Below are 57671 nucleotides of genomic sequence, written 5' to 3'. Positions count from 1 at the left end.
GGTGCGACCGTATTCGGAAACTGTTTGTGAATACTTTTGATACCGCCACGATTGTCACCGACTAACCAAATCGTTGCGCCTTCTGGTAACACGTGACGGAGCGCCTCAAGCACGTACAGCGTCAGTTGCTTCTCTTTCGGTATCCAGACAAGTACAGCCTTAGCACTCCCTGCTTGCGGCGCGCTTGCACCAAAATGGTGCAAAATATCAGGAGCTTGGCGTTGCCATTGCTCGGAATAACCGGCATGCCACTGCCAGCAACTGACGACGGGAAGTAATTGCGCCAACTCAGCGTCAGGCGCATTCACAACCAACAATGGCTCATCTTCGAGTCGCAATTGTTGGCGAAGAACCAGTTGTGAAGGAGGACTTAAATGCTTCAATGTATGCTTCTCTAAGTTACCTAATTGCTATTGTTATATCGGTTTTTGGTCGTAAGCTTCCGCGAATACGTCAACATTTTCGCTGGCATGTTCAATTCGTTCACCATCAAATTGTGCCACATTAAATAAAGCTTCGCCCTCGTTGGCAACAGGAATGTTACTGATACCAATCACAATACCATGATACGGACTCTTGATTGCATGGAGTTCATCACCGTGCGGATTCACCGTTTGTGCAATCACTTGCCCTTTATTAATGGTCTGGCCAAGCTCTACTTTAGGAACCACCAACCCATCGTATTCATTTCGAATCCATGCGCTGCGGTGTGCAACCACGGGTTTTACTTTCTTGCGGCTACGGCGGCCTTTGAGCATCTTCAAGCTCTTCATCACGTTCTGTACGCCAATCACACCGGCCTTAATTGCCGCATAATCAAATCGTAAAGCTTCCCCCGCCTCATAAAGAATCAAGGGAATGCCGAGCTCTGATGCTAATGAGCGCAATGAACCGTCGCGCTCTTTGCTATGGAGAATCACCGGCGTACCGAACGCTTCCGCCATTTTAAGCGCATCGCCGTTATCCGTGTCGACACGTATTTGAGGCAGGTTACTGCGATGAATCGCGCCCGTATGCAAATCAATAATATGCGTCGCGTTCTGCACCAAGGTTTCGTTAAATAAGTGTGCCAGTCGGCTCCCCAATGCACCACGCTCCGAGCCAGGGAAACAACGATTCAGGTCACGACGGTCGGGTAAATAACGCGACTGTTGAATAAAACCAAATACATTAACTATCGGTACAATGATCACAGTACCGGCCAGTTGTAACGGATCTAACTCACCCATTAAACGCCGACATACTTCAATACCATTCAATTCATCGCCGTGAATTGCCGCACACACGAGCAACGTAGGGCCAGGCTTCACGCCATGAAACACTTCAGCATGTAAATCCATCGGGGTATCGTTGTACAGCCGTGCCGCCGGTATTTTCACGCTGTGGCGCGAACCGGGAGCAATGCGCTGGTTAGCTAACTGAAAAGATTTATGCTTCATAAAAACCTTAGTGCGATATTAGCTATTAGATATTAGATATTAGAAAGGCAACGTCGATATTAGCTATTGGATACTAGATATCAGAACTGATGTATCGGGTATTTTTTGTTTGGCTAATATCCAATATCTAATAGCTAATATCGTTTTTGTCCTTAATTAGCCCTTGCCCTTGGTTCTGGTTTTGTTGGCCTTGGCGTTCTTCTCAATGAAACTGATAATTTGATCCGCCACATCCTTGCCCGTTGCACCCTCAATGCCTTCGAGGCCTGGCGATGAGTTGACCTCCATCACCAAAGGCCCGTGGTTAGAGCGAAGGATATCGACACCGGCAACGTTCAAGCCCATGGTCTTGGCTGCTTTGACGGCGGTTGCGCGTTCTGCTGGCGTCAGTTTCACCAGGCTAGCTGAGCCACCTCGGTGCAAGTTAGAACGGAATTCGCCCGGCTTGGCTTGGCGCTTCATGGCTGCAATAACTTTATCGCCAATCACGAAACAGCGGATATCGGCACCGCCAGCTTCTTTAATGTACTCCTGCACCATGATGTGCGACTCGAGTCCCATGAAAGCTTCGATAACGCTCTCTGCAGCTTGACGCGTTTCGGCCAAAACCACACCAATACCTTGCGTACCTTCAAGTAACTTAATAACTAATGGCGCACCGCCAACCATTTCAATTAAATCAGGAATGTCTTGTGGCTGACTCGCGAAACCAGTGGTCGGAAGCCCAATTCCTTTTCGGCTTAGCAATTGCAATGAGCGCAGTTTGTCACGGCTGCGTGAAATCGCGACCGACTCATTGAGCGGGTAGGTACCAATCATTTCAAATTGCCGTAATACCGCAGTACCGAAGAAGGTAATCGAGGCGCCAATACGTGGAATAATCGCATCGTATTGCGGTAAGTCTTTCCCTTTCATGTGAATTGAGCTTTCGCGGGCGTTAATATTCATATAGCAGCGCAACGGGTCGAGCACATCAACAATGTGGCCTCGAGCTTCGCCGGCTTCAACTAAGCGGCGTGTTGAATAAAGACGCGGATTACGCGATAAAATGGCAATTCTCATGCGGTAGCTCCAGGCTGGCCGAGTAAATAAGATTTATCAGGGTCGACAAGGAAATGTCCACGCATTGCTTGGCGGCCCAATAACATACGAAATTTCATGGTGTCGCGGTTCGTTAACGTCAACTCAATTGGTTGCGAGAACTCACCTAAATTTAATGTGGATAGAATAACATATCGCAGCTCAGTATGACCTCCAGAATCTGTCACCTCGCGCTGATCATGTATTTTCGCCTCACAGATTAGCTCTCGGTCGCTGTGTTGTTCGGGATGCAACCAAATACGCAGCCAATCTTCGCCGTTGCGTTCAAACGGCTCGAGTTTAAATGCGTGCAAACAGGATGTACGCGCGCCTGTGTCGACTTTCATTTTGAGGGCATCGATGCCAAGTTCAGGAAGTGAACCCCATTCGCGCCAACCAAGTGTTTGCATAAAAACTCCCTTCGAAAATCAAAAACGATATTAGCTATTGGATATTAGATATTCGACAAACCATAAATACCCGATACATCAGCTCTAATATCCAATATCTAATAGCTAATATCGAACTTGCACTTATATCGCTCTTGTGTTTTTTAACTGTTGTAGCCAAGTGATGAAATCTTCGGGGGCCCGATCAAGCGCAGCCGCCGGCACAAACAAATCATAACCCAATAATTCGCGAAAGTGCTCACATCTTACAGCGAACATCGCTTGTACGCCGCGATATTCGGTTCCGGAGGCACTTTGATAGCGGTCCGGCACTTCGAAATAAGGTGAATATTCACGTAATTCGGGGCGTTCATGGCGTAGCGCAGCAACCAATAAATGACGCTGCTCACTAAGTAAGTAGACAGCTAGGCGCGGCGTGATGGTTTGGATGATGGGCTCAATGTCATGTAGGCGAAAACCGATATACGGCATTTGCTCGAGCTCTAGGCCTCGGTGCAACCGCGGGATGTCGAACCGTAAAATGTTGTTCCATTGAATTTGCCAACGGCCTCGACGGTGCAAATACGTGATTTCTTTTGGTGTGATGGTCATGCTGACAGGCGGTTCAAAAACCTTCGCGCTACCGAGAAAAATCAGCAGCGCACTGGCAATAAACAGGAGACCATACGCCGCTGTGATAATAGGAGCGTCAATAAGCCATAGAAACATGGTCACCGCAAAGATAACCAAGCCTAACGCGTTAAAACCAAGACCATGTGCTCGGGTCAATGGTTTGACATAAACAATGCGCTCTTCTGTTGAAGTATCAGTCATAGGTTGTGGCCGGATCGGGCAGACCAAATGTCTCGCGAATGATCTGACTGGTGAACTGGGTTTTTAAATAGAAGCCACGGGGTAAGGTTTGAATGATCTCGCCATTTGCCCCGACTGCTTCGGTCAGTACACGGCTGTTAGCTGCTTTAGGCCGTAATTGCAGCACTTCACCTTGATGAGCGGTGATAGATTCCACTTCGCCGAGCGCAATTTTATCCATATGTTCTTGCCAGTCGGCACGCAATTGGGCTTCTTGTTGAACACTAGGCTGCCATAAGAATGCGGTACCGATACAGCGTTCAGCCAGCGGTACGTCGCGACGCCCGTCAATAGGTATCCACAGGACGCATTGGAGCTTATTGCGCACATTACTGGTTTCCCACGTCAACTGGTGCACATCGATTAATGGCGTGGTACAAACGAAGGTGGTTTCTAACGGCTTGCCGTTGGCGTCCAGCGGAATGGTTTTCAATTCAACGCCTAGCTCAGGGAAGTCTTGTAACGCCTGTGAACCCGCGCTTGCCCCTAAAGCGCTTTCCAGTAGTTGTCCAACCCAGCCTTTGTTCCGGCGCAAATCGATTGGCACGGTCATACCAACGTGATTAGCCAGCTCTGCAAAGCTTAAGCCTGCCAGCGCGCTGGCTTTATCAAAGAGCTGTTTGAGTTGCACAATTACCTCGTCTAAACCGATTAATCCTTTCATTCATGACGCGATTATGGAAAAATCCAAGCCATATGTCGAATTTATGAGGGCGCTCGCGTGATAGACGCAGAAGGATTTCGCGCCAATGTGGGAATCATTATCTGCAACGAGCAGGGACAAGTCTTTTGGGCGCGTCGATTCGGGCAACATAGTTGGCAGTTTCCGCAAGGCGGAATTGATGATGGCGAAACGCCAGAACAAGCTATGTACCGTGAACTCTGGGAAGAGGTTGGGCTGAAGCCTGAACAAGTCGAAATTGTTTACACCAGTCGCAATTGGTTTCGCTACCGATTACCAAAGCGTTTGGTACGACGCGAACAACGACCAACCTGTATTGGTCAGAAGCAGAAATGGTTTTTGCTGCGGTTAAAATGTAATGAAAAGGACGTGAACGTCATGCAGTCGTCACATCCTGAGTTTGATGACTGGCGTTGGGTCAGTTTCTGGTATCCTGTGCGACAAGTAGTGTCGTTCAAACGGGAAGTGTATCGACGGGTTTTGAAAGAGTTTTCGGCAGTCGTGATGAATGCCGCACCGCGTCGTCCAAGACCTCCGCGCCGCCGCCGTTCTTAACAAAGGGTTTGTGATTAACAAGGCAGGCTATGCTTCGAATACTACAGCGCATTGTTGAAGCAGTGAATCAGGCGCCAGATTTTGATCTGGCGCTGCAAACCATGGTGCGCCAAGTTAAAGAAGCGCTTCACACCGATTCCTGCACGGTCTACCTCGCTGATCATGAGCAACAGCAATTTGCACTCGCCGCCACTGATGGCTTAGAAATTCGTTCAGATAAACCGATTCATGTGCCATTTGGCGAAGGCGTGATTAGCCTTGCTGCGTCACGTGAAGAGCCCTTAAATATCGCTAATGCTTCCGATCACCCGGCGTTTTTGAAACTCGAGCATGTTATTGAAGATCGCTACAAAGCGATGCTGGCTGCGCCGGTCATTCATCGCCGGCGGGTGCTTGGGGTGTTGGCCGTTCAACAAGAGCAAGCGCGGGCCTTTACCCGCGACGAAGAAGCCTTCGTCGTAACCTTGGCGGCTCAGTTAGCGGTGGTTATTGCCCATGCGGAAGCGAAAGGGCTGTTACGTACTGCAAAACAATCACCGTGGTTGCAGACCATCAAAGGCTTGCCAGCCGCGCCGGGTGTTGCCATTGGTGAGGCTTTCGTGGTGAAGCCGCCAGCGCGTTTAAGCGAGGTCACACCAAAGCGTAGCGATATGCCCGAGCACGAAATTCGTGCGTTTCGAGCTGCCGTCGCACGTACTCGCCAAGAATTATTGAACATCAGCGACAGCATGAAAGGGCAGGTAGCTGACGAAACGCTTGCGATATTTGATGTCTATCACGCCATGATGGACTCAGCCAGCCTCGGGAAAGAGGTGGAACAAACCATTAATGACGGTTGGCGGGCACAAACGGCCTTGAAGTTGGTGGTGGAGCAACTGGTCAATCAATTCGAAAACCTCGACGATGAATATATTCGCGAGCGAGCGAGTGATGTACGCGACCTTGGTAACCGCATCTTAGCGCACTTACAAAATCGTGAGGCACGACGATTCAATCCTCCGGCGCAATGTATTTTGGTGGCTGATGAAGTGACCGCGACTATGTTGGCAGAACTGCCTCAAGCCGACATTATCGGAATGGTATCGCTGCGCGGTTCAGGTAATTCCCACGCGGCTATAATGGCACGCAGCATGGGTATTCCGGCCGTGTTGGGTGTTGATGATATGCAGCTCAGCGACGTCAACGGCGAAACGCTGATTGTCGATGGCTACAACGGCGATGTGTTTGTCAGCCCTCCGCTGCAAGTTGAAAACGAGTATCGCCAACTAGCTGACGAAGAGCTCGCACTACGTCAAAAAGTAATGCAGGCGCGTGACCTGCCCGCTGAAACCACCGATGGCGTGCGTGTTCAGCTAAATTTGAATGTTGGTCTAAATACCGAACGCGACTGGCTGAATGATTTAAATGTGCACGGTGTGGGGTTATATCGCACCGAGATACCGTTCATGATGCGTGAACGTTTGCCAACCGAAGACGAACAAGAAGAGCTCTACAGCCAAGTGTTGGAACAATTTCGTGGCGCCCCTGTTGTCATGAGAACCCTAGATGTTGGCGGCGATAAACCGTTGCCGTATTTGCCGATGGACGAAGAAAACCCGTTTTTGGGCTGGCGCGGCATTCGTATGACGCTGGATCATCCTGAGATTTTCTTGGTACAAATTCGAGCCATGTTGCGCGCCTCGATGGGGCGTAACAATTTACGCATTTTATTACCGATGATCTCCAGTGCTGAAGAAGTCGATGAAGCGGTTCGAATGATTCATCAGGCCTATCATGAAGTGGCTGAAGAGCTGCAATGCAGCGTTGATGAACAATTATTTGAGCCGCAAATTGGTGTCATGATTGAAGTGCCCGCGCTGATTTATCAGCTTCATTGTGTTGCCGATAAGGTCGATTTTTTCTCGGTGGGTACCAATGATTTGACCCAATACATGCTGGCTGTTGATCGCAACAACTCGCGCGTCGCTAGTTTGTACGATGCGTTTCATCCGGCTGTGCTACATGCGCTGAAGCAGATTATTGAGCGTTGCGACCAATTGAATAAGCCAGTGTCGGTGTGCGGCGAATTAGCCGGAGAGCCGGGTGGGGCGCTGTTATTGCTCGCCATGGGTTACCGTAATTTCAGCATGAACAGCTATAATATTGATCGTATTCGCTGGATTATTCGGCATATTTCTGCCGCCGATTTAGACGAAGTATTACAACGCGCATTAGCGTCGCGTTCCCCGCAAGAAGTGAAACAACACGTTATCATGGCACTGGAAAACGCCGGTCTCGGCGGTTTTGTTCGTGCCGGTGGTTAAGGAGATTCGGTGCTCTTAACGGGCTGGTTATGGTGTTTAGCCGGAGGCATGGTGGCAGGCTTGTTAGCCGGCATGCTGGGCATTGGCGGCGGCCTTGTGATTGTTCCATTACTGATTTATCTGTTGCCAATGCTTGGTGTCGCACCCGATCTCGTGGTGCAAATGGCTGTCGCAACGTCTCTTGCCACTATTGTCATGACCACTTCAAGCTCGGCGCGCTCGCACTTGAAGCACGGCCAAGTGAGTTTCTTCTGGGTTCGACGTTTAATTCCTGGGCTCATGGTTGGTGCCGTATTAGGGGCGTGGCTGGCGACGTTACTAGATCCAGATTGGTTGCAACGTATATTCGCAGGCGTGCTGGCATTGCTCTCCATTCGTATGTTGATACCGCAGCGCAGTGGTGAGCCACTTACCAACGTATCAAAACGCTTGATGGCCTTAATTAGTGCAGCGATGGGCACTTTATCAGCACTTGTCGGTATTGGCGGGGGCTCACTAACCGTACCATTATTGCAGCGTCTGCGTGTTCCCATCCGTCAAGCAATTGCGGTATCCTCGGTGGGAAGCCTAAGCATTGGCTTGAGCGCGGTGATCGCCTTTATTGTGCTTGGACAACAATTAGAGGGCGGCGATGGTTTACTTGGGTATGTGCACGTGAAAGCATGGCTCGCAATTTCACTGACCTCCATGCTGTTTGCACCGCTCGGTGCCAGCTTGACTCAACGTATACCAGTTAAACATTTGCAGCGCGGCTTTGCGGTGTTTTTAGTTATTATTTCAATAAAGCTAGCAATAGGATAATTGATGCAAACAGGAATGACACAAACAGAATACATGGTGCATCCAAGTATCGATCCGATTATCGTCAGCATCGGGCCGTTAGACCTGCGCTGGTATGGCTTGATGTACCTCGTTGGCTTTCTGTTTGCTTGGTGGTGGGGAAACCGCCAATGCCGTATGCCGCATTATGCAGACCAAGGCTGGACCGAGAAGCGCTTTAGTGACTTGCTGTTTTGGGCATTTATGGGCGTCATTTTAGGGGGCCGTATTGGCTATGTGGTGTTTTACCAATTCGAGTACTTCATCGAAAACCCGCTCTATCTGTTTGATATCACCAGCGGCGGCATGTCTTTCCACGGCGGTATGCTGGGTGTGATTGCCGTATTATGGATATTCGCTGCGAAAACCAAGCAATCATTATTGGCTATCGGTGATTTTGTCGCGCCATTGGTTCCAGTGGGATTGGGTGCTGGCCGCATCGGTAACTTTATTAATGGTGAGCTTTGGGGTCGCGTTACGGATGTACCATGGGCGATGATCTTCCCGGCAGCTGGGCCACTACCACGTCACCCGTCACAGCTTTATCAAGCCGCACTTGAAGGCCTGTTGCTATTTATAGTGCTGGCACTATATAGCCGTAAACCACGTCCGGTTGGCGCCATTGGCGGTTTATTCTTGATTGGCTACGGCTTAGCACGGTTCGTCGTTGAATATGCCCGCGAGCCTGATAGTCACTTAGGCTTGCTATCCTTTGGCTGGTCGATGGGGCAGTGGTTATCAGCCCCCATGGTTGTTGCGGGTGTGGTGTTGATGTTGCTAGCGTATAAAAACAAAAACAATAACGGAGCTAATGCGTGAAACAGTATCTAGAACTTTGCCAACGTATCGTTGAAGATGGCGTTTGGGTAGAAAACGAACGTACCGGCAAACGCTGTTTAACCGTGATCAATGCGGATCTTGAATATCGCGTTGATCGCAATGAATTTCCGTTAATCACCACCCGTAAAAGCTATTGGAAAGCCGCTATTGCTGAGTTGCTCGGATATATCCGAGGCTACTCCAATGCCGCAGATTTTCGTGCGCTTGGCACCCCAACATGGGATGCCAACGCCAATCTAAATGAAGCATGGCTAGCCAACCCACACCGTAAAGGTGAGGACGATATGGGGCGCGTTTATGGCGTACAAGGTCGAGCTTGGGCTAAGCCTGACGGCGGCGTCGTCGATCAATTGCGCAAAGTGGTCGACAACTTATCTCGCGGCATCGACGACCGCGGCGAAATCATAAGTTTCTATAACCCAGGCGAATTTCATATGGGCTGCTTACGCCCATGCATGCATACCCATAATTTTTCGCTACTGGGTGATACCTTGTATTTAACAAGTTATCAGCGCTCATGCGATGTGCCGCTGGGGCTAAACTTCAACCAAGTACAAGTATTTACCTTCTTAGCATTAATGGCCCAAATTACCGGTCATAAAGCCGGTGTGGCCTATCACAAAATCGTCAACGCCCATATTTACGAAGACCAACTCGAACTGATGCGTGACGTGCAGCTCAAGCGCGAGCCTTACCCCGCGCCGCAGCTCGAAATCAACCCCGACATCAAAACCTTAGAAGACTTGGAAACCTGGGTCACTATGGACGACTTCGCCGTCCACAACTACAAGCATCACCCACCAATAGCCTACCCCTTCAGCGTGTAGCCCAGCGTTCTCTCACAGAAGGAACGCTGGGTGGCGCGAGGCGCCGTGAAAGCGTTGCTCGTTGCTCGTTATTCGTTATTGGTTATTCGAGGAGCTCATTGCGTAAAGATGAAACATTGCAACAAACCCCAGAGCTCCTAAACACGAATAACCAAAGCGAGAGAGAGGTATATACACCCCCCTTTTCTAAAAAACTCGATTTTCAGCGCTTATTATAAAATCCTTTATACGTTACTTAATATCCATTTATTGATATTAAAGTGCTATTTATGGGTCTTTATCGTAGCTTGATTCAGGCTTGAGATTTTCGTTACCTTCCGCTTTTTATGTCCGCTTATCGGTGCTTTTAAAGCTAAAACCTATAATAAAGTTCGAATAGCGTTATATAAGCTATAGTTTGTATTTTGATGGTTCCGAGGAAATACCCCCACACATACACCCATCAACCTAACTTCCCTAGTCACATCATTCAACGTCGTTTAATGTCCGATATATAGTATTTAATTTGCTTAACAATTAACTAAAGTTCAAATAATAGAACTTTACTTTATCTAATATCAGGTCTACGCTTTAACGAACAGCAAAGCGCACGAACAGCAAAGCGCACGAACAGCAAAGCGCACGAACAGCAAAGCGCACGAACAGCAAAGCGCACGAACAGCAAAGCGCACGAACAGCAAAGCGCACGAATAACGAATAACGAATAACGAACAACGGAAACCGACATGCTTTCACCTGCAGCCCAAGCCGAACAACTCGGCGAACGCCTCAAACAAGCGCGACTTAACGCGAATATTACCCAAGTAGAGCTTGCAGAGCAGGCGGGGGTGTCGCGTAAGATTGTATTGAATGCTGAAAGAGGCCAAGCCACGCTTGAGAACTTTGTGGCATTAATGCAAGCGCTTGATCTTACGGCGCAGTTAGACAATTTCTTGCCGCCACAGCCGATATCGCCAGTGCAGTTGAAAAAGCTGCAAGGTAAAAAACGTAAGCGTGCAACAGGCTCTCGCGGTAAAGGTTACGACGACGAATTGGATGTTGAAGCATGGTAATGGAAGTTATTGGCGTATGGTATCAAGACCACGAAGTTGGCGCGTTGAGCTTTGATACTGAGCGTGGTGTTGGCGCCTTTGAATATACGCCGGAATTTCTTACCAGTGGCATTGAGCTAGCACCGCTGAAAATGCCACTCCGTAAACAAATCTACAGCTTTCCTGAATTAAATTATGAAACCTTTCACGGCTTGCCAGGCCTTACCGCTGATTCACTGCCTGATGATTTTGGTAACGCCGTACTCAATGCTTGGGTAGCCAGCCAAGGTAAACAACCGAGCGACATTACCCCGCTACAACGCCTGCAATACACCGGGAAACGCGGTATGGGAGCGTTGGAATATCGACCAGCTACGCGGGTAAGAGGATTCGAAAAGTCTCAAGATGTTGAAATTAAAGAACTCATAAAAGTAGCGCAAGATGTACTCAATAAGCGCTCGCAATTTCACGTTGAGCTTGATCCTAGCGGTAAAACCGATCAAGAGGCGATGTTGTCGTTGCTCTCTGTCGGGATGAGCGCGGGCGGCGCCAGACCTAAAGCTGTATTGGCATTCAGTGGTGACTTCACTGAAGTGTGTTCAGGTCAAACCGATGCGCCTGAAGGATTCGTGCATTACATCATGAAATTTGATGGGGTGACCGAACGCAATATTCAACGGGAAACGTTTGATGATCCGCAAGGGTTCGGTGCCATGGAGTACGTTTATTATTTGATGGCGCGTGAATGTGGTATCGAGATGATGCCTTGTCACTTGTTGGACGAGGGCGATCGTCGGCATTTTTTGACGCAACGCTTTGATCGTCGTGATAACGAAAAGCTTCATGTACAGACATTGACAGGCATCGCGCATGTCGATTTCAAAAAGCCCGGCAGCTTTTCGTATGCCGAGCTTTTTGCGGTCGCCCGTCAACTTAAGCTCAATGCGCATGAGGCTGAGCAGTTGCTACGACGCATGATCTTCAACATCGTCGCTCGCAATCATGACGACCACGCAAAGAACTTCGCCTTCCTTTATCAAAACAACCGCTGGCAACTCGCACCGGCTTACGATGTCGCATATAGCTATAAGCCCGGTAGTAAATGGGTCAACCAACATTGGATGCAACTCAACGGTAAACGTGAAGATTTTAACCGCGCTGATCTGTATAGCCTCGAAAAAGTGAGCCCGTTGTTTACCCGCAAACGTATCGACGCCATCCTCGAACAAACCATCGAAGCTGTCTCAAACTGGCCAAAACTAGCCAATGAAGAACAGATCCCCGCTGACCTCGTCAACGAGATCGCCACCAACCACCGCCTCGACCTTTAATATCTAATATCTAATATCTAATATCTAATATCTAATATCTAATATCTAATATCTAATATCGTTTTTGCACTTATCTCTTCAAAAACAATTTGCTAACATCCAACTCAGTTCATAATAACAAAATAATAATTGAGAGCTCTGGATGTCAGCAATAGCTTGGATAGCTGTAGCGGTTTTATTGCTAGCAGTATTCTTTTTTTTCAAATCCCGTAAATTTCGAGGCTTTATCTTGCTGACGGCATTTGCCACATTGCTCGGTATGCTCTTTGGTCCGCCGTCGTATGTTGTGCATACCGATTACACGACAACGTTACGTAATGATGCCAGCGGTACCGAATATCACTACGCTTGGTCAATTAATAAATTGGCTCCGACCAACGCCAAGTTTGCACGTGTAGGGCTGTATAATCCCTCGACCAAAGAATTTAGACGGTTTGATGACGAATTAGCTAAACGTGCAAACTTAACTTTCGTATCGCCAACGGGTGCCAGTTGGCTATTGCATATTTGGTGGTGGATTTTCCCCGCAACTTACCTCGCATTTTTCCTACAACGAAAGTACGGCGGATTATCAAATATTGGTGGGATCTTGTATTTTCCGCGTCGCAATCGTTTATGCCAAGAGCAACTGGCTAACGCTCGTGAGTACGGCACAGTTTGGGCCTATGAAAAAGCTCTTAAGTTTTGTGAAAGCTATCGCTGGCCACCGCGAAAACTAGTCGAAATCCTTCATAAGGAGCGTCAGGCGATTTTCCAAACTTATCGGCAACGCATTCAAACGCTCGAACGGTTATACCGTAATGCCGGCAGTACTCTGCAACAACGTGATGCTAGTGCCTATCAGCGCTATGGAAAGCTGTATCTTATTGCTAACTTTATGCACCTGATTAGTCGCCAACTCGAGCAACGCGAAACACAACAAGCGGCAGGGTTAGCGCTCGATATTCAGGTGCTAGAGGGCTGGTATAGCTATGCAGGCCCAGATAATGAGCTGACTAAATACGACAGTTTGAGTTCACTCGAGCGCGCAAAACTCGCTGAATGCGAGCAGCGCTGGGGCGCGCTTGGTATTACTGCTGTCACGCTGCATGAGGCCACGGAAAAATATGCAAGTGAACGCACGAGTTTTGCTGCGATACGTCAACAGCTCACGAAAGTTGAAAGTGCACAAGGGTTTGTTAGCGAGCAAATTAGCCAATTTCTGGCTTTCGTTGAGCAGTTATTGCAGGGCACATTGACTGAGCAACAACAGTCAGGAGTGCGACAACTGGCGCACTCGTATTTTATCCAGCGGCTATTTCAAGAGGTTTCTGATCGTTCGCAGGATCATGTGTTTCACCGCTCGTTTTCAAAACAGTTACGTCACACCCTAGCGACCATTATGTCGGCTTACTTTCCAGAGGAAAGCAAAGGTACGCAAGGCTTAGCATTATTTAGCGATGCGCCTCTCGCTAACCTTGAGCAACAACAATTGCAGTTTCATTTGTTGCCAGTTGGGCGATTAACAACGGGAGCGCCAACTATTGAAGCTACCGTATTTTATCAGGTCAACAAGCAACAAATATGGCGAGCAGGCTTGCGACAACCGCAATTGCCGAATAACTTCAAAGCGAGCACAGACGCGTTTGGGCATATCGCTGCGACGGCGATGCTACGCGACACCTTCAGTACACGTCAAAATCAGCCAGCGCCATCGCGCCAAAGCGTGTCTGAGCAAACCAAGCAAGACATTATTGATGAACTGAATGAGACCATGAAAGAGCTGGCACAAGGAGCTGGGGAAGATCTTGCTCTTGAACTCATTAATCAGATTATCGCGGGCAATGGCAGTAACGCAGTGTTGCAATTCGAAGCGGCTGTCGATAGCGAAATGAGTACGCTCGTATTTGAATCATTAGAACATGCCGCAGGCTTGCTGGAGGCCGGATTGAGCTTATTTGGAGGCGATGACTAATGCGCGGAACAATGAGAATGGCAAGTGCAATGTTATTGGCAGTAAACCTCATATTAAGTGCGCCGGCAGCTGCCCAAGATGGCTGGGGACGAAAACTCGGCGAGGTGCTCGGCGAATTGCCGCTTGGCGAATATTATCGCTCGCTTACTGGTTTCAATGATGTGCAGTGGGTCACCAATGATACGCTCGTCGTCCAAGGTGTTATGTATCGCGTACAGGCAAATAGTAACGTGAATGTCAGAGCTGGAACGTCCACGCAAACGGCTGTGGTTGCTTCGGTGTCACCGAACGAACGTGTAATGATTTTAAAAAAACAACCGTTTGAACCTTGGTTTTTGGTGCAGTTAGCAAACGGTACACAGGGTTATATTCACGAGAGTTTGTTGACTCAAATAGATGATTGACGGTTGTTGTCACGGCGTGTGAAAACGCAGACAAAACTGCTAGAATGCCGCAGTTTTTCGTCCATTGAGTTAGAGAGTTCATGAGCAAAGAGCGTTTTGCGGGTATTCAACGCGTATACGGCACGGCCGCGGCCCAATCCTTTCAACAGCATCACGTTGCAGTGATCGGTTTGGGCGGTGTTGGCTCATGGGCGGTTGAGGCGCTCGCGCGCTCTGGTATTGGTGCGCTCACGTTAATTGATCTTGACGACGTTTGCGTGACCAACATCAATCGGCAGTTACCGGCACTAACAAGCACGGTTGGTCAACTTAAAACAGAAGTATTAGCCGCACGGGTAAAAGATATTAATCCAGATTGCGAAGTGCGCATAATTGACGATTTTCTCTCAGCCGATAACCTCAACGACTATCTCGGCGAACCCGTCACCGCAGTATTAGATGCAATTGATAGTGTGACCGTAAAAGCAGCACTGATTGCTTGGTGTAAGCGCCGCAAAGTGCCGTTGGTTACGTGTGGTGGGGCTGGTGGTCAGGTTGATCCAAGCCAAGTGACATCGGGAGACTTAGCCAAAGCGACACAAGACCCGTTATTAGCAAAAGTTCGTTCCATGTTGCGTCGCGATTATAACTTCTCGAAGAACCCGAAACGCTCGTTTGGCGTTACCGCCGTGTATTCTACCGAACAACTACGTTACCCAACGGGTGATGGCGAGTGGTCGCACGCGAAACCAGGCACTGGCAGCATGCGTATGGATTGTGCCACTGGCTTCGGCGCCGCGATGCCGGTCACCGCCACCTTCGCCATGCACGCCACCGCACTGCTCCTGAAAAAACTGTAGCCCGGCGTTTTACGCCGGGTGGCGCGCAGCGCCGTTAATATCTGGGGCTTACCGGATGCCAACCCCGCCGGGTGGCGCGCAGCGCCGTTAATATCTGGGGCTTACCGGATGCCAACCCCGCCGGGTGGCGCGCAGCGCCGTTATCGCTCTTGCAGTTTGGCGATGACATTGCGCAAACCATTTCGCCGCGAAGACGTCACAAAGTCAGCTAATCCAAGCGCATCGAAGTGGTCATCTAACGAGTAACCTGAAACTTGCTCTGCGCTCGCACCATGCAACGCCTGCCGAATCACCATCAATAAGCCCAACACCACGCGTGACTCACTATCAACCGTAAGCGCCAGTCGGTCATCACGCCAATCAGCTTGCACCCAAACCCGTGCCTCACAACCAAACACCTCGCGCCCAGATGTTCGAAAGTCATCAGGAATCTCAGCTTGCTTCGCCAATTGCACCAAATAACGCATACGATTCTCACGCGAGCCAAGTTGCTCCCGCAGTGCCAACAGATCAGATTCGCTCAAAATGCCGTACATGTAATTCCTAGTGAAAAGTGACAATTCGTCAGGTTAGTCAATAAAAACGCCCGTAAGAGTACCATTTTTGTGCCGAAAAATGTTAATCTTGCTCGGTCTCAAATTCATTTGAACAGAACTCTAAACAACAGGAACGACAACATGAAAGTATTAGTGGCGGTCAAACGCGTCATTGATTACAACGTGAAAGTTCGCGTGAAAGCGGACCAATCAGACGTTGATTTGGCCAACGTAAAAATGGCCCTGAACCCGTTCTGTGAAATCGCTGTCGAGGAAGCAGTACGACTCAAAGAAAAAGGCATTGCCGAAGAAGTCGTGGTTGTGAGCATCGGCCCAAAAGCGGTGCAAGAACAATTGCGTACAGCGTTGGCACTCGGTGCTGACCGTGCTATTCAAGTTGAAACCGATGAGCTTCCAGATTCATTGGCAGTGGCCAAACTGTTGAAAGGTGTTGTGGAAAAAGAACAACCGCAGTTGGTTATTCTTGGTAAACAAGCGATTGATTCTGACAACAACCAAACTGGCCAAATGTTGGGTGCGTTAACTGGTATGCCGCAGGGCACCTTTGCGTCGAAAGTAGACGTTGCTGATGGCAGCGTAAATGTGACGCGTGAAGTTGACGGCGGATTGCAGACCGTGAAGTTGCAGTTGCCAGCCATTGTCACCACCGACTTACGTTTGAACGAGCCGCGCTATGCATCATTACCAAACATCATGAAGGCAAAGAAGAAGCCACTCGATGTGACCACGCCAGACGAATTAGGCGTAAGCGTGACGCGCACTGTGAAATTGCTAAAGGTTGAGCCGCCTGCAGAACGCAGCGCTGGTATCAAAGTGGCGAACGTCGCAGAGCTAGTTGAAAAACTTCAAAATGAGGCAAAAGTGATATGAGCATTCTCGTTATTGCCGAACATGACAACGCACAACTGAATGGCGCCACGCTAAAAACCTTAGCGGCAGCAAAGCAAATTGGCGGCGACATTCACGTATTAGTAGCCGGCCAAGGTTGCCAAGCAGTCGCTGACGAAGTTGCGAAGGCCGACGGCGTGAGCAAAGTTCTGCTCGCAGACAACGCAGCCTATGGTCATTTTCTAGCTGAGAATTTAGGTCAGCTGGTTGCCGATCTAGGCAAAGACTACGGTCACATCTTGGCTCCAGCGACTACCACCGGTAAAAACTTCATGCCGCGTGTCGCTGCACTGCTAGATGTTGCCCAAATCTCTGACATTATCGCCGTAGAAAGCGCGGATACTTTCAAGCGCCCAATCTACGCGGGTAATGCAATCGCAACCGTACAGTCGGAAGACGCCATCAAAGTCATCACCGTACGCGCAACCGCATTTGATGCTGTCGCTGCAGAAGGTGGTAACGGTAGCGTTGAAACGATTGATAACGTTGTGAATAACGACAAAGCAGAATTTGTTGGCGAAGAACTTGCCCAGTCAGAGCGGCCAGACCTCACCGCAGCACGCGTTGTGATTTCAGGCGGTCGCGGCATGCAAAACGGTGAAAACTTCCACCTGCTTGAAAAAGTTGCCGATAAACTTGGCGCCGCCGTTGGTGCTTCGCGTGCCGCTGTTGACGCAGGCTTCGTACCAAACGACATGCAAGTTGGCCAAACCGGCAAAATTGTCGCGCCAGAACTCTACATTGCAGTCGGTATCAGCGGTGCGATTCAGCACTTAGCCGGTATGAAAGACTCAAAAGTCATCGTCGCTATCAACAAAGACGAAGAAGCACCAATCTTCCAAGTGGCAGATTATGGCTTAGTCGCTGATTTGTTCGACGTACTGCCAGAGCTAGAGCAAAAACTCTAAAAGTACAAACGCGATATTAGCTATTGGATATTAGATATTAGCCCGAAATTTCGGGCTTTATCTAATGCTCTTATCTAATAGCCAATATCCACCCGCCTTTCTAATATCCAATATCCAATATCTAATAGCTAATATCGTCTTTGCGGTTTTTTAACTATGCAAAGTACATGGACAGATTTTGAGACCGTTGCTATAACATCCATATACGTCAATGATCATATATCAACGTTTATCGTGAAGGATGCTCAAGGCATGAAAACAACACTAACAAAGTCTCTGACAGCATTAACCCTGACCACCGCCCTTACTGTTATTAATGTATCAACCGCACAAGCTGAAACAGTTGAAGTACGCGGCCAAATTAATTATGGCTACAGTTTCACTCCCGCAGGCGTCACACAATATGACTCCGGCGAGTATGTGCTTGAAATAACGCAACGCCCGCAAATGCCACTAGTGTACGCAGCAAGCACTTGGCGTCAGTACAGTGATGCGATTGAGCGCGTCACCGTATCTATTTATGACAGCGAAGGCAATGCGCTAAGCGTTCGCCAGCCGCTCGCGGCGAGCGAACTTGTTGAGCCAACTAACACATTATATTTTGACTATGGTTACCGCTCGAACTACACCAGTTGGACGATGAATGGCATGAGCCAAGATGGTCTCAATAGCCAGCTTAATCTAAATCTGCGTGGGCCGCGCGATAGCTTGTTTGCATCAACGGCTGAGTTTCCACGTTTCGTAAACACTCCCCGGTACGTGAACGCTACCTTGTTTTCAAACGTGGAAACCGCCGAGGGTGACGACGTCGTCTATCTATACGGCCCAGTCACTGAAGTAAACTACCTCACCGCCGATAGTGATGGCGATGGTATTAATGATGATGTTGATGCATGCCCAACTTCTGACATCAGTCACAGTGTTGTAGTCGACGCCACCGATACTGGGGTGACGAACAGTGTCGATAGCGTCGGCTGCTCTGTGACTGACAAAGTTTTGGCGTGTGAAGCAGATGCCAATAATCGAGGCGACTATGTATCGTGCGTGAGTCATTTAGCGAAGCAATTGCGCAAAGAGGGTGTCATCAGCAATAGCGATCACGGCGCACTCCTGCGTCACCTCTAAAATCAAAAACGATATTAGCTATTGGATATTAGATATTAGCCCTGAATCATCGGGCTTTATCTAATATCCATTATCCAGCAGCTAATATCGAACTTATCTTTCTAATATCCAATATCTAATAGCTAATATCGTCTTTGTTTTTTTCATAACGAATCACTTGCATATTTGTAACTCATCGGACATGATTGAACCTATAACATCCTAATCGGATTAGGTGGCTAACATGAAAAGAAGAACAACTATGCTCAAAAAATTACCTATCGCGTCAGCTATCGCGCTGGCATTAGCAGGAACAGCAAGCGTCCAGGCAGCGGAATTTGAAGTAGGTGACTTCCGCGTTAAGTTCGATTCCATCATTTCATATGGTGCCGCATGGCGTATGGAAGAGCGCGATATGCGCTTCATCCACCCAGGCAATATGGAAGGTGGCCTTGGTCAATCAGGTGTTGCCGACGATGGTAACCTGAATTACGACAAAGGCGATATGGTCTCTTCTGTAATCAAAGGTGTGCATGATTTAAGTATTGATGGCGGCGATTACGGCGCTTTCGTACGTTTCAAATATTGGTATGACGATGTCATCAAAAATGAGGAAGTGGCACACGGTCACACCTCGACCAATTACTATCCGAATGTAACGCTTGATAACGACGGACTTGACGATTGGTCAACCGGTTCAGGTATTAAGCTGCTTGACGCATTTGTTTATGGCTACTTCGACATGGGCGATATGCCAGTGAACGTCCGTTTAGGCCGTCAAGTATTAAGCTGGGGTGAAAGTACGTTTATTTTTAACGGCGTAAATGCTGTGAACCCTGTTGACGTGAACGCGATTCGTCGTCCGGGCGTTGAAATTAAAGAAGCTTTGCTTCCGGTTGGCATGTTAAACGTCAACTTAGGCTTAAGCGACGAAACCAGCTTAGATGTGTTCTATCAGTATGAGTGGGACGATTACAAACTCGATGGTTGCGGTACCTTCTTCTCTACCGTTGATATTTTGGGTGGTCAAGGCTGTAACAAGGTAACTTTGAACCCAACATTAGTACCGGGTGACCCTGATTCAAGCTTGAGTGATTTGGAATCGATTCAATTCGGTACCTACCTTGAGCGTCGTCCTGACATCGAGCCAGACGATGGCGGTCAGTATGGTTTTGCATTGCGTCACTATGCAACCAGTATCGATACTGAATTCGGTGTGTACTACATGAATATTCATACGCAGACCCCAATTATTTCTGCGTACAACTGGGTTGAGCAGCCATCTCCAGCTCTCAGCCATCCAGACGGTATTCCAATTGCAGGTCCTGACTATGTGTTGCAGTTCCCTGAAGATCAAGAAATCATTGGCTTCAGTGCTTCAACCTTAGTTGGCGAATGGTCTGTAGGTGGTGAAGTTAGCCACCGTTTCGACATGCCAGTGCAAATTAATACCACTGAAATCTTAACCGCTGGTTTACGCGCCGGCGTACCAAGCACCTTCTCTGACCGCATTGAGCGTGATGGAACGGGCGCGATCACCAACTTAGGTGAGCTACAAGAAGGTTATGATAAGTACGACGTTAGCCAGTGGCAGTTAACCGGTGTGCGTTTCTATGACCGCGCATTGGGTGCCGACCGTATCACTTTGATTGGTGAAGTAGCGGTCAGCAAGGTTCACGGCTTAGCTGGTTTAGACGAGCAACGTTATGGTCGTAACCCTGTATTCGGTAAGTGTTTGACTGTTGCTGACCAAGCGGCCTTGGGCAATCCATCGGCAACGGCAGACATCAACTGTGAAGGCTTCGTAACCTCAACCTCTTGGGGCTACCGTGCACGTATCGTTGGTGAGTACAACAACGTATTCTCCGGCTGGAACATGAGCCCAACCATTGCGTTTGGTCACGACGTGAAAGGTTACTCAGCCAACTCAAACTTCATCGAAGGTCGTAAGACAATCGGTTTGAGCGTTGACTTTAGCTATTTAAGCAACTATCGCATTGGCGTAGGTTATAACATTACCGATGGTGGTGAGTTTGACCCAGCTGATGACCGCGATTTCGCATCAGTTAGCTTCAGTTACAGCTTCTAATAAAAAAACCCGCTTCGGCGGGTTTTTTTTCGTCCGTTACACTGTTCGTAGTTAGTGCGCTACGCTGTTCGAACGCTTCGCTTCTCGGATGTGTAATTTGACGCATTATCTACCCGCTTCGGCGGGTTTATCATTTTACTTTATGATTGTTTGGTTATCTTTGAAGTACGAACAGTGCGAAGCACGGACGAACAGCGTAGCGCACGAATAACGAACAACGAGGCACTTTATGAAAAAACTCTTAACGCTTAGCTTGGCTTTGGCAGCTACCAGCGCCTTCGCCAACACCGATAACACACTGCAGCTCGAAGACGTGTTTCAGTTGGAGTATGCCAGCCAACCAACCATTCACCCAGACGGCGGCTATACCGTATTCGTGCGCAACTACATGGATATTATGAGCGACCGTCGCTTAGGTAACCTCTGGCGTGTCGACAATAAAGGCGAATTACGTCCACTAACGGGCGGCACGGCAAATGATCATTCGCCAACGTGGTCACCTGATGGAAAGACGCTAGCATTCGTATCCAACCGTACTGGTGCGAATCAGATCCATCTGTATTGGACCGACACCCGTGATCATGCACCGGTGACGCGTCTGACCGGTAACCCAAGTAGTTTAACTTGGTCACCAGATGGCAAGTGGCTTGCGTTCACCATGTTCACCCCAAGTTCGAAAGCGCCCCCTGTTAATTTGCCAGGCAAACCGAAAGGTGCCGAGTGGGCAGAGCCTGCGCGCTACATAGATAAAGATAACTATCGCTTCGATGGCTCCGGTTATGCACCAGACGGTTATACGCAAATCTACGTGATTCCAGCGAGTGGTGGCACGCCGCGTCAGCTAACACACGACGAGTTTAATCATGGCGGCCAGCTTACTTGGACCGGTGATAGCGAAAACATTATTTTTTCCGCAAACCGTCGCGATGATGCATTTGAACAACCCAATAATTCGGAGTTGTACCAAGTTGCATTGGCAGATAGTAGCGTGAAGCAATTGACTGATCGCAATGGGCCAGATCGCTCACCGCAGGTTAGTCCTGATGGAAAAAAATTGGCTTGGTTGGGATATGACGACAACTATAAGAGTTATCAGCTCACTCACTTGTATGTCATGGATCTTGACGGTAAAGGTTCACCGAAGCTGATGACGACGAAGCTCGATTACTCAGTGAGTGACGTCAAATGGTCTGACGATAGTCGTGGCTTGTACTTCAGTTACGACAAAGAAGGCAAGGGCAACATTGCTTACCAAAGTTTAAGTGGTAGCCGTCGTGTGTTAACGGATGCTATGGGTGGATTGAGTTACACGCGTCCATATAGCGGCGGTAGCTTTGATGTGAGTAAAAATGGTGATTTAGTGTTCACCATGGCCAATGCTTACCGACCTGCTGATTTAATGCTTCAAACCAGCAAAATCAAACGTAAGCTGACCAACCTCAATGAGGATGCGTTGGCGCACAAAGAATTAGGCCGTGTTGAAGAAATCTGGTACGACTCAAGCCACGATGATTATAAAATCCAGGGTTGGATCGCTTACCCACCGAATTTTGATCCAACGAAAAAGTATCCGTTGATCTTAGAAATTCATGGTGGCCCGCATACTGCCTATGCCGGTTCATTTGCAGCGGAAATTCAGTTAATGGCGGCTAAAGGGTATGTGGTGCTATACACCAATCCTCGCGGAAGCACGAGCTACGGTGAAAAGTTCGCCCAAGAAATTCATCATAACTATCCAAGCCAAGACTATACCGACCTTATGGACGGCGTTGATGCAGTAATCGAGAAAGGCTTTATTGATGAAGAACGTCTATACGTTACTGGCGGTAGCGGTGGCGGCGTATTGACTGCATGGATTGTTGGGCATACCGATCGTTTCGCTGGCGCCGTCGTCGCCAAGCCGGTTATTAACTGGTACAGCTTTGTATTAACCGCTGACATGTACAACTACTTCACCAAGTATTGGTTCCCAGGTTTACCTTGGGAGAACCAAGAACATTACATGAAGTATTCACCAATTAGCTATGTCGGCAACGTGAAAACGCCAACGATGTTGTTAACCGGTGAATCGGATTATCGGACGCCAATTTCAGAATCTGAGCAATATTATCAAGCGCTGAAATTAGCTGGTGTGGAAACCGCAATGGTACGTATTCCAGACGCGCCGCATGGTATCGCAGGACGTCCGTCAAACTTAATGGCGAAAGTAGCTTATATCCTGCATTGGTTTGAAGAGCACAAGTAACCAAGAAGCGACATTGACGTATTACAAGCGCGGCGTTCGACGTCGCGCTTTTTTATTATCAAAATACAAACCCACCTGATGCTTCAAACGGCGCCAACCACTTTTGTGAACGTGGTGTCTATTTTCGACCGCCAAAATCTCACTGCCATGCTGATGTGTATTATCAACCGTATATGGAACTAGCCCAAAGGTTCGAATTCCGAGCTCGTGAGACCACTGAAGGTCAACGTCGACAGGGCGGAAAATTGGAGGGCGCAAACGCAATAGTTGGCGTGCACCGTTAAAACTAATTGCTGTTCATGGGGTAGCTGAAGACTTTCTAGTTGCTGTGAAACGTGTTGCCATCGTTCGGTTGAATGCACTAAGTTGATAACAAATATCTTGAAATTCGGCTGAACGAACGGTTCCACAGCGCCCCCTCATGACAGTTAACTACTCATTTTTTTGTTGCTCTTGCTGGCGTTTTTGACGGTACTGCATCTCATAAAGTTTCGCTTCGGTTAAGAAGAAGTGAAACGCATCAATGTTCGCCTTAATAAACCCTCGCCAACCCGACCAGATCATCTGCCTGCCGAGGTAGAACTTCAAGAACATTAACGGAAATATTACTAACAACCGTGGCAAGCTACATGGGCGACCTTGCTCCATACGCTGCTCAGCTTTGAGCTTAGAATATTTATTGAGTTTGTCCATGTAGCCATGAGCGGAGTCATAGCCGTAATGCTTCAAGTAAATCGGTAAATACGCTGTTGGCTCATCCACATGAATATGCTCGTGAACCAATACGGAGGTATCCATGCGGCTGCGATCTTTTCGATACACGCGACGATACTTGTGATGGCGCGCTTTGGTGAGGCTGTGACCCATAAAAATATCATCATGATGAATCCATATTCCGTTGATATCACCCTCGGCAATACGTTCACGTATCATCTGTAAGCCACCTTCCGGTAACACTTCATCGCCATCAAGGTTAAGTACCCAGTTATGCGTGCACTGCTCAATACCGAAAGCCTTTTGCTTCGCATAACCCGGCCAATCGTTATGTACAATGCGCGCACCGTGCTTCTTCGCAATTTCTAAGGTAGCGTCTGTAGAACCTGAATCGATGATGACGATCTCTTCGACACCGCGCACACTCTCAAGAACTTCGTCTAAATGCTCGGCTTCATTGAGGGTAATGACAAATACACTTATTGGCGGGTAGGGCTTACTCATCAAATGCTCTCTTTTGTTGGTATCACGATTCGTCTCGATGTTAGGATATCGAACAGATATTGGCACAATAATACAAAGGTTAGTCTATAAATGACAGCACAGGCGTTAAGCTGGAGCGACTTGCTCGGCGAAGAAAAACAACAACCATACTTTCTTGAGCTGATGCAGCGCGTGCAGGCTGAGCGCGATGCCGGTAAACAGATTTATCCACCGAGCGACCAAGTATTTCAAGCGTTTAAGCTTACTACATTGGCCAATTTAAAGGTTGTGATACTCGGGCAAGACCCATATCACGGGCCTGGACAAGCACATGGCTTATGTTTTTCTGTACCCGATGGGGTGAAACACCCGCCGTCATTGCGCAATATCTTCAAAGCCATTCAACACGATTACCCTGATTATCAAATACCGGAATCAGGCAATCTAGAGCGTTGGGCGCGACAGGGCGTACTGTTATTGAACACGGTGTTGACGGTAGAGCAGGGTAAAGCGCATTCGCATGCTAGCTGGGGATGGGAGACCTTTACTGACAAAGTGGTGGAGCAAATTAATCGACATTGCGAAGGTATCGTGTTTTTGCTGTGGGGCGCGCACGCACAGAAGAAGGGCGCTTTAATTGACCGCCAGCGCCATTATGTATTAGAAACGGTGCACCCGTCGCCGCTATCGGCGCATCGTGGTTTCATCACCGCTGGCCACTTTCGCCGCACTAACGAGCTGCTGGACACACGGATACGCTGGTAGCCCGGCGTTCTACGCCGGGTGGCGCGAAGCGCCGTGATACTTCGAAAATCACTAGGTTCGCTTGATAACAGGCAATTCAAGGTACATTACCTGATAACAGGCACTTCTGGGTACATCACCTGATAACAGGCAATTCTAGGTACATCACCTGATAACAGGCACTAACAGTGCTGCGCACTACCCGGCGTGAAACGCCGGGCTACAGCGCACTACCCGGCGTGAAACGCCGGGCTACAGGTCTAATTCGTCGAGTTCGGCATCGAATTCAAAATCGATATCTTGGAGTTCGTCGCGTAACCGATACTTTTCCTTAAGCATCTCAATTTCACGCCACTTACGAGGGGCTGCTTTCTTGCTAGACTTAGATTCAACTTGCTTTAGCTCTTGTGAATGATCCATCGGACCCTCCGGCTTTTTTGTGTTGTTGTTCTAATTTAATGCCTGATTTTTTGCATAGCGCAACAATCTTATAGCACGAGCTGTTTGAAAAGTGAACACTTGCTTAACTGCTTCATTCTCCGTATAATCCGCGCCCACAAAATTGTTCTTTCACAGCACAGGTAATTGGTATGCATCCGATGTTAAACATAGCGGTGCGCGCAGCGCGTGCGGCCGGCAAAATTTTAGTCAAAAACTTTGGCGTAGAAGTTGACCTTAATGTTCAAACGAAAAGCCAAAACGATTTCGTCACCGAACTCGATAAAGCGGCTGAAAGTGCCATTATTCGCACCATTCAAAAAGCTTACCCCGATCACTCTTTCTTAGCAGAAGAAAGTGGTGAAGTAGTGGGCAAAGAAAGCGACCATCAGTGGATCATTGACCCACTCGACGGTACCACCAATTACCTGCGCGGTATCCCCCATTTCGCCGTTTCTATCGCCTACTTATTCAAAGGCGCCGTTCACGCTGCTGTTGTTTATGACCCGCTGCGTGAAGAACTATTTACCGCAACCAAAGGCCAAGGCGCGCAGCTAAACGGCAAGCGTTTACGTGTCACCAAACAGCGTGACCTCAACGGCGCTTTATTAGCAACCGGTTTTCCATTCAAACGCAAAGACATGACCAAAGATTACTTGGCCGTGTTTGCAGCCCTATTCGAACACACCTCAGACATGCGTCGTAACGGTTCTGCCGCACTTGATTTAGCCTATGTCGCCAACGGTCGTATCGACGGTTTTTGGGAATTCAGCCTGAAACCTTGGGACATCGCGGCCGGTCAATTGATTGTACGTGAAGCTGGCGGTATTGTGGCTGACTTCGCCGGTGGTCACGGTTTTATGCGCAGTGGTCATGTGGTTGCAGGCAATCCGAAGGTGGTGCAGCACCTACTCACCAAGGCTCGCCCGCACTTACCTGAGTCACTTCGTTAAGAGCAAAAACGATATTAGCACTTGGATATTAGATATTAGCGCCGCTTTGGTTCCTATCTAATATCCAATATCTAATAGCTAATATCGAAGTTGAGGTTGAACCCATGCTGGAAAGAATCCGAATTGTTTTAGTCAACACCAGCCACACCGGTAACATCGGCTCAGTGGCGCGCGCCATGAAAACCATGGGGCTCAGTGAGCTGTATCTGGTTGATCCTGTGCAAGAACCAGACAGCCATGCGTCAGCTTTAGCAGCGGGTGCCACCGACGTACTATATAACGCGAAGATTGTATCGACGTTAAGTGAAGCCATCGGTGATTGTGGCCTCGTGGTTGGCACCAGTGCGCGCAATCGCACCCTCGATTGGCCGTTACTCGGCCCGCGTGAGGCGGCTGCGAAAGTGTTGGCGGAAGCGCCAAATTACCCAGTTGCAATGGTATTTGGCCGTGAAAGCAGCGGTCTTACTAACGAAGAATTGCAGCAATGCACGCATCATGTGCATATACCTTCGAATCCGGATTACAGCTCATTGAATTTAGCAATGGCTGTGCAGACCTTGGCCTACGAAGTACGTATGCAATTCTTAGAAGCGGACTCTCACCCTGAGCGCGAGCAAAGTGAGTACCCACTTGCTGAAGATCTCGAGCGCTTCTACGTGCACCTAGAAGAAACCTTGGGCGAAACCGGCTTCATCATCAAGAACCATCCAGGCCAAGTGATGGCGAAGCTACGCCGCTTGTTTAATCGGGCGCGCCCGGAATCGGCCGAACTGAATATCCTGCGCGGCATCCTGACCTCAATCGACAAGAAAATGAAGTAGCCCGGCGTTCCACGCCGGGACGCCGCAGGCGGTTATTGTTGACTAGTAGACATCGCTTGATAACAGGCAATAACTTATAAACATTACCTGATAACAGGCAATAACGGTGCTGCGCACCACCCGGCGTAGAACGCCGGGCTACGGTATTAGCGACTTTGTCGCTAATACTTGACTAAAATAGTCGGGAATGGCAAAATTGAGGCCTAACTAAATGGAGGCAACACCGCTATGCGTTTAACCTCAAAAGGCCGCTACGCCGTAACCGCAATGATTGACGTTGCGTTGCATACAGAACAGGGTCCGGTGCCATTGGCAGACATTTCTGAACGCCAAGGTATTTCCCTAAGTTATCTTGAACAATTATTTGCGCGTTTGCGTAAACAAGGTCTGGTAAGCAGTGTGCGCGGGCCAGGTGGTGGTTATCGATTAGGCTTAGAAGCCCATCAAATTTCAATTAGTGCGGTCATTCAGGCGGTGGATGAGAGCATTGACGCCACACGCTGCCAAGGTAAGGGCGGCTGTCAAGGCGGAAGTCGGTGCTTAACACATTCGCTGTGGACCGACTTAAGCGAACGTATTGAAGATTTTCTGGCTGGCATTACGTTAGCCGAACTGGTCAAGCAAGAAGACATTGCACAAGTGGCATTACGCCAAAACAAGATTATTTCTGACCAGAAAAAACGCGAAAACCAAATTGCATTGAGCCAGTAAAGCAGTCTGGCATGAGGAGTAGCTTGATGAAATTACCGATTTATTTCGATTATGCAGCAACCACACCGGTTGACCCGCGTGTTGCTGAAAAAATGATGCAGTTTCTGACCCCAGATGGTCAGTTCGGTAACCCTGCGTCACGCTCGCATCGCTTTGGCTGGCAAGCCGAAGAAGCGGTTGATATTGCCCGAAATCAAGTGGCTGAACTCATCAACGCTGACCCGCGTGAAATCGTATTCACCTCAGGTGCAACCGAGTCAGACAACCTGGCTATTAAAGGTGCAGCTGAGTTTTACAGCAAAAAAGGTAAGCACATCATTACGGTGAAAACTGAGCACAAAGCGGTGCTAGATACTTGCCGTCAAATGGAGCGTGAAGGCTTCGAAGTTACTTATCTTGATGTCAAAGAAGATGGCTTAATCGACATCGACGCATTCAAAGCAGCACTTCGTGAAGACACCGTATTAGTTAGCGTGATGCACGTGAACAACGAAATTGGCGTGATTCAGGATATCGAAACAATCGGTAACTTGTGTCGTGCGAACAAGACGATTTTCCACGTCGATGGCGCACAAAGCTGCGGTAAAATCGAAGTTGATATGGAAAAGCTTCCGGTTGATTTGTTTAGCATCTCAGCCCACAAAATGTACGGCCCGAAAGGTATCGGTGCCTTGTATGTACGCCGTAAGCCACGTGTACGCTTGAATGCACAAATGCACGGTGGCGGTCACGAGCGTGGCATGCGTTCAGGTACCTTGGCGACGCACCAAATTGCAGGTTTCGGTGAAGCCGCACGTATCGCGAAAGAAGAAATGGGCGCTGAACGCGAGCGCTTTAAAATGTTGCATGACCGTTTATGGAACGGCGTAAAAGACATCGAAGAAGTGTATGTGAACGGTAATCAAGAGCATGCGGTACCGCATATTTTTAATATCAGCTTTAACTTCGTCGAAGGCGAAAGCTTGATTATGGCACTGAAAGACTTGGCCGTATCCTCAGGTTCAGCCTGTACATCAGCAAGTCTTGAGCCGTCATACGTATTGCGTGCATTAGGCCGCAATGATGAATTGGCGCACAGCTCAATTCGCTTTAGCTTCGGTCGTTTTACTACCGAAGAAGAAGTGGATTACGCCATTAAGCAAATTAATAATTCAATTGGTCGTCTACGCGACATGTCACCCCTTTGGGAAATGTACAAAGACGGCGTCGACCTTACCAAGGTCGAATGGGTGGCACACTAAGAGAGGTAACACGGTATGGCATACAGCGAAAAAGTAATCGACCATTATGAAAACCCGCGCAACGTAGGCGCATTCGACAAAAACGATCCGTCTATTGCAACCGGCATGGTCGGCGCACCAGCATGTGGTGACGTGATGAAGTTGCAATTGAAAATCAACGACGACGGCATCATTGAAGATGCGAAGTTTAAAACCTACGGCTGTGGTTCTGCTATTGCGTCAAGCTCGCTAGTCACCGAATGGGTGAAAGGCAAATCAATTGCCGAAGCTGAGCAACTGAAAAACACGCAAATTGCTGAAGAATTAGCGTTGCCACCAGTGAAAATTCACTGTTCAATTTTGGCAGAAGACGCAATTAAAGCAGCAATTGCAGACTACAAAAAGAAACACGCAGGTTAATTAGGTTAGCAAATGGCAATTACCATAACTGAAGCAGCGGCACAACGTGCGCGCTCGTTTCTGGAACAACGCGGTAAAGGTGTTGGCATCCGTTTAGGTGTGAAAACCACCGGATGTTCGGGCCTTGCCTATGTGATGGAATTCGTTGATGAAGTCGACGATACCGACACGGTTATTGAAGACAAAGGTGTAAGCATCATTATCGATGGCAAGAGCCTCGTGTACCTCGATGGCACCGAAATCGACTTTGTCAAAGAAGGCCTGAACGAGGGCTTCGAGTTCCGTAACCCGAACGCCAAAGGTGAGTGTGGTTGCGGCGAAAGCTTTAATGTTTAACAGGTAAAAAATGAATCATTTTGAACTGTTTGATATGCCCGCCGCATTCAATTTGGATGCGGCGGAATTACAACAGCGCTACCGAAAACTACAACAAACCATGCATCCCGATCGCTTTGCTAACGGCAGCGAGCGCGATAAGTTGATGGCAGTACAACGTACTTCCCAACTTAATGATGCGTATCAAACCTTGCGTTCACCGCTGTCGCGCGCCGAGTATTTGCTCGAATTGCGTGGCATTGAACTGGCCCATGAGCAAACCACCTTGCAAGACCCTGAATTTCTCATGGCGCAAATGGAATGGCGCGAGCGTATTGAAGAAGTTGATGATTTTGATTCGCTTGACGCGGCCTACAAAGATTTGCAAGAGCAGATGCGTGATTTGCAATCAGAGCTTGAGCAGCAGCTCAATAGCGATGCGAATGACGAGGCAGCAAACACGGTGCGCAAACTGAAGTTTATGCACAAGCTGCACCACGAACTCGAACAAATCGAAGAGCGAGTACGATATTAGCTATTGGATATTAGATATTAGCAAGAACTAGAAACATTAGATCTAATATCTAATATCTAACGGCTAATATCGCTCTCGTATTTAAAAAGAGGATTTAAATGGCTTTATTACAAATTGCGGAGCCGGGCCAAAGCACCGCGCCCCACCAACATCGACTTGCCGCCGGCATCGATCTCGGCACCACCAACTCATTGGTGGCGACCGTGCGTAGCGGTGAAGCGAAGGTGTTGCGTGACGAGCAAGAGCGCGCCATTTTACCATCGGTTGTTTATTACGGTGCCGATGAGGTACTCACCGGCCATGAGGCGCTTGCCAAACACGCCGATAAGAGTATCGATACCGAAAACACCATTGTCTCGGTGAAGCGGTTTATTGGCCGCACCATTGCCGACGTGCAGAAAAACTTCTCGAATTTACCGTATCGCATGAGCGAAACCGATAACGGTGTGCCGGTATTCCATACTGCAGCGGGCGAGAAAAATGCCGTCGAAGTGTCAGCGGATATCTTACGTTCGTTAGCGGCTCGCGCTGAAGCGTCGTTAGGTGGCGAGCTCACAGGTGTGGTCATTACGGTGCCGGCTTACTTTGATGACGCACAGCGGCAAAGTACCAAAGACGCAGCTCAGTTAGCTGGTTTGAAAGTGTTACGTTTATTGAATGAACCAACCGCAGCAGCCGTTGCTTATGGTTTAGACTCAGGCCGCGAAGGTTTGATTGCCGTGTACGACTTGGGCGGCGGTACCTTTGATATCTCTATTTTACGCCTTCAAGGTGGCGTGTTTGAAGTGCTGGCAACCGGTGGTGACAGCGCCCTCGGTGGCGACGACTTCGACCAACTAATTGTGAATTGGCTTAAGCAAGAATGGCAGTTACCAGACAACGTTGACGCTCGCACCGAACGCGACCTCGTCAACGCCGCCAAAGCCGCCAAAGAGCTATTGACGGACGTCAATAGCGTAGTAGCCCGGCGTTCTACGCCGGGTGGTGCGCAGCACCGTGAATCTCGAATTGATGCACAAAGTGAATCTCGAATTGATGCACAAAGTGAAGCTCGAATTGATGCACAAAGTGAATCTCGAATTGATGCACAAAGTGAAGCTCGAATTGATGCACAAAGTGAATCTCGAATTGATGCACAAAGTGAATCTCGAATTGATGCACAAAGTGAATCTCGAATTGACGCAAACAGCTCTCTAAACGGCGAAACCATTGTTATAGAACCCTGCAGCGATGCTGAACCGATCACCGATTCCCGGCGTGAAACGCCGGGCTACAGTGTACTTACCCGCGACAAGCTTAACGAGCTTATCGAACCATTAGTTCGCCGTACGCTCTCAGCCTGCCGCCGCGCTTTAAAAGACGCTGACGTTAGTGCCGATGAAATTCTCGATGTGGTAATGGTTGGCGGTTCAACCCGCGTCCCACGCATCCGCGAAGCCGTAGGCGAGTTTTTTGGACGCGAGCCACTCACCTCAATCGACCCAGATCAAGTTGTGGCGATTGGTGCCGCCGTACAAGCCGATATCTTGGCCGGTAATAAGCCAGATTCAGACATGTTATTGCTCGATGTCATTCCATTGTCGCTAGGCCTTGAAACAATGGGTGGCTTGGTCGAAAAAGTTATCGCGCGTAACACCACTATTCCTGTGGCAAAAGCACAGGAATTTACCACCTTCAAAGATGGTCAAACCGCCATGATGATCCACGTGGTGCAAGGTGAGCGTGAGTTAGTGGATGATTGTCGCAGCTTAGCTCGTTTCGTTTTAACCGACATTCCACCGATGGCCGCTGGTGCAGCGCACATTCGCGTAACCTTCCAAGTCGATGCCGATGGCTTACTCAGCGTCACCGCCATGGAAAAATCGAGTGGTGTCACTGCCTCGGTGCAAGTGAAACCGTCGTACGGTTTAGGCGATGACGACATCACCAAAATGATTCAGTCGTCGATGACTAACGCCAAAGAAGACATGGCCGCACGCATGTTGCGTGAGCAACAAGTAGAAGCTGATCGTGTATTGGAAGCGTTAAGCAGTGCATTAGCAGCGGACGGCGCCTTGTTAAATGAACAAGAACGCACAATATTAGATGACGCCATGGAAGCCTTGCGCATTGCCCGCAATGGCACCGATACTGGCGCCATTGAGAAAGCTATTGAAGCGGTCGACAAAGCCAGTGATGATTTCGCTGCCCGCCGCATGGATGAGAGCATTCGCAAAGCCCTCTCCGGCAGCAAAGTCGACGAGCTGTAAAAGCAAAAGCGCAATTAGATAGCGATAATGCGATATTAGATATTAGATCTGTCTCTTCGAGGTTTAGCTAATATCGAATATCTAATAGCTAATATCGAACTTGAGGTTTTATTTATGCCGAAAATTATTTTTTTACCACACGAAGAACTATGCCCAGAAGGCGCCGCCGTTGAAGCCGCCGAAGGCGAAAGCGTACTTGACGTTGCCTTGCGCAATGGCATTGGCATCGAGCATGCCTGCGAAAAAGTCTGCGCTTGCACCACCTGTCACGTATATATCCGTGAAGGTATGGATTCGTTGAATGAAATTGAAGAAAACGAAGACGACATGCTCGACAAAGCCTGGGGCCTTGACCCAGATTCACGCCTAAGCTGTCAAGCTCGTGTGGATGGCGAAGATCTCGTAGTTGAAATACCGAAGTACAGCATTAACCACGCCAAAGAAAATCATTAAAAAAGTGGGGGGCAGTCCAAGGACTGCACCCCTCCTCCTGATCAAAACTTGCACAAATTAAATTAATCCACCATAATTCATTTATTAGCGTTTTATTGATGATATATGGTGGATTATGAACTCCGAGCAATTTCTGCAATCAGTCGGTGAGTTGATCAAGAAGCACCGCACGCAAACCATGGATCAAGAAGAGTTCGCTAAGCGTTTGGGCTGCGGGGTAAATACCGTGTATCGAATGGAGAACGGGCAGGGCGTGAATGCAATGACTCTTGTTTCGGCTCTAGAACTCCTCGGTTTATTGGGGGAGTTTACAGACGTCGTTGATGAGCAGCTTGCGCACGTGGCCGACGCACCAGAGCGCAAGCGCCGTAAACCGGTTGAGGATTTCTCCAATGATTTCTGAAGCCTATATATTCATTGAAGGATTGGAAGATGAGCCAGTCATTTGCGCTAAGTTTCGTTATGACGTGGCGCGCAAAGTTGGTCAGTTGCGTTACGGGAAATCCTATCTATCGCGTGATGATGCCTTTGCGCTCGATCCTATACACCTACCACTTAGCCAAGAAATTTTTACCACCAAACTCAATAAGGGCATCTTCGGGGTGTTAAGCGATGCCGGAGCTGATGCTTGGGGTCGTAAACTTGTTCTGCAATTGCGTAAAACCAAACCGCAAAACGAACTTGAGTTTCTGATTGCTGGCGCCACCATGGGCGTTGGTGCCATTAGCTTTAGTTTGTCGCGCACCAAAGCTAAGGCAAAACAATCTCGCAATACGCTGGATGATTTGGACTTATTACTACGTGGGAAAAGAGCCATTCTCAACTCAGAGAATGTCAGTGTCGAGGTTAAAAAAGCATTCCAGTTCGGTGACTCAATGGGTGGGGCGCGTCCGAAAACCTTGTTAGTTGATAACCATCAAACGTATTTATTGAAGTTTAACCGAGCCGACGATCTTTATAATGTCGCTCGCGTCGAGTACGCCACCATGCAGATGCTTGCAGAGCTTGAAGGAATTCGCACTGCCGATGTACGTTTGCTTGCAGGCGAAGAAGATGCGTTGATGGTGAAGCGTTTCGACAGGCATTTTGACGGCGTTATCGAATCGGTATCGCATCATTTTATCAGTGCAAACTCACTCTTGATGAATGACCATGTGAACGAGACAGCGCTGCGAAGTTGGTACTCTTATGGCGCACTGGCCGAGTTATTGCGTAAACACAGTGCTTCGGCCGACGATGCACCCGAGTTGTTCAAACGCATGGTGTTTAACGTACTTATTGGTAATACCGACGATCATGCCCGAAATCATGCCATGTTGTGGCATTTACACGAACGTCATTGGCGATTAGCACCTGCTTATGATGTACTTCCCATAAGTAATAGCAAAGAACATGGTTTTGGTATTGGCGATGATGGGCGTGCCGGCACTGTGGAAAACTTAATGTCACAGTCACGTCGATTTGGGCTGCAGCCATACAAAGCGCGAGCAGTCATAAACGAAGTACAAGAGCTAATAGCAGAATGGCCGATTTACTTCCGACGCCACGGTGTCGGTGATGGCGACATTGAAATCCTTCGTAGCATTATTGCATAAACAGGGAATAAGAGGGGTGCAGTCCAAGGACTGCACCCCTCCTTTTTAGCCGTCGAGTTTCTCGGCAAATGTACGTTTAAATTTCGCCAATTTTGGATGCACTACTGCTTGGCAATAGGCGTTTTCAGGATTACGCTCCACGTAGTTCTCGTGATACTCCTCAGCGGGCCAGAATTTCTCCAGCGGCTCAATGGTGGTCACTATCGGCGCATCCCAAGTTTGGTCACGCTCCATTTCGGCAATAATTTCTTCTGCTAAGCGTTTTTGCTCGTCAGTTTGATAGAAAATCGAAGTGCGATATTGCGTACCAACATCGTTACCCTGACGGTTCACCTGCGTTGGATCGTGCAGCGCAAAAAAGATCTCATAAATTTCACGTACGCTGAGTGCCGCTGGGTCGAACGTGATCTGCACAACTTCAGCATGACCGGTATCACCCTTGCACACTTCTTCATAGGTAGGATTTTCTTTGTGGCCGCCAGCATAGCCCGACTCAGCTTTCAACACGCCGCGTACCTGCTTGAACGCACCCTCAATGCACCAAAAACAACCGCCACCTAACGTAATTTGTTGCGTCATAACCACCTCATGAATTTGTATAGACGTCTAGATGCCCACACTTTACGCCCGTTCCACCCAAAGCGCAAGAGGAGGGGTGCAGTCCTTGGACTGCACCCCACTTATTTTCTCCAAAACCAGGCATAGCGAAATGACCAGATGTGATCACTGTTGATGCGTTGCCAAGATGCGGCGAATTGATGTTGATTAGAGAGAGCGAATCGAGAGATAACTTCAACGTCATGGTAGTTGCCGTCATCAAATTGCTCGGCGTATGTTGCGCCAATGCTGTGCGTCCACCTTCCGTGTGTATAGGCGTACGCTACACCGAGGAAGTTTTGAACTACGGAAGCTTTGGTAAATGTGTGTCCCCACCGAAAGGAATAACCGTGGTGATTGCGTTGATGATCGAGGTTGGCGTAGAAGCCAGACTGCTCCCGATGCTCCGCGCGCCAAGTTCCGAGTTGTAATTTGCTGTTAAAGATTTTGGTTTGGTAAGCTGCTATCACAAACGGGCCGTGGTCAGCGGCAACGTCATCGAATAAGCCACCATATGAACGCTGACTTATATCCGCTAATCCACGACCGTGAGCGTAAGCTATACGCCAGCTTGTATTTTCGTTTTCAGTGTATCTGTAGTGCGTTGCAAGCGTGTAATCAGGAAATGGAATGGTCGGATTATTACCTAAACCGGTGTTAAGAAACGAGCGCGTTTCGTCGTTCATCAACAACGATGTATCAAAAAAACCGGTGAGATCGACGATGCCGAATTCAATGGCGTGTGCCTCTTTTAGACGAAATCCATAGGCAAATTCGGATAACTGAATACGACCATCGCCATCACTATGTAATGCCGATCCAGCATCCGCATTTGCTCGCGGGAACATGCCAGAAACGCCGTTATTATTGGTAGTTGTCGACCCTTCGACGTAAATGCGTAAGTGATTGTCTGACGTTTTAAAATGAAAGATTAAATCGCCTGATGCTAGCCATTCATTTTCAGTTGTTGATTCAGAAGCTGACTGATGAGTAACGACTACGGCGCCGTCGGTAGTTAAGTTCTCGCTTGAGAGAAGACTTAACGTCAAAAGTATTGGTGTCATCGATGACGGGTCCCTGCGCCTTGGCGCTAACTAATCTCCGCATAATAATAGCTAAAAGGAGGGGGCAGTCCAAGGACAGCCCCCTTTCCACACTGGAATTTAAAAGATTGACAGCATGTTAACAAAGTGTAATCTTCCTAGCCGATAGTTTACAAGATGCTTACAAAGTGGGCAAAAATGGAAGACCGTTACGGACTTCGGTATCTATGGAGAGAAAAATGAACAAACCCACCAAACTCGCATTATCATTGGTGTGCGTGGGCGTTTTGAGCGCTTGCGGCAGCGATGGCAAAGAAGAGCCACCAGTTGTCATCGAAGAACCAGCAGCGTATCTATTATCAGGCACTGTGACTGGCTTAAACGGTGAGTTATCAGTAACCGCAGGCGAAGAAGAAGTGACCGTTACAGAAGACGGCGCCATTGCATTTGCCACCGAATTTAATAGCGGTGACACAGTCACCGCGAGCATCACAGCAGCGCCTGAACTGCAAGAGTGTGCTATCACTTCTGATACCGAATTTACTTTCGAAGATACAGACATCGATGCGCTTGTTGTTGAATGTCGCGATCTTGAACTTTACGTAGCCGTTGACGACACAGCAGAAACCGCTGACGACGCAGCAGTGACTATTGACGTATTTGCTAACGACACCAGCGAATATGCGGAAACCTTCGAGCTTCTCGACGTCACCGAGCCCGCGAACGGCACCGCCGCTATCGCAGAAAACAAAATCACTTACACGCCGAACGCAGGTTTCGCGGGTACGGACACTTTCAGCTATACCGCCACTGACGGTGCGCAAGAAGCTAGCGCTGAAGTCACCGTGACCGTCAGCCAAACCGTCGGTATCTCTGGTCGTGCGGTCGATTCGCCGATTGCGAATGCCATCATCACCATTACTATCGGTGAAACGACGTATACCACCGAAGCGGATGCGGATGGCTATTTCGATTTAGACTTGAATCTGTTGAATTCAGCGGATGACACAGTGCTTGAAATCATCGCCACAGGCGTTGGTGAGCAAGACTACGTGACCTTAAGTTCGCGTTTGTCGACCGTCGCAGACTTGCTTGAACTGGCAGGTGAAGACCGCGTGCTTTCAGCCGAAGAGTCAAGCGACGTGGTTGTGACACACGTAACCACCGCAATGAACCAGCAGCTCGAAGTTCTGGCTGCCGGCGAATCAATCACCAGCGCGAACATTCAAGAGTTGATGATGCAGGTAGATGGCCAACTCGTTCTCGAAATGGCGGCATTGATCAAGCTGTTAGTAGACGATGAAAACTATAGCCTGCCGGAAGGTTTCACGAGCATTGAAGACTTCTTAAATGATAGCGACGCCTACAATACCTTGCTTAACGAAACAAACATCTCAGGTGATTTGCAAGCCATGGTGGCGGCAACACTCGCCGACTCGGATGTCATGCCGGCTATAGACCCAGTGCAACAAGCGGGCAACTTCATCCTGTTACGTGATTATCATCGCTACAATGCCAATCAAAACTCGGTCAGCTATTCAATTGACAGCGATGGCTCACTCTATCAACCGTCGTACTATGACGAAGAGGTGACGTACATACCTTTTGTTGATGGCAAATGGATAGGGAACAGCGGCGAAAGTACCGTAGACATGCAAGGGTCAATGTTCATTCAGTATTATGGCTATTTGTATGATGCCGAGCACTTCGATAAATTCGTATTGAGTTTAGGTGAAAATCCGTCTGATGTGTATGTGACTTTCACGAGCCGGTATTACCTTGAAGCTACGCCCATTAATTTAACTCAGAGCAGCATGACGCTTCATTCATACTCTGACGGTTTCATTGAACCAATTCAGTTTGAATACGGCGGCGAACAGCTGGAGCTGCCTGAAGTGAAGAGCGGCAGAGGTGAGTCTGTGTATACCTATTTACGCCCAGAAACTCTTATTACCGGCTTGACGTTTGATTTGTCTGAGGAAAAAGAGTTTGTGTATTACAGTGAATACAATACTAACAACGGCTTAACATTAGAAGATGAGCCAAATGCTCTATATTTTTTCTCGTCAATGGCATTCACGTTCTCACCGAATTCAGAGTTAAGCGGCACATTTACGCGAGACGTGCTTGAGGGCGGAAGCTATGAGCTGAGTAGCGATAAAACCATACTCACATTGAACTATTCTGACGAGCGCATGAATTACAGCAAGGAAGATCTGTACTTATTGAATAATGAAGCTCACGCCGAGATCGTGCTCAGTAAGCGTTACCTAGATAATGGTGAGGTGGATTGGTCAACACATCACATGCCGCAGTTTGAAGAAGGCATTAACACGGCTGAAGTGGTTAACGATCAAGTACTTTGGCAGTATTTGGATAGCGACGGTAAGCTAGAACCGCTAATCGACATTGTTGGTGCTCGAGCTACCGAATACCGCAGTGATGGTAGCATTTACTATCACAATGTTGTTTGTGATGAAGTTGGTCCAAGCGGTGATAAATGGTCCGACTGCGTTACTGTTAAGGCCGTTCCTAACATTGAATCAAATGGTCCGTGGGAAGCATATGATAACACCAGCATACTTGTATTTAAGTCATGCAATGGCGATGTCTGTGGCGGTTCGTTCCGTCGCGTAACAAGTAAGTACGATGATGGTGTGATGGTGCTTTTATCAACGTCAAAATACCCACCAGGTACCCTATTCAGCGAAGACCTGAGTCCGCCAGATCAGGTTCATTTCTACGCTGCTTATTTTACTCTAGTTAAGGCCAGTCCGGATGGTTTAGAGCCAGAACAGGTTGCTGCAACCAGCTTAATCCGTACCCCAGCTGACGACTATCAGCAGGTGCTACCGTGGATGCCAGCAATGCAAAAACCGCTGAAAATGGCGCCGCAAGTAATCAAGAAGTAACTCGGAACTTTTCCACCTGCGAAAAGCGAAAATAAGAGGGGTGCAGTCCTTGGACTGCACCCCTCTTATTATGTATAATCCGCGCGACTTAAACTTAGACAACCTTTTACTTTAAAACTCTATTGGAGAAAATCATGGCTTTAGAGCGCACCTTATCAATCATTAAGCCAGACGCAGTTGGCAAAAACGTCATCGGCGCAATCTACAATCGCTTTGAAACTGCGGGCTTCCGTATTGTTGCAGCGAAAATGATGCACTTGAGCACCGAGCAAGCAGAAGGCTTCTACGCAGAACACAAAGAGCGTCCTTTCTTCCGCGCATTGGTTGATTTCATGACTTCTGGCCCAATCATGGTACAAGTACTTGAAGGCGAAGACGCAGTAAAACGTCACCGCGACATCATGGGTGCAACCAACCCAGCTGACGCATTGGCAGGAACCTTGCGTGCAGACTATGCTGTATCTATCGATGAAAATGCGGTTCACGGTTCTGATGCGTTAGAATCAGCGGCACGCGAAATCGCGTACTTCTTCACTGAAGAAGAACTCTGCGCCCGCACCCGTTAAGAGCAAGAAGCTCAAAGGCTCGGCAGACCGAGCCTTTGAGATATTAGCTATTAGATATTAGATATTAAAACAAGGCTGGTTTTTCTAATATCTAATATCCAATATCTAATATCGCACTAAGGTTTTCTCCATGAATGCTGTAGACAAAAAAGTGAACTTACTCGACTTGAACCGCGAAGGAATGCGCGCGTTCTTCAAAGAGTTGGGTGAAAAACCATTTCGCGCCGACCAGGTGATGAAGTGGGTGTATCACTATTGCGTCGACGACTTCGATCAAATGACCAACCTCAACAAGGTCTTACGAGAGAAGCTTAAACAGGTGGCGGAGATTCGTGCGCCAGAAGTTCGTATGCAGCAGCAATCCGCTGACGGCACCATCAAGTTTGCGATGACCTTATTTGACGGTCAGGATGTGGAAACTGTATGGATTCCAGATCGTGACCGTGCCACCTTGTGCGTCAGCTCACAGGTGGGCTGTGCACTAGAATGCACCTTCTGTTCAACCGCGCAGCAAGGCTTTAATCGCAACCTCAAAGTAGCGGAAATTATCGGCCAAGTGTGGCGTGTGAACAAATTGCTCGGCGCCTTTGGCGACACCGGCGTGAAAGCGGTAACCAACGTGGTGATGATGGGTATGGGCGAACCATTGCTCAACCTCAACAACGTGGTGCCGGCGATGGAGCTGATGCTTGATGACAATGCTTTCGGTTTATCAAAACGCCGCGTTACGCTGAGTACCTCAGGCGTGGTGCCAGCGCTCTACAAGCTTAAAGAAGAAATTGATGTGGCATTGGCGATTTCATTGCACGCGCCGAACGACGAACTGCGTAACGAAATTGTGCCGATCAATAAAAAGTACAACATTCAAGAGTTCCTAAAAGCGAGCCGCGATTATATCGACGGTAGCAAAGCCAATAAAAACATTACCATTGAGTACGTGATGCTTGATCATATCAATGACTCAATGGAGCAAGCGGCCGAGCTCGCAGAGCTTCTCAAAGACACGCCGTGCAAGATCAACCTCATTCCGTTTAATCCATTCCCCGGTTCCGACTATGGGCGTTCGAGTAATTCACGTATCGACCGTTTCGCCAAAGTACTAATGGAAAAAGGCTACATTGTGGTGGTTCGCCGCACTCGTGGTGACGATATTGACGCCGCCTGCGGTCAGCTGGTGGGTGATGTTATTGACCGTACTAAGCGCATTCTGAAGAAACAGCAAGCGCAGCGCGGTGGTGATGGAATTCAAGTCAAAGCGGTTTAATCGCACGAAAAACCCCTTCTTAAGACAAACTTAACACGCCTTTGACGCCGCATCGCTTGATCTACCGCCGATAAAGGTTAAGATAGCTTTCTTTACAGGGGGATTTACATGCGGATACTACTGCTTGTGCTGTTTACCGCGCTCGTAACGACTGGGTGTGTCAGTCAGCGCACGGTTGATGGGAAGCAACAGCCAGCCCAACAATTCAATGCAGAAGAGGCGTCGCGCACGCGGCTAGCCTTGGGATTACAGTATTTACGCAGTGGTAACTTCGAGCAAGCGAAAGCAAATTTAGAGCGCGCTCGCGAATATACCCCCGACAACGCCGACGTTTATACCGGCCTTGCTTATTACTACCAGCAAGTTCGCGACTTCAAGAGTGCCGAGGCACACTACCGAAAAGCCATTGATTTAAAACCAAAAGATGGCGATAACTACAACAACCTCGGAGTACTTTTGTGTGGTCAGCAGCGCTACAACGATGCCGATCAGATGTTCCGCAAAGCGGTTGCGCAATCCGGCTATGTTAAAGTAGCTAGCACCTATGAAAATGCCGCGCGTTGTGCGGCCGAGCAAGGGGATCTCGCAAGCGCCGACCGTTATTATGACTTGGCACTGAACCACAGCGGGGGTGGTGTCAAAATACTAGAAAATTACGCAACCTTGTTGATGCAGCAAAAACGCTATGACAAGGCAGCAACCATGATAGAGCGCCGCAGTAATTACCCCCAATTATCGGCGCAATATTTGTGGTTAGAAGTGCAGTTAGCCCATGCCCAGAACCAGAAGAATAAACGGCAGCAATTTGGTGATCTGCTGGTACAGCGCTTTCCTGCATCGCAGCAAGCGACTGATTATCTCAAACTTATTAAATAGCGATACCCCATGGCACAAGACAAAGACTTATTTCAAGAAAACGAAGAGCAGGCTGAGCCACAGCCCGAGCCTTACACTGGTGAAACGCCAGGGCAAATTTTCCGTGAGGCACGCGAAGCAAAAGGTTTAACCACGCAGCAAGTGGCCGATAACTTACGTCTGCGAAAGGTAGTCGTTGAATATCTCGAAGCGGATGACTACGACAAATTGTCATCGCCAACCTATGTGCGCGGCTATCTGCGCTCGTTAAGTAAGGCGCTTGATGTTGACGAAGCTCGGGTGTTTGAAGCCTACAGCAAAATGGGCTTTGGTGAAGTGGTGCCGAGCACCATTACCATGCAAAGCTTCTCGAAGCGCAAAGTGCGCGAGCGCAACGATAACCGCTTGATGCTCATCAGCTACTTAATCATTGCGATTGTAATTGCCATGGCTGTGGTGTGGTGGTGGCAAGACAGCAATGCCGGCGATGTGTTTGCTAATGGCAACGGCAATAATGGCGCAAGCCAAGCAGTTACTGAACGCCAACCGACGCGCCGCACCGAAACGCAAGTACGCGAACAGCTGCAGAGCGCAGCAGATGATGAACCAGTCGACGCAGCGGACCGCGATTCTGGTTCCACCGATTCAAACAGAACATCATCAGATAGCCGCAATGCCGCATCTGACGACTCAAGCAACATCACCACTAGTCCAGTTGTGACAGCGGAAGATAACCAACAAGAATCTCCGGTTGTCACCGACGAGCCAGAGCCAACCAACCGCGCAAACAATCGTTCTTCAGATACGAATGACGCTGAAGTCGTTGCCGACACCAATCGTGAAGCCCCAGTGGTAACCGATAACGCCCCAGGCAATACCGCCACGCTGGTGATGGAGTTCAGCGACGCCTGCTGGATCAAAGTAACCGACGGGACAGGTACCGATATCGCAATTGGCGTCAAAGAAGCTGGCTACAGAATGCCGCTGACGGGCGAGCCGCCATTTGATATCATTTTATGCAAGCCAGAATTCGTCGAATTGACGTATAATGGTGAGCCGGTTGATTTGAGCAATTATCGCCGCAACCGCAGCGTAACCATGACCCTTGATTAAGAACAACGATGATATTAGCTATTGGATATTAGATATTAGAACAAGGCGGGTTTTTGCTAATATCCAATATCTAATAGCTAATATCGCACTAAGGTTTTAACACAATGCATTTAAACCCGATCAAACGTCGACCTTCTCGCCGTATCTATGTTGGTAACGTACCGATTGGCGATGGCGCACCGATTGCCGTGCAATCGATGACCAATACCGAGACCACCGACGTGGCGGCGACGGTGAAACAGATTCAGGCCATTGCCAACGCCGGCGCTGACTTGGTGCGGGTGAGTGTGCCGACCATGGATGCTGCTGAAGCATTCAAATTTATTAAACAGCAAAGTCCGATCCCATTAGTTGCAGATATTCACTTTGATTATCGTATTGCCTTGAAAGTGGCCGAATATGGGGTTGATTGTTTGCGTATTAACCCAGGCAACATTGGTAACGAGCAGCGTATTCGCGCCGTGGTCGATGCCGCCCGTGATCGCGGTATCCCCATTCGTATTGGGGTGAACGGCGGCTCATTAGAGAAAGACTTACAAGAAAAATATGGCGAACCGACGCCAGCAGCACTGGTTGAATCGGCCATGCGCCATGTCGATATTCTTGACCGTTTAAATTTCCAAGATTTCAAAGTGAGTGTGAAAGCTTCTGATGTGTTTTTGGCCGTTGAATCGTATCGATTACTGGCCAAACAAATCGAGCAGCCGCTGCACTTAGGTATTACCGAAGCGGGCGGCTTGCGCAGTGGCTCAGTCAAATCGTCCATTGGCCTTGGCATGTTGTTGGCGGAAGGTATTGGCGACACGCTACGTATCTCATTAGCGGCTGATCCTGTTGAAGAAGTAAAAGTCGGTTTTGATATTTTGAAATCACTGCGAATTCGTAGCCGCGGTATTAACTTCATTGCTTGCCCTAGCTGTTCTCGCCAAGAATTTGACGTGATTGGTACCGTGAATGCGCTCGAGCAACGCCTTGAAGACATCACCACACCAATGGATGTGTCGATTATCGGCTGCGTGGTCAACGGCCCAGGTGAAGCCTTGATCTCGCATGTTGGCTTGGCTGGTGCTAAGAACAAAAGTGGTTTTTACCTCAATGGTGAGCGTCAAAAAGACCGTCTCGATAACGCCGATTTGGTCGATGAACTCGAAAAACGTATCCGCGACCAAGTAAAACGTCTAGAAGCTGAACAGATTCCCGTGAAGCAAGCGTAAACCTGCGGTATACTATGCGCCATTTTTCGTAATAAATTTCCGTCTTAAGTAGACCCTAAGCAGAAAAGAACTCGAACGTGGCAAAAAATATACAAGCAATTCGCGGCATGAACGACATCCTGCCGAATCAAACTCCAGCGTGGCAATACGTTGAAGGCGTGATTCGCCAGGTGGCTGCTCAATATACCTACCAAGAAATTCGCATGCCGGTGTTGGAAAGTACCGACCTGTTCAAGCGCTCCATTGGTGAAGTCACTGATATCGTCGAAAAAGAAATGTATACCTTCGATGATCGCAACGGTGACAGCTTAACCTTGCGCCCAGAAGGCACCGCCAGTTGTGTGCGTGCCGGCAATGAACATGGTTTGTTGTATAACCAAACCCAACGTTTATGGTACTTAGGCCCAATGTTCCGGCATGAGCGCCCACAAAAAGGACGCTATCGCCAATTTCATCAATTCGGTATTGAAGCCTTCGGTATGGATGGCCCCGATATTGATGCGGAGGTGATTCTACTATCAGCTCGGTTGTGGCAAGCGTTTGGCATAAGCGAGCAGGTTGAATTGCAACTGAATTCATTGGCATCGAACGAAGCGCGGGCCCGCTATCGCGAAGCATTGCGTGAGTTTTTGCGAGCCCATGAAGACAAATTGGATGATGATTCAAAGCGCCGTTTAGACACCAACGTGTTGCGTGTACTGGATAGCAAATCGCCAGAAACCCAAGCGGTACTTGTCGATGCGCCGAAGTTGTCGGAGTATTGGGACGATGAATCGCGCGCGCACTTTGACGGCTTATGCAAACGCCTCAATGCGGCTGGCATCAAGTATGTATTGAACGAGCGCTTGGTTCGTGGCCTCGACTATTACAATCGCACCGTGTTTGAGTGGGTAACCACGGAACTCGGCGCGCAAGGTACAGTTTGTGCCGGTGGTCGCTATGACGGCTTGGTGGAGCAGCTCGGCGGCAAACCAACGCCAGCAGTCGGCTTTGCCATGGGTATGGAGCGTTTGGTACTGTTGCTGGAATCACAAGGCAAAATTCCACCAGAGCAAGCCATTGATATTTACGTGATTGCGGCAACTGAAGCGGCGGAACTAATCGCTCCAGCCGTTGCCGAACAAATTCGAAGTGCCAAGCCGCAACTCAAAGTACAGTTGCACAGTGGCACCCAGAACATGAAGAAGAAGTTGGCGAAAGCCGACAAGTCAGGCGCCACCTATGCCTTGCTCGTCCGCGACACCGATTTCGAACTCAAGCACCTGCGCGACCGCACCACCGCCCCGCAGCTGCTAGCAAGCATAGAAGAACTGTAGCCCGGCGTTCCACGCCGGGTGGCGCGCAGCGCCGTGAATATCCGGGGCTTCAGCGGTGTCAGATATTGCATAGCGGTGTCCGCGATTGCATAGCGGTGTCCGCGATTACATAGCGGTGTCCGCGATTACATAGCGGTGTCAGATATTGCATAGCGGCGTCCGCGATTGCATAGCGGTGTCCGCGATTGCATAGCGGTGTCAGGCATCGCAGAAAAAGTTAAGATTAACGGCACGTTGTGCCACCCGGCGTGAAACGCCGGGCTACCAGGAGTTAAAAATGGAAACTGAAGAACAACAAGTCGAACGAATCAAACAGTTTTGGAACGAACACGGCAAAGGCATCGTCGCCGGCCTCGTCGTTGGCTTCGCACTATTTTACGGCTGGCGCTACTACGACGCCCAAGTGCGTGCCGACCAAGAAGCCGCTTCTGAGCAATTCGAAAGCATCATAGTGCAACTAGAATCTGGTCAAGAAGAGGGCGCATCAGCAGCACAAGAGTTTGTAAGCTCAAGTGATAGCACGTATGCGCATTTAGCCGCGCTAGAATTAGCAAAACATGCCGTGGATAACAACGATTACGCCACCGCAGTTAGCGCGTTGCAAACCGTCCGTGACAATGCAAAACCAGCTTTACGCGCCGTAGCTGATATCCGTCAAGCGCGGGTACTCCTGGCACAAGAGCAGTACGATGCCGCATTAGCCGCTGCACAAGCTGCAGAATCGGTTGCAGCATTTAAAGCACAAGCAGCTGAGCTCAAAGGTGACATCTTGTTAGCGAAAGGTGACAACGCCGGTGCACGCGCTGCGTATCAAGCCGCTCTCGACGCTGGTGCTCAAGGCATCGCCGAGATCAAACTCAACAGCATTGTGGCGGGTTCATGAAACAAGCAAAAACCTTAGGTCTAGCAGCGCTCGCAACCCTCTTTGTTAGCGGTTGTTCGCTCTTTAGTACCGAAGAAATCACATACAAAGAATTACAAAGCTTTGATGTAAAAGTTACACCTAAAGTGGTGTGGGAAACTAGCGTTGGTAACGGTATCGACAACTATTTCTCACATTTAAACCCGGTTGTGGTTAGTGACAGCATCATTGCTGCCGACCGCCGAGGTGTAGTGGAAGCGTTCAATCGCGAAAACGGCGACCAGCTGTGGCGCGTTGATTTACGTGACGTTTTAGATTTAACCAAAGGCGCATGGTGGAGTGCTGGTGAGCCAATGCGCATCGCTGGCGGTTTAGCTGCTCGCAACGGCGTGGTTTATCTCGGTAGCGAAAACGGTGACGTGGTGGCGTTGAATGCCGAAGACGGCAGCGTGAAATGGCATCAAGTTGTGCGCTCAGAAATCATGTCCGATCCAGCTATTGGCGGCGGCCTTGTTGTGGTAAAAGGTTCGACCGGTGAAGTGATTGCCCTTGATGAAGAATCAGGCGAAGAGCTCTGGAAACACACGACCGAAACACCACCGTTGTCACTGCGTGGCACGTCGTCACCAGTGTTCGAACAAGGCGGTATTTTCGTTGGTACCTCGACCGGTAAAGTCATTGTACTGATTGCCGAGAATGGTCAACCGGCGTGGGAAGCGCGCTTAGCTATTCCAAGTGGCACCACTGAGTTACAACGGTTAGTTGATGTTGATTCACGTCCAGTTTTAGCCGGGCGCTTTGTTTACAACGTTGCCTACAATGGTGCGTTAGCAGCAATTGAAGCCAACACCGGCGAAATCGCATGGCGTCGTGATTATTCATCGTATCAAAACGTGTTGTTTGCTGGTGGTCGTTTATTCGTAACCGATGCCGATGACGCGGTGTCAGCACTTGATGCACAAGGCGGCGTCGAAATGTGGTCGAACAACGACTACAACGGCCGCAACGTGACTGCCCCTGTGCGCTTTGGCGATCACATCGTCATTGGCGACCGTTTCGGGTATTTACACTTTATTAATTTGCTAAGCGGCGTCACGGAAGGTCGTTTAGAAGTGGGTGATGATGTTTACACCGCACCAATTGTGGTGAACGACACCCTGTATGTTCAATTACGCGACGGCAGTTTACTCGCGGTAAGGATTTAACTCGATATGTTACCCGTAGTTGCCCTGGTAGGGCGCCCAAATGTGGGCAAATCAACCTTGTTTAATCGGCTCACCCGTACTCGGGACGCCTTGGTTGCAGACTTTCCTGGCTTAACGCGAGACAGAAAATATGGCCAGGCCAACTACGACGGTTATCAGTTTATTGTCATCGACACCGCTGGTGTTCACGGTGACGAAGAAGGCATTGATGCCGAAATGGCATCGCAATCCTTGCGCGCCATTGATGAAGCAGATGTCGTTCTATTCATGGTGGATGCTCGCGATGGTATCACCGCGGCTGACATGGGCATTGCTGCGCATTTGCGCCGCCTTGGCAAAAAAGCTTATGTGGTTGCCAACAAAATCGACGGCATTGACGTCAACGCAGCCCGCGCCGACTTCTTCGAACTTGGCTTAGGCGATGTCCACGGCATTGCCGCCGCACACGGCCGTGGTGTTGAGCAACTGCTACAAGAATGCTTCGACCCGCTTGTCGAGGAATACCCAGGTGTCGTAGTCCGTCGTTCCACGACGGGTGACGAAGTCGTTAATCTCGACGCCGAAGGCAATCTAGTCAATGCGGAAGGCGAAATCGTTGAACCTGACGCCGACGGCAACGTCTACGACGCCGACGGTAACATCGTCGATGCTGACGGTAACATCATCGATTACGAAGGCAATATCATCGGTCAGCTCGGTGATCGTAGCCATGACGAAATTGACTACGATGCACTCCCACTAAAACTCGCAATTGTCGGTCGCCCGAACGTGGGTAAATCAACGCTAACCAACCGTATTCTTGGCGAAGAGCGGGTGGTCGTTTACGATATGCCAGGCACCACCCGTGACTCGATTTATATTCCAATGGAGCGCGAAGGTCGCCAATACATCTTAATCGACACCGCCGGCGTACGCCGCCGTGGTCGCATCGACGAAACCGTCGAAAAGTTCTCAGTGATTAAAACGCTGCAAGCCATCGAAGATGCCAACGTCGTGATCGCCGTCATCGACGCACGCGAAACCGTATCTGACCAAGACTTGAACTTAATTGGCTTTGCGCTGAACGCTGGTCGCTCAATCGTTATTGCCGTTAACAAATGGGATGGCTTGTCGCATGATCACCGCGAAGAAATCAAACGCGAACTCGACCGCCGCTTAGGCTTCGTTGATTTCGCCCGCGTGCACTTTATTTCAGCGCTACACGGCAGTGGCGTAGGTAACCTGTTTGAATCGGTGCTTGAAGCTTACGCCTCAGCATCAGCTCGCGTTGGCACCGCCAAGCTCACCCGTATTTTGGAAACCGCCGTCGAAGATCACCAACCACCATTGGTGAGCGGACGCCGCGTCAAACTCAAATACGCCCACGCTGGTGGCTATAACCCACCGCGAATCATCATTCACGGTAACCAAGTTGAATCGCTACCAGGCTCGTACAAACGCTACCTGATGAATTACTTCCGTAAATCATTAGGCGTGATGGGCACCCCCATCAAAATCGAGTTCCGCGAATCCGTCAACCCGTACGCCGGCCGCAAAAACCAGCTCACGCTCTCGCAAACCCGCAAGCGCAAGCGCCTGATGAAATTCCTCAAGAAGAAAAAGTAGCCCGGCGTTCCACGCCGGGTGGCGCAAAGCGCCGTAAGCCAATCTCCCACAGCAATATAAACTCGCCCAAACCTACTTTTTGCGCAACACTCAACCTATGAGAAACGTTCGCAGATTTTTCGAGCGCGGTTACTACTTTTTCACCGTGTGTACCTACCGCCGACAGCCGATATTAACGCGCCCCGATGTCATTGAAGCGCTGCGCAATGCTGTGCGCGAAACCATGAAAACACATCCATTTGAAATTGAAGCTTGGACAGTAATGCCTGATCACATTCACTGCGTATTAATCATCAAAGACGATTTCGTCCCAGTACGCTGGGGAAAAATTAAAGCACTAACCACCAAGGCTCTTCCGGAATTCTCCTCGAAGTCTCGAAAAAATGCCAAGAACACCAAAGCCAGAATAGCGCATGGATACGGGAAACTTTGGCAGCATAGTTATTGGGAACACGAGATTCGAGATGAACGCGAATATATGATGTATATCCTCTACTGCTGTTTTAACCCAGTAAAGCATGGCTACGTAAAGAACGCGTGGGATTGGCCTTATTCGACCTTAAATCGGTATCTGAGCGAGGGGCGTTACCCAGACGATTGGAAATACATCACGCCGGCTTGGCTTGAAGACAACTTTAGCGATTATCAAGAACCTTAATTATTGGTTCTTAAATTTAATTAACTCGCGGCGTTCTTTTTTGTCGGGTTTGTGATCGGGGTGAGGGTTGTATAACGCATTCATTTTGCGTAGCTCGGCCTCTTTTTCGCGGCGTGCGATGGAGTCGGCCGTTTCACGGTAAAGTTCTTGAGCCAACGGCGCGCTGAGGCGATTTTCGCTTAAGCCTAAAACTTCGACTTCGTAGATATCATGGCCGCGTGGGGCTTTGACAATTTGTCCGACGGTGATGGTTTTTGAAGGCTTGCAACGTTGGCCGTCAACCGACACTTTGCCTGCCTGCACGACTTGGCGCGCAAGCGATCGGGTTTTATAAAAGCGTGCAGCCCAAAGCCATTTGTCGATACGTACAGATTCCATGTTTAGTACCTCGGCGTCGTAGCCCGGCGTTCTACGCCGGGTGGCACGTAGTGCCGTTAATCTCAAATTTTGTGAAATGCTTGGCATCGGGGAAGCCCGAATGATAACGGCGCGGTGCGCCACCCGGCGTAGAACGCCGGGCTACCAGCATCGGGGGAGCCCGAATGATAACGGCGCTTTGCGCCACCCGGCGTAGAACGCCGGGCTACCGGCATCGGGGAAGCCCGGATGATAACGGCGCGGTGCGCCACCCGGCGTGGAACGCCGGGCTACAGGTCTTGTTCGGTGAAGCGGTACTGGGTTTGGCAGTATTCGCAGGTCATGACGACGGCGCCTTCTTCGGCGATGATTTCGCGCAGTTCTTCCGGCGATACGGAGGCTAACGCTTCTAGCGTGCCGTCGCGCGAGCAGCCGCACTTGAAGCTGACCGGCTGAGCGGGATACAGCTCAACATGCTCTTCGTGGTACAAGCGATGTAATACTTGTTCGCCCGGTAACGTGAATAGTTCAACCGCGCTAATGGTGTCGGTTAAGTGCTCGAGGTGCTCAAACGCTTCCAAGGTGGTTCCGGCAGCTGGCATCACCTGTAGCATCATACCGGCGGCGTGTTCACCGTCAGCGAATAACCAAATACGTGTGCGTAATTGTTCCGATTGCATAAAGTAATCTTCCACCACGCGTGCAATCGAGTCATTGTCGGCGCTCACGACGCCCTGATAGCGCTCACCTTCAAGTGGTGTCAACGTAATCACCATCACCGCTTTGGCGCCCATCAAAGTACGCAAATCGTTCATATCATCGGCGATCTCTGAGCGTACGCGCGCGATGCCGCGTAATTCTTGGTGATGTGAGCCATTAACTGCGACAAAGTTCACTGGGCCATCGCCCTGAATTTGAATAGAAATATGCCCTTCAAACTTCAGCGTTGCGGTTAATAACGAGGTTGCCGCCATTAATTCACCCAACAAGCGTTGAACTGGCGCTGGGTAATCATGTCCTAGAATCATGCGTTGATAACTGGTGCTCAATTGCACCAATTCGCCACGCACGTCTTGCTCTAGAAACGTATAGCGCAATAGTTGATCGGTTGGGTAATGGGTATCGTTTTTGCTCATGGTGATTATACGTCTGTCATACTTGTGTAAAAAAGTGGCGGCATTATACCAGAATCCTCGAATTTGATCTGTTCTCTTGTGTATAGTAAGGCTAGAATGACCAAAAGACGCAAATGTCACATAATTATAACGAAAGCGTAGTATTGACCCATGCAGATACAGAACACGCACGTCAACGCATTGATTACTGCGGTTTGCGCAGTAGCGGCAGTATGGTTGGGCGCGCAACTTACCTGGCAGCTGATAACGCCAGCCAGCGAGGTGCCTTCGGGGCCGATTCAAGTGACCACTCAAAGTGCTGAGTCATCGTACTCGGCGCGCTCTATTGTTGCGCTCGATTTATTCGGCGCCGCCTCAGAAGCGACACCACAAGCATCTTCGAATGCACCAAAAACATCGTTGAATATCCGCTTATTGGGCGTATCTGCTTCGAATGTGCCAGAGCGTTCAGCGGCGATTATTGAACGCAGTGGTCAGCAAGAAGTGTACGTCATGGGTGATAAGCTGGAAGGCACTCAAGTTATCATTAAGGAAATTTACGCTGACCGCGTGATTCTTGATAACAATGGACGCCTTGAAACGCTGGAATTAGAAGGCATCGGCGAGCTCAGTGAGGGGCTGTCGTTAACGATGGCGAATATGACTGGTGCCGAGATGCGAACTTCAGGGCGAGCAGTTCGTGACGGCGGTTCAAGCCCGCGACGCACAGAACGAAACACCCAAGTAACAGCCGCTGCCGTAAATCCTGAAAGTCTCCTCGAATTTATTCAAATTACGCCGGTGCGCGGCGGTAGCGGCCTTAGTGGCTATCGTTTAAGTGCTGGTAAAAATCCAGAATTTTTCCGCCAAGCCGGTTTTCGTGACGGCGATTTGGCAGTGGCAATCAATGGCCAAGATTTAACAAATATCAGTACCGCGATGAAAATCACTGGCGAGCTTGGTGATATGACAGAAGCCACAATAACTGTGCTGCGCGGCAATGAATCGGTCGACTTGCAACTCGATATTCGAGATCTTCCTAGCGAAGCGGTGCAAGACCAAGATCAAAGGAATTAAGGGATAAGTATGCGTAAAACCTCATTGGCTTTGGCCATCACAATCGGCGCGGCTCTCGCGGGAACCTTCCATGATGTGAGCGCGCAGCAATCACGCCAAGCGACGCAGCAACAACGGCAAACCGCGGACGAGCCGGTTGAATACGCAGCGAGCTTTAAAAATACCGATATCACCGAATTTATTCAGGTGGTGGGACGCAACTTAGGCCGTACCATCATTATTGATCCTGATGTGCGTGGTCGCATTGACGTGCGCAGTTACGACGTGATGAACGAAAGCCAGTACTGGCAGTTCTTCTTAAACGTATTAGATGTGTATGGTTTCGCCACCATCGAAATGGAATCGGGCGTGATTAAAGTGATGCGCGACAAAGACGCCCGTAACGGTGCAATTCCGGTGGTCGATGACAACTCGCTCGGTGGCGATACGTTAATCACCCGCGTAGTGCCTGTCTCGAACGTCAGCGTGCGTGAATTAGCACCCTTGTTGCGTTTATTAAACGACCAAAGTGGCGGCGGCAACGTGGTGAGCTATGACCCATCCAACGTGATTATGATCACCGGTCGTAGCGAAACTGTGCAGCGCTTAGTTGAAATTATCGAGCGTGTGGATCGCGCCGGTGACCAAGACGTGACCGTCGTGAAACTTGAGTTTGCATCGGCTTCTGAAGTGGTGCGTATTGCTTTAAGTTTGTTTGAGAAAGCCAATGACGGCACGCCAGCCTTATTGATTCCAAAAATTGTGGCTGATGAACGTACCAATAGCGTCGTCATTAGCGGTGAGCCGCGGGCACGACAGCGGGTAATGAAGCTGATTAATCAGCTTGATCAAGATTTGAAAACCGAAGGCAACACGCGCGTTTACTACTTAAAGTACGCCAAAGCTGAAGAGCTCGTGGATGTGTTGCAGGGCGTGAGCCAAAGCTTACAGGCTGAAAAAGAGTCAGCGTCTTCAGCCGCCGGAACAACGGCAGCAGCACGTCGTTCAAGTTCGTCGAGCGGCGAAATCTCAATTAGTGCGCATGACGCGTCGAACTCGTTAGTGATTACCGCGCAGCCTGATTTGCTAGCAAGCCTTGAGGGCGTGATTCGCCAATTGGATATTCGTCGCGCACAAGTACATGTGGAAGCAATCATCGTTGAAATTATGGAAGGCGATGGCGTTGATTTCGGTCTGCAATGGATTAGCGAAGATGGCGGCATGGTGCAATATAACAACGGTCGCCAAGCGCCAATCGGCCAGATTGCTGCAGGTGCTTATTTGGCGCGCGAACAGCCGGGAAGAACGACAACCCAATATGATAATGCGGGCAACCCATTAGTGACTGAAGAGCCTGCACAGCCGGGCGATGTGTCGCTATTGGCGCAGGTATTACAGAACGTGAACGGCATGATGGTTGGTGTCGTGAAAAACGATTGGGGCGCGATTTTGCAAGCGGTGACCACCAATACCAACTCAAATATTTTGGCGACGCCGTCAATTATGACCGTGGATAATGAAGAAGCGTCGTTCTTGGTGGGGCAGTCAGTGCCAACAATTACCGGTTCAACCACCGGTTCAAATAACGACAACCCGTTCCAAACCGTTGAACGTGAAGACGTGGGTATTAAATTAAAAGTAACGCCGCAAATTAACGAAGGCAGCGGTGTGCAGCTCGTGATTGAGCAGGAAGTATCAAGCATCAGCGGTGCCACCTCGGTGGATATCACCATCAATAAACGTGAATTAAAAACCGTTGTTATGGCAGACGATGGCGAAACCATTGTGCTGGGTGGCTTGATTGACGAAGACGTGCAAGAATCGGAGTCGAAAGTACCGGTTTTGGGCGATATTCCGTTTTTGGGGCACTTGTTTAAGAGCACTTCAACGTCGCGTCAAAAGCGCAACTTGATGGTGTTTTTGCGCCCAACAATTGTGCGTGATGGTGCTGCAGCATCGCAGATTTCGTCTCGGAAATATAACTACATCCGCGCTGAGCAAATTAAAGCGGACGAAGAAGGCATTTCGTTGATGCCGCTGACTGACCAGCCGGTATTACCGGAGTGGGATGGGCCGTTGACGTTGCCGCCATCGTTCGAAAAGTATATGGAAGAAGAAAATAAGGGCAGTGGTAATGACTGATATCGCGAATGTGGCCGCGCAAGTGGCACCGCGACGGTTGCCATTCGCGTTTGCGAAACGCCACGGGGTGGTGGTGGCCTACGCCGCTGTTTCTGGGGCGGATGATGCGGTGTCTGGTGATGCCATCGTGCACGCGCGTCATGGCGTCAGCCCGCAAGCTTTGCTCGAGGTGCGCCGCGTGTTAGGCACCCCGTTCGTATTACAAGAGCACAGCGCCGAAGAATTCGAAGCGATTTTGACGCAGGCTTACCAACGCGATTCGTCGGAAGCGAAGCAGTTGATGGAAGATATCGGCAACGAAAGTAACTTATTTTCGCTGGCCGATGAACTCCCGCAAACCGAAGACTTGTTAGAGAGCGAAGACGACGCCCCAATTATCAAACTCATTAACGCCATGCTCTCGGAAGCCATCAAAGAGGGTGCTTCGGATATTCACATAGAAACCTTTGAGAAAGATCTGTTGGTGCGGTTTCGCATCGATGGCGTGTTACGCGAAGTGATTCGTCCAAACCGTAAACTTAGCTCATTGTTGGTATCGCGGATTAAGGTCATGGCGCAGCTTGATATCGCTGAGAAACGCGTACCGCAAGATGGCCGCATAAGCTTGCTGATTGCCGGCCGCGCGGTGGATGTGCGGGTATCGACCATGCCATCCAATCATGGCGAACGGGTGGTGTTGCGTTTGCTTGATAAAAACAACGCACGCTTGAACCTCGAACAGCTCGGTATGACCGAAGCGAACCGCCGTATTTTCTCGCAACTGATTAAAAAACCACACGGTATTATCTTGGTCACCGGCCCAACCGGTTCGGGTAAATCCACCACCTTGTATGCTGGGTTGATGGAAATTAACTCGCGCGACCGCAACATTTTGACAGTGGAAGATCCGATTGAATATTCCATTGAAGGCATTGGTCAAATGCAGGTGAACCCGAAGGTGAACATGACCTTTGCTCGCGGTTTACGTGCCATTTTGCGCCAAGACCCCGATGTGGTGATGGTGGGTGAGATCCGCGACGTTGAAACCGCGCAAATTGGCGTGCAGGCATCGTTGACCGGTCATTTGGTTCTGTCGACCTTGCACACCAACACCGCAGCAGGCGCGATTACCCGCCTCGAAGACATGGGCGTGGAGCCATTCTTATTGTCGTCTTCGTTATTGGCAGTGCTGGCGCAGCGCTTGGTACGAACCTTGTGTGACGACTGTAAGGAGCCTTATCAAGCTTCGGCTGAGGAACTTGCTTACGTGGCTGACGCGACAGTGGACGGTGGCGCCCAATTGTATCGTGCAGTGGGCTGCGACAAGTGTAATCACACTGGTTATCGCGGTCGTACCGGTATTCATGAATTATTGGTGGTGGATGAGCGCGTCCGCGAGCTTATTCATAATGGCCATGGCGAACAAGCCATTGAAAAATATGTACGCGCGTTGGCGCCATCCATTCGAGATGATGGTTTGGCCAAAGTGATTGCTGGCATCACCACCTTAGAAGAAGTGTTGCGCGTAACGCGCGAGGAGTAACCGGTGGCAGCGTATGCATTTCAGGCGTTAAACGCCAGCGGTCGCAAAACCAAAGGTGTCATTGAAGCCGATACCGAACGCCAAGTGCGCGCACAACTGCGCGAGCAGGGGCTGATTCCGGTTGCTGTTGAATTGGCTGAAGAGGGAAGCTCCTCTCGATCGGGGACGCGGTCCGGAGCAGGGGTCGGAGCAGGGTCTGCACCCCTCCTCAAGCGCTTGCAAACGCGCGGTGTTGGCGCCGCCGATTTAGCCTTGATTACCCGCCAATTAGCGACTTTAGTCTCCGCGGCTCTGCCTATTGAGCAAGCGTTGTTTGCGGTATCTGAACAAACCGATAAACCACGGCTACAGAAGCTAATTATGGCGGTTCGCTCCAAGGTCGTGGAAGGGTATTCATTAGCCGAGGCAATGGCTGAGTATCCGCACGTATTTGATAAATTATTTACCGCGATGGTCGCGGCGGGGGAGCGTTCGGGGCACTTAGATGAAGTGTTGAATCGCTTAGCCGATTACACCGAGCAGCGTAACCGCCTCAAAGGGCAGTTGGTGCAAGCGTTGGTGTATCCAACCATTTTGACGTTAGTCGCCATTGGCGTGATTATCTTCTTGCTGGTGAGTGTGGTGCCACAAATTGTCGAACAATTTAGCGGCCTCGACCAAGATCTACCGCCAACCACCACGTTCTTACTAGCCGTCAGCCAATTCTTACAAAATTATGGACTGTTTCTGCTGGGGATAATTCTAGTGGGATTAGTTGTTGGCGGACAGCTGTTACGCAAACCATCACGGCGCGACAAGTTCGATGCTTGGGTGTTGAAAGTGCCGCTGTTTGGGCGTGTGATTAAGGGCGTGAATACGGCACGCTTTGCGCGAACGTTAAGTATTTTGTCGGCCTCAGCGGTGCCGCTACTGGATGGTTTAAGAATTACCGGCCGCGTGCTGACCAACCGCGCGATGCAAATTGCGGTTGAAGAAGCCTGCGACCGAGTGCGAGAAGGCTCATCATTACGAGCTGCACTAGCGCAAACCAAATTATTTCCGCCAATGATGCTGCACATGATTGCTGCCGGCGAAAAATCAGGTGAACTCGAACAGCTACTCGGGCGTGCCGCCGACAACCAAGACCGCGATTTTGAAACCACCATGAACGTCGCGCTAAAAATATTTGAGCCCGCATTGATCGTTGTCATGGCTGGCGTGGTCTTACTGATCGTACTCGCAATCATTCAACCTATATTAGAGCTCAACCAAAGCGTAGGACTTTAGAGGAAAACCATGAAAAAACAATCCGCATTCAGCCTTATCGAAGTGATGGTGGTTATCGCCATCCTTGGTTTATTAGCGTCGTTAATTTTGCCAAACGTGCTCGGCTCAGCAGACCAAGCCAACCGTCAAAAAGCGCGTACCGACATCATTGCGCTGGAAAATGCATTGGCACAATATCGCCTTGATAACGGCTCG

Annotated in this window: 56 protein-coding genes (2 of these 56 cut by a window edge); 43 read left to right on the top strand and 13 right to left on the bottom strand. The window is 49.3% G+C overall.

The genetic code is table 11. The annotated features are described in order from the left end of the window. The 6 genes from LG272_RS11495 to mutH form a co-directional block, all read right to left on the bottom strand. Positions 1-383, bottom strand: partial view of a methyltransferase gene (locus LG272_RS11495; protein ID WP_404408737.1) — the start only. It extends 676 nt beyond the left edge of the window; the window shows 383 of its 1059 coding nt (coding positions 1-383); the start codon lies at positions 381-383; its stop codon lies off the left edge, out of view. A gap of 33 nt (positions 384-416) precedes the next feature. After that, positions 417-1439: a succinylglutamate desuccinylase/aspartoacylase family protein gene (locus LG272_RS11490; RefSeq protein ID WP_126759470.1), complete on the bottom strand. Its 1023-nt coding sequence runs from the start codon at positions 1437-1439 to the stop codon at positions 417-419. Positions 1440-1595: 156 nt separating this feature from the next. After that, positions 1596-2501 (bottom strand): 30S ribosomal protein S6--L-glutamate ligase, encoded by a 906-nt coding sequence (rimK, locus tag LG272_RS11485; RefSeq protein ID WP_092856355.1) that lies wholly within the window; start codon positions 2499-2501, stop codon positions 1596-1598. Next, positions 2498-2929: an ATP-dependent zinc protease gene (locus LG272_RS11480; protein WP_126759469.1), complete on the bottom strand. Its 432-nt coding sequence runs from the start codon at positions 2927-2929 to the stop codon at positions 2498-2500. Before LG272_RS11480 ends, rimK begins: the two co-directional genes overlap by 4 nt. A gap of 123 nt (positions 2930-3052) precedes the next feature. Then, positions 3053-3742: a DUF2982 domain-containing protein gene (locus LG272_RS11475; protein ID WP_404408734.1), complete on the bottom strand. Its 690-nt coding sequence runs from the start codon at positions 3740-3742 to the stop codon at positions 3053-3055. Continuing rightward, complete coding sequence (gene mutH / locus LG272_RS11470; protein ID WP_404408732.1) at positions 3735-4445, bottom strand: DNA mismatch repair endonuclease MutH; 711 nt, start codon at positions 4443-4445, stop codon at positions 3735-3737. The genes LG272_RS11475 and mutH overlap by 8 nt, the downstream gene beginning before the upstream one ends. 57 nt (positions 4446-4502) lie before the next feature. On the opposite strand from mutH, the gene rppH reads away from it, so the two are divergent. The 10 genes from rppH to tcdA all read left to right on the top strand — a co-directional run bounded on the left by rppH (position 4503) and on the right by tcdA (position 15366). Further along, positions 4503-5018, top strand: a complete 516-nt coding sequence (gene rppH / locus LG272_RS11465; protein ID WP_404408730.1) for an RNA pyrophosphohydrolase — start codon at positions 4503-4505, stop codon at positions 5016-5018. Between the two features lie 29 nt (positions 5019-5047). Then, the gene (gene ptsP, locus LG272_RS11460) at positions 5048-7321 is read left to right on the top strand and encodes a phosphoenolpyruvate--protein phosphotransferase (protein WP_404408728.1); all 2274 of its coding nucleotides are present in this window, start codon (positions 5048-5050) and stop codon (positions 7319-7321) included. A gap of 9 nt (positions 7322-7330) precedes the next feature. Beyond that, on the top strand, positions 7331-8122 hold the full coding sequence (locus tag LG272_RS11455; protein WP_126759464.1) for a sulfite exporter TauE/SafE family protein: 792 nt from the start codon (positions 7331-7333) through the stop codon (positions 8120-8122). 15 nt (positions 8123-8137) lie between these two features. Continuing rightward, positions 8138-8959 carry a prolipoprotein diacylglyceryl transferase gene (lgt, locus tag LG272_RS11450; RefSeq protein ID WP_126759908.1) on the top strand — a complete coding sequence of 274 codons (822 nt, stop codon included), beginning with the start codon at positions 8138-8140 and terminating at the stop codon, positions 8957-8959. Then, complete coding sequence (locus LG272_RS11445; RefSeq protein ID WP_126759463.1) at positions 8956-9807, top strand: thymidylate synthase; 852 nt, start codon at positions 8956-8958, stop codon at positions 9805-9807. The genes lgt and LG272_RS11445 overlap by 4 nt, the downstream gene beginning before the upstream one ends. Positions 9808-10532: 725 nt before the next feature. Continuing rightward, positions 10533-10859 carry a helix-turn-helix domain-containing protein gene (locus tag LG272_RS11440; RefSeq protein WP_404408726.1) on the top strand — a complete coding sequence of 109 codons (327 nt, stop codon included), beginning with the start codon at positions 10533-10535 and terminating at the stop codon, positions 10857-10859. Further along, a complete protein-coding gene (locus LG272_RS11435) occupies positions 10853-12169 on the top strand; it encodes a type II toxin-antitoxin system HipA family toxin (RefSeq protein WP_404408724.1) in 1317 nt (438 codons plus the stop codon). Before LG272_RS11440 ends, LG272_RS11435 begins: the two co-directional genes overlap by 7 nt. Before the next feature lie 142 nt (positions 12170-12311). Continuing rightward, on the top strand, positions 12312-14123 hold the full coding sequence (locus tag LG272_RS11430; protein ID WP_404408722.1) for a hypothetical protein: 1812 nt from the start codon (positions 12312-12314) through the stop codon (positions 14121-14123). Positions 14124-14140: 17 nt separating this feature from the next. Then, on the top strand, positions 14141-14527 hold the full coding sequence (locus tag LG272_RS11425) for an SH3 domain-containing protein (protein WP_404408721.1): 387 nt from the start codon (positions 14141-14143) through the stop codon (positions 14525-14527). Between the two features lie 80 nt (positions 14528-14607). Further along, a complete protein-coding gene (gene tcdA, locus LG272_RS11420; protein ID WP_404408719.1) occupies positions 14608-15366 on the top strand; it encodes a tRNA cyclic N6-threonylcarbamoyladenosine(37) synthase TcdA in 759 nt (252 codons plus the stop codon). Positions 15367-15506: 140 nt separating this feature from the next. On the opposite strand, the gene LG272_RS11415 is transcribed toward tcdA, so the two are convergent. Beyond that, on the bottom strand, positions 15507-15902 hold the full coding sequence (locus LG272_RS11415; protein WP_404408717.1) for a SufE family protein: 396 nt from the start codon (positions 15900-15902) through the stop codon (positions 15507-15509). A gap of 141 nt (positions 15903-16043) precedes the next feature. On the opposite strand from LG272_RS11415, the gene LG272_RS11410 reads away from it, so the two are divergent. The 5 genes from LG272_RS11410 (at position 16044) to LG272_RS11390 (ending at position 23157) form a co-directional block, all read left to right on the top strand. Then, positions 16044-16793 (top strand): electron transfer flavoprotein subunit beta/FixA family protein, encoded by a 750-nt coding sequence (locus LG272_RS11410; RefSeq protein ID WP_126759456.1) that lies wholly within the window; start codon positions 16044-16046, stop codon positions 16791-16793. Beyond that, positions 16790-17719, top strand: coding sequence for an electron transfer flavoprotein subunit alpha/FixB family protein (locus LG272_RS11405; RefSeq protein ID WP_126759455.1), 930 nt, complete (start codon positions 16790-16792; stop codon positions 17717-17719). Before LG272_RS11410 ends, LG272_RS11405 begins: the two co-directional genes overlap by 4 nt. A gap of 252 nt (positions 17720-17971) precedes the next feature. Then, positions 17972-18844, top strand: a complete 873-nt coding sequence (locus LG272_RS11400) for a hypothetical protein (protein ID WP_404408714.1) — start codon at positions 17972-17974, stop codon at positions 18842-18844. A gap of 223 nt (positions 18845-19067) precedes the next feature. After that, on the top strand, positions 19068-20912 hold the full coding sequence (locus LG272_RS11395) for a DUF1302 domain-containing protein (protein ID WP_404408712.1): 1845 nt from the start codon (positions 19068-19070) through the stop codon (positions 20910-20912). A gap of 229 nt (positions 20913-21141) precedes the next feature. Next, positions 21142-23157, top strand: a complete 2016-nt coding sequence (locus tag LG272_RS11390; RefSeq protein WP_404408710.1) for a S9 family peptidase — start codon at positions 21142-21144, stop codon at positions 23155-23157. Positions 23158-23589: 432 nt separating this feature from the next. On the opposite strand, the gene LG272_RS11385 is transcribed toward LG272_RS11390, so the two are convergent. Then, positions 23590-24375, bottom strand: a complete 786-nt coding sequence (locus LG272_RS11385; RefSeq protein ID WP_404408708.1) for a glycosyltransferase family 2 protein — start codon at positions 24373-24375, stop codon at positions 23590-23592. Positions 24376-24465: 90 nt separating this feature from the next. On the opposite strand from LG272_RS11385, the gene ung reads away from it, so the two are divergent. After that, on the top strand, positions 24466-25119 hold the full coding sequence (ung, locus tag LG272_RS11380) for a uracil-DNA glycosylase (protein ID WP_404408706.1): 654 nt from the start codon (positions 24466-24468) through the stop codon (positions 25117-25119). A gap of 231 nt (positions 25120-25350) precedes the next feature. On the opposite strand, the gene LG272_RS11375 is transcribed toward ung, so the two are convergent. Continuing rightward, positions 25351-25518 carry a DUF3545 family protein gene (locus LG272_RS11375; protein ID WP_404408704.1) on the bottom strand — a complete coding sequence of 56 codons (168 nt, stop codon included), beginning with the start codon at positions 25516-25518 and terminating at the stop codon, positions 25351-25353. 170 nt (positions 25519-25688) lie between these two features. On the opposite strand from LG272_RS11375, the gene suhB reads away from it, so the two are divergent. The 11 genes from suhB (at position 25689) to LG272_RS11320 (ending at position 34808) form a co-directional block, all read left to right on the top strand. Further along, entirely contained in the window at positions 25689-26489 is an 801-nt protein-coding gene (gene suhB / locus LG272_RS11370) for an inositol-1-monophosphatase (RefSeq protein WP_404408702.1), read from the top strand. A gap of 104 nt (positions 26490-26593) precedes the next feature. Beyond that, complete coding sequence (gene trmJ, locus LG272_RS11365) at positions 26594-27310, top strand: tRNA (cytosine(32)/uridine(32)-2'-O)-methyltransferase TrmJ (RefSeq protein WP_404408700.1); 717 nt, start codon at positions 26594-26596, stop codon at positions 27308-27310. Positions 27311-27538: 228 nt separating this feature from the next. Beyond that, positions 27539-28021: a Fe-S cluster assembly transcriptional regulator IscR gene (gene iscR / locus LG272_RS11360; protein ID WP_126759446.1), complete on the top strand. Its 483-nt coding sequence runs from the start codon at positions 27539-27541 to the stop codon at positions 28019-28021. Positions 28022-28047: 26 nt separating this feature from the next. Further along, complete coding sequence (locus LG272_RS11355) at positions 28048-29262, top strand: IscS subfamily cysteine desulfurase (protein ID WP_404408697.1); 1215 nt, start codon at positions 28048-28050, stop codon at positions 29260-29262. 15 nt (positions 29263-29277) lie between these two features. Beyond that, positions 29278-29661 (top strand): Fe-S cluster assembly scaffold IscU, encoded by a 384-nt coding sequence (iscU, locus tag LG272_RS11350; RefSeq protein WP_130202585.1) that lies wholly within the window; start codon positions 29278-29280, stop codon positions 29659-29661. A gap of 12 nt (positions 29662-29673) precedes the next feature. Next, positions 29674-29997, top strand: coding sequence for an iron-sulfur cluster assembly protein IscA (gene iscA / locus LG272_RS11345; RefSeq protein ID WP_404408695.1), 324 nt, complete (start codon positions 29674-29676; stop codon positions 29995-29997). 10 nt (positions 29998-30007) lie between these two features. Then, positions 30008-30511 (top strand): co-chaperone HscB, encoded by a 504-nt coding sequence (hscB, locus tag LG272_RS11340; RefSeq protein WP_404408693.1) that lies wholly within the window; start codon positions 30008-30010, stop codon positions 30509-30511. 98 nt (positions 30512-30609) lie between these two features. Further along, positions 30610-32760 (top strand): molecular chaperone HscA, encoded by a 2151-nt coding sequence (gene hscA, locus LG272_RS11335; RefSeq protein WP_404408691.1) that lies wholly within the window; start codon positions 30610-30612, stop codon positions 32758-32760. A gap of 114 nt (positions 32761-32874) precedes the next feature. Then, complete coding sequence (gene fdx, locus LG272_RS11330) at positions 32875-33213, top strand: ISC system 2Fe-2S type ferredoxin (RefSeq protein ID WP_404408689.1); 339 nt, start codon at positions 32875-32877, stop codon at positions 33211-33213. Positions 33214-33328: 115 nt separating this feature from the next. Then, complete coding sequence (locus LG272_RS11325; RefSeq protein WP_404408687.1) at positions 33329-33616, top strand: helix-turn-helix domain-containing protein; 288 nt, start codon at positions 33329-33331, stop codon at positions 33614-33616. Next, complete coding sequence (locus LG272_RS11320; protein WP_404408685.1) at positions 33606-34808, top strand: type II toxin-antitoxin system HipA family toxin; 1203 nt, start codon at positions 33606-33608, stop codon at positions 34806-34808. The genes LG272_RS11325 and LG272_RS11320 overlap by 11 nt, the downstream gene beginning before the upstream one ends. A 45-nt stretch (positions 34809-34853) precedes the next feature. Here LG272_RS11320 and msrA read toward each other — a convergent pair whose 3' ends face one another. Both msrA and LG272_RS11310 read right to left on the bottom strand, forming a co-directional pair. Further along, positions 34854-35387 (bottom strand): peptide-methionine (S)-S-oxide reductase MsrA, encoded by a 534-nt coding sequence (gene msrA / locus LG272_RS11315; protein WP_404408683.1) that lies wholly within the window; start codon positions 35385-35387, stop codon positions 34854-34856. 101 nt (positions 35388-35488) lie between these two features. Next, positions 35489-36469 carry a hypothetical protein gene (locus LG272_RS11310; protein ID WP_404408681.1) on the bottom strand — a complete coding sequence of 327 codons (981 nt, stop codon included), beginning with the start codon at positions 36467-36469 and terminating at the stop codon, positions 35489-35491. Between the two features lie 218 nt (positions 36470-36687). On the opposite strand from LG272_RS11310, the gene LG272_RS11305 reads away from it, so the two are divergent. The 11 genes from LG272_RS11305 to LG272_RS11255 all read left to right on the top strand — a co-directional run bounded on the left by LG272_RS11305 (position 36688) and on the right by LG272_RS11255 (position 50018). Further along, positions 36688-39360, top strand: coding sequence for an Ig-like domain-containing protein (locus tag LG272_RS11305; protein WP_404408679.1), 2673 nt, complete (start codon positions 36688-36690; stop codon positions 39358-39360). Between the two features lie 134 nt (positions 39361-39494). After that, entirely contained in the window at positions 39495-39926 is a 432-nt protein-coding gene (gene ndk / locus LG272_RS11300) for a nucleoside-diphosphate kinase (RefSeq protein WP_092856280.1), read from the top strand. Positions 39927-40056: 130 nt separating this feature from the next. Continuing rightward, the gene (locus LG272_RS11295) at positions 40057-41190 is read left to right on the top strand and encodes a bifunctional tRNA (adenosine(37)-C2)-methyltransferase TrmG/ribosomal RNA large subunit methyltransferase RlmN (protein WP_404408677.1); all 1134 of its coding nucleotides are present in this window, start codon (positions 40057-40059) and stop codon (positions 41188-41190) included. Between the two features lie 108 nt (positions 41191-41298). Beyond that, on the top strand, positions 41299-42066 hold the full coding sequence (gene pilW / locus LG272_RS11290) for a type IV pilus biogenesis/stability protein PilW (protein ID WP_404408675.1): 768 nt from the start codon (positions 41299-41301) through the stop codon (positions 42064-42066). A 9-nt stretch (positions 42067-42075) separates the two neighbouring features. Next, entirely contained in the window at positions 42076-43158 is a 1083-nt protein-coding gene (locus tag LG272_RS11285) for a RodZ domain-containing protein (protein WP_404408673.1), read from the top strand. A 104-nt stretch (positions 43159-43262) separates the two neighbouring features. Beyond that, complete coding sequence (gene ispG / locus LG272_RS11280; RefSeq protein ID WP_404408671.1) at positions 43263-44372, top strand: flavodoxin-dependent (E)-4-hydroxy-3-methylbut-2-enyl-diphosphate synthase; 1110 nt, start codon at positions 43263-43265, stop codon at positions 44370-44372. Positions 44373-44449: 77 nt separating this feature from the next. Beyond that, positions 44450-45688: a histidine--tRNA ligase gene (gene hisS / locus LG272_RS11275; protein WP_404408669.1), complete on the top strand. Its 1239-nt coding sequence runs from the start codon at positions 44450-44452 to the stop codon at positions 45686-45688. Positions 45689-45965: 277 nt separating this feature from the next. Next, positions 45966-46571 carry a YfgM family protein gene (locus tag LG272_RS11270; protein WP_404408667.1) on the top strand — a complete coding sequence of 202 codons (606 nt, stop codon included), beginning with the start codon at positions 45966-45968 and terminating at the stop codon, positions 46569-46571. Then, the gene (bamB, locus tag LG272_RS11265; RefSeq protein WP_404408665.1) at positions 46568-47755 is read left to right on the top strand and encodes an outer membrane protein assembly factor BamB; all 1188 of its coding nucleotides are present in this window, start codon (positions 46568-46570) and stop codon (positions 47753-47755) included. Before LG272_RS11270 ends, bamB begins: the two co-directional genes overlap by 4 nt. 6 nt (positions 47756-47761) lie before the next feature. Then, positions 47762-49360, top strand: a complete 1599-nt coding sequence (der, locus tag LG272_RS11260; protein WP_404408663.1) for a ribosome biogenesis GTPase Der — start codon at positions 47762-47764, stop codon at positions 49358-49360. A 97-nt stretch (positions 49361-49457) separates the two neighbouring features. Then, positions 49458-50018 (top strand): REP-associated tyrosine transposase, encoded by a 561-nt coding sequence (locus LG272_RS11255; protein WP_404408661.1) that lies wholly within the window; start codon positions 49458-49460, stop codon positions 50016-50018. Here the strand turns inward: LG272_RS11255 and LG272_RS11250 are convergent, their stop codons facing one another. Next, the gene (locus LG272_RS11250) at positions 50019-50396 is read right to left on the bottom strand and encodes an RNA-binding S4 domain-containing protein (protein WP_404408659.1); all 378 of its coding nucleotides are present in this window, start codon (positions 50394-50396) and stop codon (positions 50019-50021) included. Between the two features lie 269 nt (positions 50397-50665). Next, on the bottom strand, positions 50666-51511 hold the full coding sequence (gene hslO / locus LG272_RS11245; RefSeq protein WP_404408657.1) for an Hsp33 family molecular chaperone HslO: 846 nt from the start codon (positions 51509-51511) through the stop codon (positions 50666-50668). A gap of 150 nt (positions 51512-51661) precedes the next feature. On the opposite strand from hslO, the gene gspC reads away from it, so the two are divergent. The 5 genes in view from gspC to gspG are tightly spaced (at most 9 nt apart) and all read left to right on the top strand, a layout consistent with a single transcriptional unit that may run on beyond the window. Beyond that, positions 51662-52567 carry a type II secretion system protein GspC gene (gene gspC / locus LG272_RS11240; RefSeq protein ID WP_404408655.1) on the top strand — a complete coding sequence of 302 codons (906 nt, stop codon included), beginning with the start codon at positions 51662-51664 and terminating at the stop codon, positions 52565-52567. Between the two features lie 9 nt (positions 52568-52576). Then, entirely contained in the window at positions 52577-54688 is a 2112-nt protein-coding gene (gene gspD / locus LG272_RS11235) for a type II secretion system secretin GspD (protein ID WP_404408653.1), read from the top strand. Then, the gene (gene gspE / locus LG272_RS11230; protein WP_404408651.1) at positions 54681-56210 is read left to right on the top strand and encodes a type II secretion system ATPase GspE; all 1530 of its coding nucleotides are present in this window, start codon (positions 54681-54683) and stop codon (positions 56208-56210) included. Before gspD ends, gspE begins: the two co-directional genes overlap by 8 nt. Before the next feature lie 3 nt (positions 56211-56213). After that, positions 56214-57476 (top strand): type II secretion system inner membrane protein GspF, encoded by a 1263-nt coding sequence (gene gspF / locus LG272_RS11225; protein WP_404408649.1) that lies wholly within the window; start codon positions 56214-56216, stop codon positions 57474-57476. A gap of 9 nt (positions 57477-57485) precedes the next feature. Beyond that, positions 57486-57671, top strand: the 5' end (the start) of a protein-coding gene (gene gspG, locus LG272_RS11220; protein WP_404408647.1) for a type II secretion system major pseudopilin GspG. 231 nt of this gene lie beyond the right edge of the window; 186 of the gene's 417 nt are visible here — the first part of the coding sequence; its start codon is at positions 57486-57488; the stop codon falls past the right edge of the window.

Source organism: Pseudidiomarina marina, assembly GCF_044807045.1.
GTDB lineage: Bacteria > Pseudomonadota > Gammaproteobacteria > Enterobacterales > Alteromonadaceae > Pseudidiomarina > Pseudidiomarina marina.
Note: the sequence above shows the minus strand (reverse complement) of the source record. Positions and strands in the feature narration are given on the sequence as shown.

What these genes read in the sequence shown, in the direction of transcription:
- LG272_RS11490 (WP_126759470.1), bottom strand. Translation starts at nt 1,439, where the DNA reads ATGAAGCATAAATCTTTTCAGTTAGCTAACCAGCGCATTGCTCCCGGT.
- rimK (WP_092856355.1), bottom strand. Translation starts at nt 2,501, where the DNA reads ATGAGAATTGCCATTTTATCGCGTAATCCGCGTCTTTATTCAACACGC.
- LG272_RS11480 (WP_126759469.1), bottom strand. Translation starts at nt 2,929, where the DNA reads ATGCAAACACTTGGTTGGCGCGAATGGGGTTCACTTCCTGAACTTGGC.
- LG272_RS11475 (WP_404408734.1), bottom strand. Translation starts at nt 3,742, where the DNA reads ATGACTGATACTTCAACAGAAGAGCGCATTGTTTATGTCAAACCATTG.
- mutH (WP_404408732.1), bottom strand. Translation starts at nt 4,445, where the DNA reads ATGAAAGGATTAATCGGTTTAGACGAGGTAATTGTGCAACTCAAACAG.
- ptsP (WP_404408728.1), top strand. Translation starts at nt 5,048, where the DNA reads ATGCTTCGAATACTACAGCGCATTGTTGAAGCAGTGAATCAGGCGCCA.
- lgt (WP_126759908.1), top strand. Translation starts at nt 8,138, where the DNA reads ATGACACAAACAGAATACATGGTGCATCCAAGTATCGATCCGATTATC.
- LG272_RS11440 (WP_404408726.1), top strand. Translation starts at nt 10,533, where the DNA reads ATGCTTTCACCTGCAGCCCAAGCCGAACAACTCGGCGAACGCCTCAAA.
- LG272_RS11435 (WP_404408724.1), top strand. Translation starts at nt 10,853, where the DNA reads ATGGTAATGGAAGTTATTGGCGTATGGTATCAAGACCACGAAGTTGGC.
- LG272_RS11430 (WP_404408722.1), top strand. Translation starts at nt 12,312, where the DNA reads ATGTCAGCAATAGCTTGGATAGCTGTAGCGGTTTTATTGCTAGCAGTA.
- LG272_RS11425 (WP_404408721.1), top strand. Translation starts at nt 14,141, where the DNA reads ATGGCAAGTGCAATGTTATTGGCAGTAAACCTCATATTAAGTGCGCCG.
- tcdA (WP_404408719.1), top strand. Translation starts at nt 14,608, where the DNA reads ATGAGCAAAGAGCGTTTTGCGGGTATTCAACGCGTATACGGCACGGCC.
- LG272_RS11415 (WP_404408717.1), bottom strand. Translation starts at nt 15,902, where the DNA reads ATGTACGGCATTTTGAGCGAATCTGATCTGTTGGCACTGCGGGAGCAA.
- LG272_RS11410 (WP_126759456.1), top strand. Translation starts at nt 16,044, where the DNA reads ATGAAAGTATTAGTGGCGGTCAAACGCGTCATTGATTACAACGTGAAA.
- LG272_RS11405 (WP_126759455.1), top strand. Translation starts at nt 16,790, where the DNA reads ATGAGCATTCTCGTTATTGCCGAACATGACAACGCACAACTGAATGGC.
- LG272_RS11400 (WP_404408714.1), top strand. Translation starts at nt 17,972, where the DNA reads ATGAAAACAACACTAACAAAGTCTCTGACAGCATTAACCCTGACCACC.
- LG272_RS11395 (WP_404408712.1), top strand. Translation starts at nt 19,068, where the DNA reads ATGAAAAGAAGAACAACTATGCTCAAAAAATTACCTATCGCGTCAGCT.
- LG272_RS11390 (WP_404408710.1), top strand. Translation starts at nt 21,142, where the DNA reads ATGAAAAAACTCTTAACGCTTAGCTTGGCTTTGGCAGCTACCAGCGCC.
- LG272_RS11385 (WP_404408708.1), bottom strand. Translation starts at nt 24,375, where the DNA reads ATGAGTAAGCCCTACCCGCCAATAAGTGTATTTGTCATTACCCTCAAT.
- ung (WP_404408706.1), top strand. Translation starts at nt 24,466, where the DNA reads ATGACAGCACAGGCGTTAAGCTGGAGCGACTTGCTCGGCGAAGAAAAA.
- LG272_RS11375 (WP_404408704.1), bottom strand. Translation starts at nt 25,518, where the DNA reads ATGGATCATTCACAAGAGCTAAAGCAAGTTGAATCTAAGTCTAGCAAG.
- suhB (WP_404408702.1), top strand. Translation starts at nt 25,689, where the DNA reads ATGCATCCGATGTTAAACATAGCGGTGCGCGCAGCGCGTGCGGCCGGC.
- trmJ (WP_404408700.1), top strand. Translation starts at nt 26,594, where the DNA reads ATGCTGGAAAGAATCCGAATTGTTTTAGTCAACACCAGCCACACCGGT.
- iscR (WP_126759446.1), top strand. Translation starts at nt 27,539, where the DNA reads ATGCGTTTAACCTCAAAAGGCCGCTACGCCGTAACCGCAATGATTGAC.
- LG272_RS11355 (WP_404408697.1), top strand. Translation starts at nt 28,048, where the DNA reads ATGAAATTACCGATTTATTTCGATTATGCAGCAACCACACCGGTTGAC.
- iscU (WP_130202585.1), top strand. Translation starts at nt 29,278, where the DNA reads ATGGCATACAGCGAAAAAGTAATCGACCATTATGAAAACCCGCGCAAC.
- iscA (WP_404408695.1), top strand. Translation starts at nt 29,674, where the DNA reads ATGGCAATTACCATAACTGAAGCAGCGGCACAACGTGCGCGCTCGTTT.
- hscB (WP_404408693.1), top strand. Translation starts at nt 30,008, where the DNA reads ATGAATCATTTTGAACTGTTTGATATGCCCGCCGCATTCAATTTGGAT.
- hscA (WP_404408691.1), top strand. Translation starts at nt 30,610, where the DNA reads ATGGCTTTATTACAAATTGCGGAGCCGGGCCAAAGCACCGCGCCCCAC.
- fdx (WP_404408689.1), top strand. Translation starts at nt 32,875, where the DNA reads ATGCCGAAAATTATTTTTTTACCACACGAAGAACTATGCCCAGAAGGC.
- LG272_RS11325 (WP_404408687.1), top strand. Translation starts at nt 33,329, where the DNA reads ATGAACTCCGAGCAATTTCTGCAATCAGTCGGTGAGTTGATCAAGAAG.
- LG272_RS11320 (WP_404408685.1), top strand. Translation starts at nt 33,606, where the DNA reads ATGATTTCTGAAGCCTATATATTCATTGAAGGATTGGAAGATGAGCCA.
- msrA (WP_404408683.1), bottom strand. Translation starts at nt 35,387, where the DNA reads ATGACGCAACAAATTACGTTAGGTGGCGGTTGTTTTTGGTGCATTGAG.
- LG272_RS11310 (WP_404408681.1), bottom strand. Translation starts at nt 36,469, where the DNA reads ATGACACCAATACTTTTGACGTTAAGTCTTCTCTCAAGCGAGAACTTA.
- LG272_RS11305 (WP_404408679.1), top strand. Translation starts at nt 36,688, where the DNA reads ATGAACAAACCCACCAAACTCGCATTATCATTGGTGTGCGTGGGCGTT.
- ndk (WP_092856280.1), top strand. Translation starts at nt 39,495, where the DNA reads ATGGCTTTAGAGCGCACCTTATCAATCATTAAGCCAGACGCAGTTGGC.
- LG272_RS11295 (WP_404408677.1), top strand. Translation starts at nt 40,057, where the DNA reads ATGAATGCTGTAGACAAAAAAGTGAACTTACTCGACTTGAACCGCGAA.
- pilW (WP_404408675.1), top strand. Translation starts at nt 41,299, where the DNA reads ATGCGGATACTACTGCTTGTGCTGTTTACCGCGCTCGTAACGACTGGG.
- LG272_RS11285 (WP_404408673.1), top strand. Translation starts at nt 42,076, where the DNA reads ATGGCACAAGACAAAGACTTATTTCAAGAAAACGAAGAGCAGGCTGAG.
- ispG (WP_404408671.1), top strand. Translation starts at nt 43,263, where the DNA reads ATGCATTTAAACCCGATCAAACGTCGACCTTCTCGCCGTATCTATGTT.
- LG272_RS11270 (WP_404408667.1), top strand. Translation starts at nt 45,966, where the DNA reads ATGGAAACTGAAGAACAACAAGTCGAACGAATCAAACAGTTTTGGAAC.
- bamB (WP_404408665.1), top strand. Translation starts at nt 46,568, where the DNA reads ATGAAACAAGCAAAAACCTTAGGTCTAGCAGCGCTCGCAACCCTCTTT.
- der (WP_404408663.1), top strand. Translation starts at nt 47,762, where the DNA reads ATGTTACCCGTAGTTGCCCTGGTAGGGCGCCCAAATGTGGGCAAATCA.
- LG272_RS11255 (WP_404408661.1), top strand. Translation starts at nt 49,458, where the DNA reads ATGAGAAACGTTCGCAGATTTTTCGAGCGCGGTTACTACTTTTTCACC.
- LG272_RS11250 (WP_404408659.1), bottom strand. Translation starts at nt 50,396, where the DNA reads ATGGAATCTGTACGTATCGACAAATGGCTTTGGGCTGCACGCTTTTAT.
- hslO (WP_404408657.1), bottom strand. Translation starts at nt 51,511, where the DNA reads ATGAGCAAAAACGATACCCATTACCCAACCGATCAACTATTGCGCTAT.
- gspC (WP_404408655.1), top strand. Translation starts at nt 51,662, where the DNA reads ATGCAGATACAGAACACGCACGTCAACGCATTGATTACTGCGGTTTGC.
- gspD (WP_404408653.1), top strand. Translation starts at nt 52,577, where the DNA reads ATGCGTAAAACCTCATTGGCTTTGGCCATCACAATCGGCGCGGCTCTC.
- gspE (WP_404408651.1), top strand. Translation starts at nt 54,681, where the DNA reads ATGACTGATATCGCGAATGTGGCCGCGCAAGTGGCACCGCGACGGTTG.